General features: G+C 36.3%; 51 protein-coding genes and 1 pseudogene. 29 read left to right on the top strand and 23 right to left on the bottom strand.

All coding sequences use genetic code 11. From position 1 onward, the window contains the following. From ABYD77_RS02920 to ABYD77_RS02910, 3 genes and pseudogenes are all read right to left on the bottom strand, one after another. Positions 1-489, bottom strand: a pseudogene (locus ABYD77_RS02920) (diguanylate cyclase); the annotation flags it as partial. Between the two features lie 174 nt (positions 490-663). After that, positions 664-1,764, bottom strand: a complete 1,101-nt coding sequence (locus ABYD77_RS02915) for a branched-chain amino acid aminotransferase (RefSeq protein ID WP_372766841.1) — start codon at positions 1,762-1,764, stop codon at positions 664-666. A 173-nt stretch (positions 1,765-1,937) separates the two neighbouring features. Further along, a complete protein-coding gene (locus ABYD77_RS02910; protein WP_372766839.1) occupies positions 1,938-3,965 on the bottom strand; it encodes a prolyl oligopeptidase family serine peptidase in 2,028 nt (675 codons plus the stop codon). A gap of 141 nt (positions 3,966-4,106) precedes the next feature. Here ABYD77_RS02910 and ABYD77_RS02905 point away from each other — a divergent pair, with 141 nt between their 5' ends. From ABYD77_RS02905 to ABYD77_RS02895, 3 genes are all read left to right on the top strand, one after another. Continuing rightward, positions 4,107-4,547, top strand: coding sequence for a hypothetical protein (locus ABYD77_RS02905; RefSeq protein WP_372766837.1), 441 nt, complete (start codon positions 4,107-4,109; stop codon positions 4,545-4,547). A 169-nt stretch (positions 4,548-4,716) separates the two neighbouring features. Continuing rightward, on the top strand, positions 4,717-5,100 hold the full coding sequence (locus ABYD77_RS02900) for a YacL family protein (RefSeq protein ID WP_372766835.1): 384 nt from the start codon (positions 4,717-4,719) through the stop codon (positions 5,098-5,100). A gap of 17 nt (positions 5,101-5,117) precedes the next feature. Beyond that, complete coding sequence (locus tag ABYD77_RS02895; protein WP_372766833.1) at positions 5,118-5,597, top strand: hypothetical protein; 480 nt, start codon at positions 5,118-5,120, stop codon at positions 5,595-5,597. A gap of 51 nt (positions 5,598-5,648) precedes the next feature. On the opposite strand, the gene ABYD77_RS02890 is transcribed toward ABYD77_RS02895, so the two are convergent. The 3 genes from ABYD77_RS02890 to ABYD77_RS02880 all read right to left on the bottom strand — a co-directional run bounded on the left by ABYD77_RS02890 (position 5,649) and on the right by ABYD77_RS02880 (position 10,170). After that, on the bottom strand, positions 5,649-7,943 hold the full coding sequence (locus tag ABYD77_RS02890) for a S8 family serine peptidase (RefSeq protein WP_372766831.1): 2,295 nt from the start codon (positions 7,941-7,943) through the stop codon (positions 5,649-5,651). Positions 7,944-8,057: 114 nt separating this feature from the next. Continuing rightward, a complete protein-coding gene (locus ABYD77_RS02885; RefSeq protein WP_372766829.1) occupies positions 8,058-9,248 on the bottom strand; it encodes a cation:proton antiporter in 1,191 nt (396 codons plus the stop codon). Continuing rightward, on the bottom strand, positions 9,223-10,170 hold the full coding sequence (locus tag ABYD77_RS02880; RefSeq protein ID WP_372766827.1) for a hypothetical protein: 948 nt from the start codon (positions 10,168-10,170) through the stop codon (positions 9,223-9,225). The genes ABYD77_RS02885 and ABYD77_RS02880 overlap by 26 nt, the downstream gene beginning before the upstream one ends. A gap of 43 nt (positions 10,171-10,213) precedes the next feature. On the opposite strand from ABYD77_RS02880, the gene ABYD77_RS02875 reads away from it, so the two are divergent. Beyond that, positions 10,214-11,620, top strand: a complete 1,407-nt coding sequence (locus ABYD77_RS02875; protein WP_372766825.1) for a protein adenylyltransferase SelO family protein — start codon at positions 10,214-10,216, stop codon at positions 11,618-11,620. Positions 11,621-11,710: 90 nt separating this feature from the next. Then, positions 11,711-12,400, top strand: a complete 690-nt coding sequence (locus ABYD77_RS02870) for a diguanylate cyclase domain-containing protein (RefSeq protein ID WP_372766823.1) — start codon at positions 11,711-11,713, stop codon at positions 12,398-12,400. On the opposite strand, the gene ABYD77_RS02865 is transcribed toward ABYD77_RS02870, so the two are convergent. After that, positions 12,392-12,631 carry a hypothetical protein gene (locus ABYD77_RS02865; RefSeq protein ID WP_372766821.1) on the bottom strand — a complete coding sequence of 80 codons (240 nt, stop codon included), beginning with the start codon at positions 12,629-12,631 and terminating at the stop codon, positions 12,392-12,394. The two genes, ABYD77_RS02870 and ABYD77_RS02865, sit on opposite strands and share 9 nt — an antisense overlap. 221 nt (positions 12,632-12,852) lie before the next feature. On the opposite strand from ABYD77_RS02865, the gene bfr (ABYD77_RS02860) reads away from it, so the two are divergent. The 6 genes from bfr (ABYD77_RS02860) (at position 12,853) to ABYD77_RS02835 (ending at position 17,542) form a co-directional block, all read left to right on the top strand. Further along, complete coding sequence (gene bfr, locus ABYD77_RS02860; RefSeq protein WP_274760465.1) at positions 12,853-13,323, top strand: bacterioferritin; 471 nt, start codon at positions 12,853-12,855, stop codon at positions 13,321-13,323. Between the two features lie 3 nt (positions 13,324-13,326). Next, entirely contained in the window at positions 13,327-13,809 is a 483-nt protein-coding gene (gene bfr / locus ABYD77_RS02855; protein ID WP_372766819.1) for a bacterioferritin, read from the top strand. A 269-nt stretch (positions 13,810-14,078) separates the two neighbouring features. Beyond that, the gene (locus tag ABYD77_RS02850; RefSeq protein ID WP_372766817.1) at positions 14,079-16,319 is read left to right on the top strand and encodes an acyl-CoA dehydrogenase; all 2,241 of its coding nucleotides are present in this window, start codon (positions 14,079-14,081) and stop codon (positions 16,317-16,319) included. Positions 16,320-16,411: 92 nt separating this feature from the next. Beyond that, positions 16,412-16,789: a cytochrome b562 gene (locus ABYD77_RS02845; protein WP_372766815.1), complete on the top strand. Its 378-nt coding sequence runs from the start codon at positions 16,412-16,414 to the stop codon at positions 16,787-16,789. 197 nt (positions 16,790-16,986) lie between these two features. After that, the gene (locus tag ABYD77_RS02840) at positions 16,987-17,220 is read left to right on the top strand and encodes a hypothetical protein (protein ID WP_372766813.1); all 234 of its coding nucleotides are present in this window, start codon (positions 16,987-16,989) and stop codon (positions 17,218-17,220) included. After that, positions 17,213-17,542 (top strand): outer membrane beta-barrel protein, encoded by a 330-nt coding sequence (locus ABYD77_RS02835; protein WP_372766811.1) that lies wholly within the window; start codon positions 17,213-17,215, stop codon positions 17,540-17,542. Before ABYD77_RS02840 ends, ABYD77_RS02835 begins: the two co-directional genes overlap by 8 nt. Before the next feature lie 26 nt (positions 17,543-17,568). Here ABYD77_RS02835 and ABYD77_RS02830 read toward each other — a convergent pair whose 3' ends face one another. Next, on the bottom strand, positions 17,569-18,174 hold the full coding sequence (locus ABYD77_RS02830; protein WP_372766809.1) for a DUF6058 family natural product biosynthesis protein: 606 nt from the start codon (positions 18,172-18,174) through the stop codon (positions 17,569-17,571). 144 nt (positions 18,175-18,318) lie between these two features. On the opposite strand from ABYD77_RS02830, the gene dapA reads away from it, so the two are divergent. Together dapA and ABYD77_RS02820 are read left to right on the top strand one after the other, a co-directional pair. Next, a complete protein-coding gene (gene dapA, locus ABYD77_RS02825) occupies positions 18,319-19,233 on the top strand; it encodes a 4-hydroxy-tetrahydrodipicolinate synthase (protein ID WP_372766807.1) in 915 nt (304 codons plus the stop codon). Positions 19,234-19,341: 108 nt separating this feature from the next. Beyond that, complete coding sequence (locus ABYD77_RS02820; protein WP_372766805.1) at positions 19,342-20,607, top strand: DEAD/DEAH box helicase; 1,266 nt, start codon at positions 19,342-19,344, stop codon at positions 20,605-20,607. A 108-nt stretch (positions 20,608-20,715) separates the two neighbouring features. On the opposite strand, the gene ABYD77_RS02815 is transcribed toward ABYD77_RS02820, so the two are convergent. Both ABYD77_RS02815 and ABYD77_RS02810 read right to left on the bottom strand, forming a co-directional pair. Next, the gene (locus tag ABYD77_RS02815; RefSeq protein WP_372766803.1) at positions 20,716-22,305 is read right to left on the bottom strand and encodes an AbgT family transporter; all 1,590 of its coding nucleotides are present in this window, start codon (positions 22,303-22,305) and stop codon (positions 20,716-20,718) included. Positions 22,306-22,404: 99 nt separating this feature from the next. Then, a complete protein-coding gene (locus ABYD77_RS02810) occupies positions 22,405-23,193 on the bottom strand; it encodes a Rossmann-like fold-containing protein (protein WP_372766801.1) in 789 nt (262 codons plus the stop codon). Between the two features lie 117 nt (positions 23,194-23,310). On the opposite strand from ABYD77_RS02810, the gene rluF reads away from it, so the two are divergent. Continuing rightward, the gene (gene rluF, locus ABYD77_RS02805) at positions 23,311-24,189 is read left to right on the top strand and encodes a 23S rRNA pseudouridine(2604) synthase RluF (protein ID WP_372766799.1); all 879 of its coding nucleotides are present in this window, start codon (positions 23,311-23,313) and stop codon (positions 24,187-24,189) included. A 118-nt stretch (positions 24,190-24,307) separates the two neighbouring features. Next, the gene (locus ABYD77_RS02800) at positions 24,308-25,291 is read left to right on the top strand and encodes a hypothetical protein (protein ID WP_372766797.1); all 984 of its coding nucleotides are present in this window, start codon (positions 24,308-24,310) and stop codon (positions 25,289-25,291) included. Here ABYD77_RS02800 and ABYD77_RS02795 read toward each other — a convergent pair. The 5 genes from ABYD77_RS02795 to ABYD77_RS02775 all read right to left on the bottom strand — a co-directional run bounded on the left by ABYD77_RS02795 (position 25,288) and on the right by ABYD77_RS02775 (position 29,706). Continuing rightward, positions 25,288-25,686: a hypothetical protein gene (locus ABYD77_RS02795; RefSeq protein WP_372766795.1), complete on the bottom strand. Its 399-nt coding sequence runs from the start codon at positions 25,684-25,686 to the stop codon at positions 25,288-25,290. The genes ABYD77_RS02800 and ABYD77_RS02795 overlap by 4 nt on opposite strands. A 19-nt stretch (positions 25,687-25,705) precedes the next feature. Further along, entirely contained in the window at positions 25,706-26,449 is a 744-nt protein-coding gene (locus ABYD77_RS02790; protein ID WP_372766793.1) for a substrate-binding periplasmic protein, read from the bottom strand. Positions 26,450-26,585: 136 nt separating this feature from the next. Beyond that, positions 26,586-27,389: a DUF1338 domain-containing protein gene (locus ABYD77_RS02785; RefSeq protein ID WP_372766791.1), complete on the bottom strand. Its 804-nt coding sequence runs from the start codon at positions 27,387-27,389 to the stop codon at positions 26,586-26,588. Positions 27,390-27,463: 74 nt separating this feature from the next. Continuing rightward, positions 27,464-28,486: an arginine N-succinyltransferase gene (astA, locus tag ABYD77_RS02780; protein ID WP_372766789.1), complete on the bottom strand. Its 1,023-nt coding sequence runs from the start codon at positions 28,484-28,486 to the stop codon at positions 27,464-27,466. 14 nt (positions 28,487-28,500) lie between these two features. Then, positions 28,501-29,706 carry an aspartate aminotransferase family protein gene (locus ABYD77_RS02775; RefSeq protein ID WP_372766787.1) on the bottom strand — a complete coding sequence of 402 codons (1,206 nt, stop codon included), beginning with the start codon at positions 29,704-29,706 and terminating at the stop codon, positions 28,501-28,503. 138 nt (positions 29,707-29,844) lie between these two features. On the opposite strand from ABYD77_RS02775, the gene ABYD77_RS02770 reads away from it, so the two are divergent. Then, positions 29,845-30,273 carry an Lrp/AsnC family transcriptional regulator gene (locus tag ABYD77_RS02770; RefSeq protein WP_372766843.1) on the top strand — a complete coding sequence of 143 codons (429 nt, stop codon included), beginning with the start codon at positions 29,845-29,847 and terminating at the stop codon, positions 30,271-30,273. A 119-nt stretch (positions 30,274-30,392) separates the two neighbouring features. On the opposite strand, the gene ABYD77_RS02765 is transcribed toward ABYD77_RS02770, so the two are convergent. The 4 genes from ABYD77_RS02765 to ABYD77_RS02750 all read right to left on the bottom strand — a co-directional run bounded on the left by ABYD77_RS02765 (position 30,393) and on the right by ABYD77_RS02750 (position 38,473). Next, a complete protein-coding gene (locus ABYD77_RS02765; protein ID WP_372766785.1) occupies positions 30,393-33,695 on the bottom strand; it encodes a methyl-accepting chemotaxis protein in 3,303 nt (1,100 codons plus the stop codon). A 151-nt stretch (positions 33,696-33,846) separates the two neighbouring features. Beyond that, the gene (gene nudB, locus ABYD77_RS02760) at positions 33,847-34,299 is read right to left on the bottom strand and encodes a dihydroneopterin triphosphate diphosphatase (RefSeq protein WP_372766783.1); all 453 of its coding nucleotides are present in this window, start codon (positions 34,297-34,299) and stop codon (positions 33,847-33,849) included. A 48-nt stretch (positions 34,300-34,347) separates the two neighbouring features. Then, positions 34,348-37,413, bottom strand: a complete 3,066-nt coding sequence (locus ABYD77_RS02755) for an efflux RND transporter permease subunit (RefSeq protein WP_372766781.1) — start codon at positions 37,411-37,413, stop codon at positions 34,348-34,350. Position 37,414: 1 nt separating this feature from the next. Then, complete coding sequence (locus ABYD77_RS02750; RefSeq protein WP_372766779.1) at positions 37,415-38,473, bottom strand: efflux RND transporter periplasmic adaptor subunit; 1,059 nt, start codon at positions 38,471-38,473, stop codon at positions 37,415-37,417. A 102-nt stretch (positions 38,474-38,575) separates the two neighbouring features. Here ABYD77_RS02750 and ABYD77_RS02745 point away from each other — a divergent pair, with 102 nt between their 5' ends. The 5 genes from ABYD77_RS02745 to tsaB all read left to right on the top strand — a co-directional run bounded on the left by ABYD77_RS02745 (position 38,576) and on the right by tsaB (position 43,830). Further along, the gene (locus tag ABYD77_RS02745; protein WP_372766777.1) at positions 38,576-39,469 is read left to right on the top strand and encodes a LysR family transcriptional regulator; all 894 of its coding nucleotides are present in this window, start codon (positions 38,576-38,578) and stop codon (positions 39,467-39,469) included. Next, positions 39,459-39,770: an MGMT family protein gene (locus tag ABYD77_RS02740; protein WP_372766775.1), complete on the top strand. Its 312-nt coding sequence runs from the start codon at positions 39,459-39,461 to the stop codon at positions 39,768-39,770. Before ABYD77_RS02745 ends, ABYD77_RS02740 begins: the two co-directional genes overlap by 11 nt. Before the next feature lie 94 nt (positions 39,771-39,864). Beyond that, positions 39,865-40,950: an HDOD domain-containing protein gene (locus ABYD77_RS02735; protein ID WP_372766773.1), complete on the top strand. Its 1,086-nt coding sequence runs from the start codon at positions 39,865-39,867 to the stop codon at positions 40,948-40,950. A 282-nt stretch (positions 40,951-41,232) separates the two neighbouring features. Beyond that, a complete protein-coding gene (locus tag ABYD77_RS02730) occupies positions 41,233-43,146 on the top strand; it encodes an ATP-dependent DNA helicase (protein ID WP_372766771.1) in 1,914 nt (637 codons plus the stop codon). A gap of 3 nt (positions 43,147-43,149) precedes the next feature. Then, positions 43,150-43,830 (top strand): tRNA (adenosine(37)-N6)-threonylcarbamoyltransferase complex dimerization subunit type 1 TsaB, encoded by a 681-nt coding sequence (gene tsaB / locus ABYD77_RS02725; RefSeq protein ID WP_372766769.1) that lies wholly within the window; start codon positions 43,150-43,152, stop codon positions 43,828-43,830. Positions 43,831-44,026: 196 nt separating this feature from the next. Here the strand turns inward: tsaB and ABYD77_RS02720 are convergent, their stop codons facing one another. Next, the gene (locus ABYD77_RS02720; protein ID WP_372766767.1) at positions 44,027-45,346 is read right to left on the bottom strand and encodes an alkaline phosphatase; all 1,320 of its coding nucleotides are present in this window, start codon (positions 45,344-45,346) and stop codon (positions 44,027-44,029) included. Between the two features lie 78 nt (positions 45,347-45,424). Between ABYD77_RS02720 and ABYD77_RS02715 the strand changes: the two genes are divergently transcribed. The 3 genes from ABYD77_RS02715 (at position 45,425) to rnd (ending at position 49,249) form a co-directional block, all read left to right on the top strand. Beyond that, positions 45,425-46,276, top strand: coding sequence for an alpha/beta hydrolase (locus ABYD77_RS02715; protein WP_372766765.1), 852 nt, complete (start codon positions 45,425-45,427; stop codon positions 46,274-46,276). Between the two features lie 131 nt (positions 46,277-46,407). Beyond that, entirely contained in the window at positions 46,408-48,069 is a 1,662-nt protein-coding gene (fadD, locus tag ABYD77_RS02710) for a long-chain-fatty-acid--CoA ligase FadD (RefSeq protein WP_372766763.1), read from the top strand. A 58-nt stretch (positions 48,070-48,127) separates the two neighbouring features. Continuing rightward, positions 48,128-49,249, top strand: a complete 1,122-nt coding sequence (rnd, locus tag ABYD77_RS02705) for a ribonuclease D (protein ID WP_372766761.1) — start codon at positions 48,128-48,130, stop codon at positions 49,247-49,249. A gap of 40 nt (positions 49,250-49,289) precedes the next feature. On the opposite strand, the gene minE is transcribed toward rnd, so the two are convergent. The 3 genes from minE to minC are packed head-to-tail and all read right to left on the bottom strand — an operon-like array spanning position 49,290 to position 51,069. Beyond that, entirely contained in the window at positions 49,290-49,547 is a 258-nt protein-coding gene (minE, locus tag ABYD77_RS02700) for a cell division topological specificity factor MinE (RefSeq protein ID WP_372766759.1), read from the bottom strand. Position 49,548: 1 nt separating this feature from the next. Further along, positions 49,549-50,358 (bottom strand): septum site-determining protein MinD, encoded by an 810-nt coding sequence (gene minD / locus ABYD77_RS02695; RefSeq protein ID WP_372766757.1) that lies wholly within the window; start codon positions 50,356-50,358, stop codon positions 49,549-49,551. 12 nt (positions 50,359-50,370) lie between these two features. Then, on the bottom strand, positions 50,371-51,069 hold the full coding sequence (minC, locus tag ABYD77_RS02690; protein WP_372766755.1) for a septum site-determining protein MinC: 699 nt from the start codon (positions 51,067-51,069) through the stop codon (positions 50,371-50,373). 134 nt (positions 51,070-51,203) lie between these two features. On the opposite strand from minC, the gene ABYD77_RS02685 reads away from it, so the two are divergent. The 5 genes from ABYD77_RS02685 to ABYD77_RS02665 form a co-directional block, all read left to right on the top strand. Next, positions 51,204-51,482: a YcgL domain-containing protein gene (locus ABYD77_RS02685; RefSeq protein ID WP_372766753.1), complete on the top strand. Its 279-nt coding sequence runs from the start codon at positions 51,204-51,206 to the stop codon at positions 51,480-51,482. Continuing rightward, the gene (locus tag ABYD77_RS02680) at positions 51,482-52,498 is read left to right on the top strand and encodes a lytic transglycosylase domain-containing protein (protein ID WP_372766751.1); all 1,017 of its coding nucleotides are present in this window, start codon (positions 51,482-51,484) and stop codon (positions 52,496-52,498) included. Before ABYD77_RS02685 ends, ABYD77_RS02680 begins: the two co-directional genes overlap by 1 nt. A 117-nt stretch (positions 52,499-52,615) precedes the next feature. Further along, a complete protein-coding gene (locus tag ABYD77_RS02675; protein ID WP_274760429.1) occupies positions 52,616-53,116 on the top strand; it encodes a YcgN family cysteine cluster protein in 501 nt (166 codons plus the stop codon). Beyond that, complete coding sequence (locus tag ABYD77_RS02670; RefSeq protein WP_372766749.1) at positions 53,116-53,619, top strand: RNA methyltransferase; 504 nt, start codon at positions 53,116-53,118, stop codon at positions 53,617-53,619. The genes ABYD77_RS02675 and ABYD77_RS02670 overlap by 1 nt, the downstream gene beginning before the upstream one ends. A 46-nt stretch (positions 53,620-53,665) precedes the next feature. Further along, the coding region (locus ABYD77_RS02665) for a MipA/OmpV family protein (protein ID WP_372766747.1) at positions 53,666-54,816 on the top strand (1,151 nt) is incomplete at its 3' end.

Below are 54,816 nucleotides of genomic sequence, written 5' to 3'. Positions count from 1 at the left end.
GGTTAATTGATTAAGCGCACTGACAACCGGGCGGTCAATACCTGATACTGCTTTATCGCCTTGTTGAGTATTGTAATTTGACGTTTTGAATGCAATTAAGCCATCACGATACAATCGACCAAGTTTGTGGTGTTGTTGTTCAAGTTCGGCGATTTGAGATATTAATACTTCAGGTAAATAATCACGCTTTTGTAAGGCTATTAAATTTTCCTGTACCTCAGTTTCTTTTTCAGTGAAGCGATTTAAGTATTTGTCATATTGCTTAGCATCATGACCCCTAATAAGGATATTCTTCCACTCTTGCACTTGGGTTTTAAAACTGGCTAAAACAAAATTCACTTGTTCACGGGCATTTAGCTCATGATGAATAACATTGTCAAAATCTTTTGCTAAATCGCGAAGAATTAACACTGAAACTAAAGCGCCAAGCAACATGGAAAATAGCCCAAATATTACGCCCGTCATCAATTTGGCTTTAATCGATTTCATGTTTCGTCCCTGAATGTGACAGAATAATTACAAATTTATGACAAGTGTAGTAAAAAAGCGTTATTTCGGCAAAGTATTATAGAAAATATCAAAGACTAGAGTATTGAAATTAATAATTATTTTGGAAAGAAAGTGAGTAAATTTTGATATTACTCACTTATCAAATAAATAGGGTTAATTAATGCGCTCTACACGTACTAACCACGAATCTGGGGCAGGCTGCTTACCTTGCTGTATGTCACTGTAATATTGATAAAGTTTTTGGGTTTTTTCGCCAATCTCGCCATTACCTACGGTGTAATGCTCACCATTGTCTAATATGTAGTGACCTACCGATGCGGTTACTGCTGCAGTTCCAAAACCACCGGCTTCAATAATTTCGCCTGATTGCACGTCAGCTAAAAATTGTTTAATTGAAATCTTTTTCTGAACGGGAGTTAAGTCGAGTAATGACTTTAATTCATTGGTTAATGATAAAATCGATTGCGATGTTATCGATTTCAAAATAGTGTCAGTAAACTCGGGAATAACCAATTCACCACTTCGTGTGATATGAAAATGATTCATTGCACCTACTTCTTCAAGGTATTGATTAGATGCGTCTAAATAGAGTACTTGATCTGCGCCTACTGAGCTTGCATGCTGCTGGGCGCGCAGTGATGCTGCATAATTTCCTGCTGCTTTGGCAGCGCCAGTGCCACCACTTACGGCACGGTGATATTGTTGTGTGATAAGTAATTTAAGGGACTTACTCATACCTTTTGCATAGTAAGCACCACTTGGGCTTAGCATAACAGCAAATGTATACGAATTACTTGGTTTAACAGACAAGCTATCATCAGTGGCAAACATAAACGGACGAATATACATAGACGCACCAGTAGCAGTTGGCATCCACAAACGTTCAACATCGAGTAATGCATTAATGGCTTGTAATTGTTTATCTACATCAAGTGTTGGCATTGATAAAATTTCTGCAGATTGATTTAAACGCTCACAATTCTTATCTAAACGAAATGTATAAATTTCATTGTCTTGATGAAGAAAAGCTTTGGCACCTTCAAAAATAGATTGCCCATAGTGAAGTGCCATAGCACCAGGTGCTAATTGTAAATTTTGGTAAGGCACAATGCGTGCATTTATCCATTCACCATTTTGGTAATCCATCAAAAAGATATGATCTGTTCTAAGTTGGCCAAATCCTAAATCTGTGTCCTTAGCAAGCGGCTCGCTGCGGCATTGTTGTGGTGAGAGTAATTGGTAATCTATGTTCATTTTAATTGATATTCGTTGATGATGGTTGCATGTTGAAGCTATAAAGAAGTAAATGCAAGGGTAAATAATCTAATATTTGTGATTTATGTGTATAAAGTAACTTTTTTTGGATTGTCGCTAGCTATAAAATAAAAAAGCCAGTAAAAACTGGCTATAAAATAATTGGGATAAACTTACTTTTTATATTTTTCAAACCACGCTAGCGTGTGTTCAATCTTACTGATCATTCGAGACGGCTTACTTGCAATACCATGGTATGCACTCGGTATTTTGATAAGCACTGAATCAATTTTTTTAAGCTTGAGTGCTTGGTAATATTGTTCAGTTTCAGCCATAGGCGTTCTTAAATCTTTTTCACCTGTGATCAGCATAGTTGGTGTTGTTACATTGCCCAAAAGTGAAAGCGGGGAACGTTGCCAATAATGCTCAACGTGATCCCATGGCATGCCTGGAAATTGTGTAGGAATTTGACGAAGGCCACTATCAGCGGTTAATACCTTGCTAAGCCAATTAATAACAGGTTTAACAACCACAGCAGCTGCAAAGCGGTCTGTTAATCCAATAGCATAAGCAGTAGCAATTCCGCCAGCGGAGCCACCTGCAATAAACACTTGGTCTTTGTCGATAAAGCCTTTAGCTATCATGGCATCAACACCAGAATTATGGTCAGCAAAATCTTCTTTTGATGAATATTTATATTTCAATAACATCGCAAAACGTTCACCATACGAGCTACTGCCTCGATGATTATCATAAAAAACGACGTAACCTTGCGCGGCAAAACGTTGTAACTCAGCAGAAAAATGAGGGCCATACGCAAGGTGAGGGCCACCATGAATCTCTAAAATCATTGGGTATTTTTTACTTGGATCAAAGTCAGGCGGAGTAATGTACCAGCCTTGAATTGATTCACCATCAAATGATGAGGTGTAGTTGATTTCATGTACTTCACCTAATTTTCGGTGTCCTAAGAGATCTTCATTAAGCTTTGTTAATTGACGGGTCTTACTTTTGGGTGACAATGCTGCAATATCAGCAGGCATAGTTCCATTGCCATAAGTAAATGCAATATCGCCATTATAATTAGCAGAAAACTCACCACTAATATAAGGCCTGCCCAATGTTGTACCTGAAACACTGTCTGTAAGATCTTTTAATGCGCCGTTTGTAGTGATTGATGCAATTTTACGTTTACCAAAATCATCATAGCTGATCGCGATAGTATCGTTGCCAATCCACATTGGCGATAACACAGAGCGATCAAAATCAGCATTAATATGTTTGGACTCTTTTGAGCGCCAATCTAAAAGCTTTAATTTATTATTGCGATATGGATTTAGCGCATTTGAACTTTGCAAGTAAACAAGCTTGTCACCATTTTGTGAAAACTGCGGGCTAAACTCTTTACCTGGGAAGTTTGTAAGTTGTGTTAACTCTTTTGAGAGAATATCGACTTTAAATAAATCCCCCTCTAATGTTTTGTATTCCCAGTCATCGATACGATTAGCTGAAAAAACGATTGATTTACTGTCTTTGGTCCATGCTAAACGGCCGTTATGATGGTAATTACCAAATGTTAGTTGTTGCGCTGTGCCACCTTCAGCAGGTAACACAAATAAATGATTGTAACCTGGCTTAATTAACCCTTTGCCATCTGCTTGATAATAAGCAGAATCAATAACAATGGCAGGTTTTGCCCATTTTGCACCTTTTGGCGCCGCAGGCATCTTGGCTATCACACTTGGTTTTTCTTCAACCTTTTGGCTAAAGGCAAGCCATTTTCCGTTTGGCGACCACGTGAGGTTTGAAACACCTGATTGCAACTTACTTACCATTGCAGTGCGGTTTTGCTTTAAATAATGAACATGAATTTGTTTTTCACCAGATAGATTACTGATAAGGGCTATTCTGTCGCCAGATGGCGACCATATAGGTGAAGAGTATTGTTTATCATCTGAAAATAATGGTGTTAACTGGCCGGTTTTGCTGTTGATAATCCACATACTTTTATCTGTGGCATCACGCATAATGTTATTACTATTTCGCACAAATACAATGTGTTCTCCATTTGGAGAAATAGCAGGGGATGATGCATATTCTAAGTCAAATATATCGCTTGCTTGAAAGGTGTTTGCAACGCTTGGGGCTGAACTAAGTGAGCACAAAGATAAAAAGAATATGGATTTAACAGAATTAGACATAATTGCCTCGAACCAACTTTAAATTTTGAACACCTTAGCGGAGTTATTTAAAGCAAGCAGCATATTCAAGACGAAATAGATAATTTAGTAGACAAGTTACAACTGGGTGCTCAAAATAGCTTGCGTTACAAGGAGTAAAACATGGAACAACAACAAAAACTTGCCTTATTAGAAAGGGAATATTTCCACCTGCAAACACTGGTTGAAAATTTTGATGCTAAATCACTCACTATAAAAGCTTGGAGTGTTTCTCTTGCCATTGCAGTGCTGAGTTCAGGCGCGTTCAGTAACACAATAAACGTATTACTTTATGCAGCTATGGCATCTTTTTTATTTTGGTTAATTGAAGCCTATTGGAAAACTTTTCAAAATGCTAATTACAAACGTATTAGAGAGATAGAAAACTACCTAAATGGCAGTGCTGATGACATTGACTGTTTTCAAATTGGTACATCTTGGTCTAATGAATATAACAAATTAGGCAGAAAACAATTTTATACAGCGCTTTTTTGGCCTCATGTTGTATTACCGCATGGCATTATGTGTTTTGGTTTTAGCATTTGTTATTTGTATTTAATGTAAAAGAACACATCATACCAACAGGTGTAATTGCCATATCGAGACAAAGGCGTAAAAAAGTGGGTGCTAAGTAATCAATAGGGAAAAGGTATTGATGAATAAGCTTTCAAAGGTCGCTGTTACAAGATTTACACAGTACAATTAACAGATTAATTGTAAAATTGAATACAGCATGGAATACCAATTTATCAAAGATCCTATCGATGGGTTTCGTCTTTTAATGACAGATGAGCACGTCAATATTGCCAAGTGGCTTTTAGATGAAACACCGGTATCAAGCACCGCGGTAAAGCAATTAATAGACGATATTAACTCTCATAGCCAAAGTTTTTATCATGACTATCAAATTAATGGTAAAGAAATGGTGCTTACTGTATGTAATGGTGAAGTCGCGATTACAATCAATCATCATGGCATCTCAGAGCAAGAAACTGAGCGCTTTACGCAAGAAATGCTAAGTGTTGATACATCAACAGATATATGTGAATGTGGTTTAGATGATTTTATCAGTCTAATACAAGATTGGCATGATTTTCTGAGAGAAAATCGTGTCTAATGCAAGGAGAATACAAAATGAAAAAACTAATGAGCTTCACTGCAGTTATCCTTTTAATTGGGTGTGGTGAAATAGAGCATGAACAAAAAAATGACAAAACACCTGAAAGTCACCCGTATTTAACGGATAAATTGGAAGATAATCAAATAAATCATCAAACCGCAGTAATACCAAAGGTAGATGATAATACGCTTAATAAACTTAAAAACACGCTATCAAAGGCGTTAGATGATGTTAGTTGTGATGAATCAAGCCAATGTTTTGTTATTTCTACTGGTTCTAACCCATGTGGGGGTGCAAGTGGTTATGCTGTGTTTTCTAGTAAAACGTCTAATCAAGCTGAAATACAAAATACTTCTAAAGAAATTATTCAACTCGAAAAAAGTAAGCATGCTTTGGAAGGGGCAATGGGAATTTGCCAACATCTAACCGAACCGAAGGGGATGTGTAAAAGTAATCAATGTATTGCTGTACAAAGTGAAAGTGAAGTTTACTAATGAAGTGAAAATAAGGAGAGGAAAGTGGGAATCCACTTTCCTCAATTAAAGCTATGGATTTGCTTTTACATTCAGAGTAATACCACTTGAAGCACGGTAACCGTAAATGTCGATATACCATTTACCTGCTTTTGGTGCTGTGAACGAACATGCTTCGTTGTTACCAGTTTCATACGGACGACAATCGTAATTACTTGTTGTTGATTGAGAGCCGTATGTAACATACATGTCCGCATCACCTGAACCACCAGACATTGTGATATTTAAATCACTATAACCAGCTGCTAAGTCAAGTGTATAACGTTTCCAAGCGCGGCGCGCAACACTGATATCATTCACTGTATCGTTGATTGGAGTTAATGTATCACCACCACCTGTACCACCACCGTTACTTTCTGTGTAGCTACCAGTTAAGCTTACGTTTGCGAAACCGCTGTATGCTTTAAGGCGAACGTAATAAGTGCCACCAGATTGGGTTAGGTTACACGTTTCGTTATTGCCTGATGCATAAGGACGACATTCGTAGCTGCTATCTGTCGGTTGTGCATTAAATTGAGTGTATAAATCCGCATCACCTGTACCACCGCTCATAACGACTTTTACGTCAGTTGCGCCAGCAGGTACCGCAAATGTATAAACTACATCTTCGCCAGTGTTAGCACTGATACCTGTTACCGTTTTACCATTCTCTAACACTTTCTCACCTGGTGTTGGAGGTGTCGTACCACCATTACCAGAACATCCATTAGCTTGAAGGTGGTCAATTGCTGCTTTAGCCTGTACTAAACCGTAACCAAATTTAACGTCGCGACCTGAAGCACCTAAATCTTGTGCAGTTGCATTAAGTGCAGTACGGATTTCTTGTGCTGAACAACTTGGGTGATGACTCCATACCAATGCCGCAACACCAGCAACATGTGGTGATGCCATTGACGTACCACTCATCATACCATAGTTACCAGTACCAATGTTAATTGAAGCAGAAACCCCAATCTGGTTAAGCATTGCTGCACCAGCAGTGTCTGTTGCAGTAACAGCTGGAATTGAAGTTTGGTTTGTATCGCCTAATGTACCACCAAAGCTGCCTGCAGCATTGTTGTAAATTACAGCACCAACACCACCACTGTCTTGACAGTTTTTAACTTTATCGTGGAAAGAAATGTTACCACGTTGGATTAAACACACTTTACCATTAGCACCAGAATCTACTGATTCACCTGTCGCAAAATTGTATAGAGGTGCCGTTACAGAACCTTTATTTTCCATTGCATTTACAGAGTAAGCGTTGCTACCAACTGATAGTGAAACAACTTGGCCTGTACCTTCTGGGTAAGTTGAATAAACATCAACACCAGGTGCAGCAATCTCTACTTGGCTGTTCTTTTGTGAGAAATCAGCAAGCGCTTTGTTGCTATCAATAGCTGCAACAGACATTACTGAATCATACGAAGCAGGAAAACTTTCAATATCAGTAGTATTTGAAGGGTTACCATCGTTACCTGCTGCAGCAATAAGTAATAAGCCTGCATCAGCTATTGCTTGAATACCATTTCTTTCAGTTGTGCTTGATCCAGAACCACCTAAGCTCATGTTGACAACATGACTACCAGCGTTCTTACATTCGTTTATCGCTGAAACAAGATCAGAAGAGTAACCCCAACCGCTTGCATTAAATACTTTAATTATGTGTAGAGAAGGGTCAGAACCGATCACACCACGAACACCAACGCCATTATCAATAGCTGCTATCGTACCTGCTACGTGTGTACCGTGTGGACCACCATGTTGATACCAGTTGCCTGTTCCGCTATTGTTTGTGCCCGTTACTGTACCACCGTTACTACCCATATCCTCATGTGGGAGATCAAGACCAGAGTCAATAACACAGATTTTTTTACCATTATTAGCAGCAGATGCTACAGAATCATCAACCTGATCTGCCTGAACCATCGCAATGCCATATGGCTGTGTTTGAGCCATCAAGCGACGAGGTAAGTCTTCTTCTACGTACTCAACCATTGGGTCGTTTTGCAATTGTTTTAGTTGAGTTTCTGTTAAATGAGCGATGTTTGCATTGATTGATGGATTAAACTTAACATCGTCTACACCAAGTAATGTTAAACGTTGATTCGTTGCAACTTCAACACCTGCAGTGTTAGCGAAATTCATGAATGCAGAGTTATTTTTATATTTTACAATGAAGCGCTTTGGTAATGGTGACTTAACCGCTGCACGATTTTCTGAAAGATTAAGTTTTAGTAAACCTTCAGCATCATTTGCGACTGCAGTATTAACTGCAAGTGCTACAGCTGCAATAGAGCATAGCTTTAATGGTTTGTTTGTCATAATAGATCCCAGGTTGTTGTCGTTTTAGGAACCCTGAATGTAACAGTGTGTCATCTAAATTCACACTAATTTAACAATTATGCTGTAAATGAATGTTAACAAAACATTAATTTGTTATTTTTTTAAACTCACTTTTGAGCTAAGCCCATGAAATATAACACTTAAAATTATTGTTAAAATTGCACTATCGATTGTTGACTCAGAAACATCTGTAACGCCTTGAATCAAAATTAACGTAAAAACAACAGAAGCAAGACCTCGAGGACCAAACCAAGCAAGTATTATACGCTGATGGATTAATAATTTTGTAAACATCAATGATATAAGTACAGGAATGATACGCACGAGTGTTAATGATAATAACGAATATATTATTGCATCGAGTGCAATTCCATTGCGTAGATAGGAAAATGCAAAAATTGCGAATACAAACCAAATAATTAAAGCACATGTATTTGCAAGCGCACTTGCGTTATTAAGTCTTTGTGGCTTGAATGCAGATTTAAACTTTATATCGAACAGCAGGCCTGCAATAAATGCAGCAAAAAATCCACTTCCGCCTAAAAATTGGGTGAAAAGATAAATTAAAATAGCAATAGCAACACAAATAAAAACTTCATTATCTTTATTATATAAACGATGTTTTTCTGAAAATAAGACGACTTTAAATATTAGCGGTGTGAAAAAAACTGCAATTAACACAGCAATACCAATTTCTTTGATTGTGATTTCAACTGTTTTTGATAGGTCGGGGGTTTGTTGGTTTATCACCGAGTAGAGCAGCAGCAGGAATATTGGTACAGTTAATCCGTCATTCAGACCACTTTCAACATTAACGGCTTCCCTCATTACTATGGGGATATTTTTGTTTTCAATAAAACTATTGCTCAACGCTGCGTCTGTTGGGGTTAAGACAATTGAGAGTAACGCTAATTGAAAATAGGGTAACTCTGGAAAAATCCACATACCTAGCAGGGTACCTAAACAAAAAGTCAAAGGCAGCCCGATCAACAACAATCTTAGAGGATAAACATAACTATGCGTTAAAACAGCTATTTTTATTTTTGCTGCATCACTAAACAATATTAATGCTAGAGTGAGTTCAATATATATCTGAAAAGAAGTTATTTCGATATTGTCAGTTTCATTAACTAATACTGAATAAATAATACCGGAAAAAAACATAAACATCGGTCCGGTAATGCTAAATTGATGAATACGTTTAGCGAATAATGTGTAAACGATTAAAATAGCAGTAATGATAATAAAAAAAATATATTCATTGTTCATAATCTGAAATTTCATAATCTATCGCAGTAATTATTCTTCTAAGTTGCCTAACTTCAAAAGACCCACTTCCTCGTTGTTTATGTAAAAGGGGAGCGTTATCTTGCAAAAAATTTCCACGTAACTGTTTATATTGCACTGCTATTTGCCAACCTAATTGGCAAAGTTCTATCGATAAAAGTTGCCTTCCATTTAGATAATAGAAAGTATTATTTTCTAAGTCTAAATGCTGTAAAAGGGGTGATAAACCATTCATTTGTTGAGTGAATACATTAAGATTTAATTTTCTATTTTTGACGAAGTAATAAAGTAAGAGATCACGCATTCGATGAATGTCGTGCTGCCATTGATTAAGTAATTTTGAAATATATTGTTTTGGGACGATCGATGTTTTTTTTTTAGGTTTGATCGTATTTTTTAAAACGCTGTCTTGTTTACGTAATGATTTAACAGGGTTTTTAGTTATTACATTCTGTTCACATAGGTAATTAGCAAAATGATTTAAAACTGTAAAGATCGATGCGCGAGATTCATAACTGTTTGTTTTATATGTAAAAGGGCGCCATTGTTGGTTATAAACACGAACATTATTTATTTGCTTAAAACGCGATACTATTTTTGTTGTCTGCCAAGATTCTGGAGGGCATTGAACGAATATTAGGTACTCTTTTAATAACTTTGTATCAACATTTGCTAAAGATTGCTTTTTTTGGTGCCAAAGCCATAACAGCAATTTTTCTACTTCATTTCGAAAACGACTGTAACTATTAAGGTTTTTTAAGCCAATAGTTTGTAAATATCGTAATACACAAAGCAAATCTCTGACTTCAGTTAAAGTTAAAACACTAAGATGATGATAATTTTCATTCTTAAAGTGGTTTTCTGCATAGTCTATTTGATATGGTAGCTGGCTAAAAGTATCTATTAACGGCTTTAACATTGCAAAAAGCTTCCATTTTACTGATTATAAAATTTGGAAATATATGTCACTTAAACAACACTATATTGAACTACCCGATGCGTTATTTCAATCAATATGCCCAGAACAATTAGTAGAGCCTTCTTTAATTATTTTTAATCAAGAATTAAGTGAACAACTCGACTTACCAAATGAATTACGAAATTGTGATGTTGACTATTTAAGTGGTAACACTCTAGTACCTAAAAGTATTCCTCTTGCATTAGGATATGCGGGTCATCAATTCGGAAATTTAGTACCTCAATTAGGTGATGGCAGGGCCCACTTACTTGGACAAGTGTCTAGCAAATTTAATTATGAAGTCGATTTACAACTTAAGGGTAGTGGAAAAACTCGATACTCAAGAGGAGGGGATGGTAAGTCAACCTTAAGAGCAGCACTTCGTGAATACATCATAAGCGAATATTTAGCTACATTAAACATAAATACTTCTCGCAGTTTGTACGTAATTGCAGGAAATGATTCAATCATGCGAAACGAGCTCGAACAAGTTGGTTTAGTTTGTCGCGTAGCTAAAAGTCATATTCGTATAGGTTCATTTCAATATGCAGCAATGCATCAAGACCCTACTGTTCTAAAATCGCTTGCCGATTTTACTATTAGACAATTGTATCCTGAACTTTTAAAACATCAAAATCCTTACCTTTCGCTTGTTAAACAAGTTGCAGAACAACTCGCTGAATTAGTTGCAAGTTGGATGGCTAATGGGTTTATACATGGGGTAATGAATACCGATAATATTTTATTATCTGGAGAAACAATTGACTTTGGTCCATGTGCATTTATGGGTAAGTATAATCCGGCTCAAGTTTTTAGCTCTATAGACAGGCAAGGAAGATATGCGTTTCAAAATCAACCCAGTATAATGCATTGGAATCTAGCACGCTTTGCTGAAAGTTTGATAACCTTGGTGGCTGAAAACGAAGATAGATCAATTCAGTTACTTTCATCTGTGTTAAATGAGTTTCCTACAAGATATGAAACCATTTACCACATGAAACTTTGTGAGAAGCTTGCATTATCTCCTAATGAACCGATGTCAAAAAACGTAATCATAGAAATGCTAGCTTATATGAAAAAAGAACAACTAGATTATCGCGAAACATTTTCATTTTTATCTATGTTTTCAGAAGATACGAGTTATCAGAGCAATATTGTAAACTCAGAATGCTTTAAACTTTGGCAAAAGCATAAGAATGTAGACTTAATAGAAAGGATGTGTCATGTTAATCCTAAGAAACATTTTTATAATGTTACAATCGAAAAATTACTCGATTTATGTGTAGCAGATCCATTGCAAGCATCTAATCATATTGAACTTTATTTTTCAGCACTTAAACAAAACGATTACGAATTTTTGCAATCAAATCATTCATTCGATGATACATATCGTACGTATTGTGGTACATAACATCAGTTCAAACTTTACTTGCTTCTAACTGCTCAACTAAGATTAACATTTTTTCATCGCTATTTAGATGGTTTATATTAGAGAGCAGTTATGATTGACGGAATCAAGCAACAGATACGCAAGCGTATGTTTTGGGACCTAATCTCTTTATTATTGTTGTTTGTTGCTAGTTATATATTTTTCTTGTTATTTAACGTAATTGATTGGCTGCATCAATGGAGTCATGAAATTGCTATTAGCGGTATAGCAGAAATCATCCCCGCGCTATGTGTTTTAGTTTTTGGTTTTTCTATATTTTCATATCGTCGTTGGCAAGATACACGTGCGTTGTCTCTTTACGCAGAAGAGTTATCTATGATCGACCCAATGACAAATTTACCTAATCGTCGTGCAGTTCAACGAATCTTAAATCAAATCAATCAAAAGAAAGAGTACCCAGTAGGGGTATTATTAGTCAATATAGAAGGCTTAGAAAACATACGCTCAACACTTGGTCATAATGTTTTAGAGCATGTAATGATTGAAATTCTATATCATATTTCCAAGCATCTAACAGGGGAGCAACTTGTTGCTTATTGGCAAGCTGGGCAATTTGTTTGTTTGTGCCCTGGATTAGAGTACAATGAAAGTGAAAACTTAAAACAACAATTTGAAACGATCTCGATTAACCGAGATAAATTGATTGGGCAATCTTTAAAATTTAGCTGTGCAGCAAGCTCGGTTTATAACAAAGCCGAACTCGAAAACCTATTTAGCGAACTTGAAGAGCAATTAATTTAAAACAAGTACGATTATGTCTTTGTTTTGTAAGGCGGTACAACGATTTGGTAATGCATTATCATTATTTTTTTTGAAGATACATTGTTCAAAGCCAAGGGTTTTACACTTATCGTAACAGGCCAATTTTTCAGTCCAACCTGAATACTCACTCACCATTACATTTAACACCAAAGCACTAAATGCGATAAATGTAGCGCCAACAATGAGCGATTGTTTAGGTGCGGATTTCATTTGCATTCTCCAACCTTACCCACGTTATTCTAGTCTAGTACATGATGGTTATTTTGTGCTCAATAACCATAGTGAAAATGATTTTCAATAGCCTTACAAATTGCTTAAACAATTTCCCTAGGTTATTGAATTTTTAATATAAAAACGGTCTTGTTAAACACTTGTATCTAAATATGGATTAGCTAAAGTTAAACTACCAAGTAATGTATTGAGTAATCGAAATGAAAGGTAATAAAGAAGTACTCTCAGCGTTAAATCAGGTACTTACACACGAGTTAACGTCAATTAATCAATTTTTTCTACATGCTAGGATGTTTAAAAATTGGGGATTAGAGGAGCTAAATGAAAAAGCTTATAAAAAGTCCATCAAGGATATGAAGCAAGCAGATGATTTAATCGAGCGAATTTTGTTTCTAGAGGGGTTACCAAACTTACAACACTTAGAACGATTGCGTATCGGTGAACACTCGAAAGAAATGCTTGAATGTGACTTAGCAATGCAAATGGATCAAGTTCCTTTATTAAAACAATCAATTGCTTTATGTGAAGAAAAGCAAGATTACGTAAGCCGTGAGTTATTAGAAGATATATTAGAGTACGAAGAAGATTATATTGATTGGCTAGAAACACAACTGTCACTAATTAACAATATTGGTATTGAAAATTACCTACAAAGTCAGATTGAGGAGTAGGTTATGAAAGGTAACCAAACAATTATTGATTTGCTCAATAGACAACTAACGCTTGAACTGACTTCAATGGATCAATACCTTGCACATAGCAAAATTTATGAAGATTGGGGCATTGAAAAACTTCACCACCAGTTGTCACATGAATATGAAGAAGAGTTAGAACACGCTAACAAACTCATTGAGCGTATATTGTTTTTAGAAGGCACACCAGATACAGCATCACGTAAGCCAATAAATGTTGGTAGCAATGTTAAAGAGATGCTCGAGAACGATTTAGCTGCTGAACACACAGTGCAAAAAAGCCTTATTGAAATTATTTCTGTTTGTGAAACTGAAAAAGATTATGTAACAAGAGAAATTTTAGAAAAACTGCTTGATGATACCGAAATGGATCATATTTATTGGTTAGAGCAGCATCTTAATTTGATAAATTTAATTGGCTTGCCAAATTATATTCAATCTCAAATGAAGCACGAATCACCATAAAAAAGGGCCAAATTGGCCCTTTTTTAATCTTAAAATTTTATAGCCTTAACTTCACAAGCTTAATAAACGCGTAAATTTTACTAAAATTGCCATGGAAACAGCCTTTAAAATCAGTTTCAGCGTACATGTGTATATAAATTAAAATTCAATAATTTCAATAATATAATCCTTATATGTAATAAAAATATTAATTTTTTTAAATAGAGTAATTGATCTAAGTGAAATTTTATGACGTAATGTATGAAAATTATCTGGTCGGATGAGTAGCCATGAGTTTAAGAACAAGTTTGAAGAAAGTATTACCAAGTATCTCAATTACAGAGCAAGAAGCACTTGATGCAGGTGATGTATGGTTAGAGGGATCAATTTATCAGGGTAAACCTGATTTTGATGCGCTTCGTGCCGTGCCTGAAGCAAAGCTAAGCCAAGAAGAACAAGCATTTTTGGATGGTCCTGTTGCTCAATTACTTGATATGATTGATGAGACTGAAATTCAGAGCTCAAATCACTTACCTGAAAACATTCTAGAATTTATTAAAGCAAATCGCTTTTTCTCGCTTATTATTCCAAAGCAATACGGTGGTTTAGAGTTTAGCCCTTACGCAAACTCAACAATTGTTGCCACAATTGCAACTAAAAGCACAGCTGTAGCAGTTACTGTAATGGTGCCAAACTCGTTAGGTCCTGGTGAATTATTAATGCACTATGGCACTGAAGAACAACGCCAGCAGTACTTACCTAAATTAGCTATTGGTCAAGACATTCCATGTTTTGCACTTACTAGCCCAGAAGCAGGCTCAGATGCGGGCGGCATTCCAGACCAAGGTATTGTAACTATGGGTGAATACCAAGGTAAGCAAGTACTGGGCCTAGAACTGACATGGGATAAGCGTTATATCACGCTAGCACCAATTGCTACAGTGCTTGGTTTAGCTGTTAAAGTAAAAGATCCTAACGGTCTTTTAGGCGATGTAGAAGATTTAGGTATCACCTGTGCGTTAATTCCAAAAGATCATCCAGGTGTTGAGCTTGGTAACCGCCATAACCCTATGGGGATTAAATTCTATAACGGAACTACACGTGGCCAAAATGTGTTTGTACCGATGGACTTTATTATTGGTGGTCAAAAGAATATTGGCCGTGGTTGGCAGATGCTAGTGAGCTGTTTAGGTGCAGGTCGTGGTATTTCATTACCAGCTTTAGGGTGTTCAACAGCACATGTTGCACTGAAATCAGCTTCTGAATATGCAGCTGTTCGTGAGCAATTTGGTTTAAGCATTGGCTTATTTGAAGGTATTCAAGAAAAGCTAGCGGATATTGCAGGTAAAACATACCTACAAGAAGCAATGCGTGTACTGACAACTGAAGGACTAGGCCTTGGTTTAAAACCATCAGTTGTAACAGCGATTGCAAAATATCACATGACTGAACTTGGCCGCGATGTACTTAATTCTGCGATGGATATTCAAGCAGGTAAAGCAATTCAATGTGGTCCACAAAATACACTGGCACAAGGTTATCTTGGTCAACCTGTTGCAATCACCGTTGAAGGTGCAAACATTCTTACGCGTAACTTAATGATCTTTGGTCAAGGTGTAATGCGTTGTCACCCACACCTACAAAGTATGGTTGAGTCAATTCACAGCACAGATAAAAACGCTGATTCGACGTTCCGTGGTTTACTAACGAAAACTATTGGCTACAGTGTAGGAAACAGCTTAAGTGCATTTACTAAAGGCTTATTGCCATTCACAGCTGGTGCAAAATCTAAGCTTTCTGAAGTGCGTCAGTACGAAAAAGCAGTTAATAAGTTATCTGCAAAACTTGCAGTGTATGCTGATTTCTCACTATTAGTATTAGGTGGCAAACTTAAACAAGCTGAATTACTTTCTGCACGTTTAGGTGATGTAATGAGTTATTTATACGCGGCAATGGCGTCAATTCGTTACTATGAGCAAAAAGTAGCAAGTGAAGACCGTGCACAAGCTGCACCTTATTTCCACTACGCGACGCGCTGGGCGATTGCCCAAGCTGAAAATGCAATTGCGGATTTCTTAGCAAACTTCCCGTCTGGTGCAACACGTAAATTTATGCGTCTGATCACAGTAACGTATTCTGAGAAATCGATGCGTATTAGCGATGATTTAGTGCGTGAGCTTGCTCATCAGTGTCAGCTAAACACTAACTTCAAAAAGCAGCTAACGCATTTAGTTCACGCATCAAATGGTGATGGACACGACATCAACCAACAAGCATACCTAGCAAAACTAGATTGCTTAGATATGTTAGCGAAGATTAAAAAATCGCTACGTAAAAAAGAAATCAAAGCAGGCGTTCGTTTTGCTGAAACGCTAGATAATGCACTTGTGGCAAATATTATCACAGCAGATGAATATAAAAAGCTGATTGATTATAACGTGAAACGTGAATTAGCTATTCGTGTTGATGAGTTTGATTTTGATATGAACTTATTAAAACCAGAACAAGCGACTTTGAAAAAAGTCAGCTAATAGAATCCTAACGTACTTGCAAAGCCAATCCATGTGATTGGCTTTTTTTATGTTCTTGCTAAAATAGCGCCGAATTTTTTAAGAGGTTGAATATGAAATTTTTGTTTTTGGTATTTTTGCTAGTATTTTTGAACCCTATAAACGCGAAAGAGAGCGAACTTGGGCTTGTAATGAAAGAAATGGCGCTAAGCTACAAGCTTGCACGTAAAGCAAAAAATTATGAAGAGTTAATGACGCATCTCACTAATATTGAAACCGCATTAGTAAAATCGAAGCAAATTGGTTTTAATCGAAAGCAAAAAGAGTCAATAAAAGGCATAGATGAGGTGCTAAAACTGGTGAGAGAAATAAAAAATGCCGGTGGTGATTTAGAATTAGCACAGAAAAAATTGCTTAAAATTGATCAACTAAGAAAGCAATATCACAAAATTCATGAGCCTAGTTTTTGGCAGTTAATCTTTGGTAACTAATTGTTAATAAATGTAATAGTACTTGATTGCTAAGAATATTAAACGCATTATAGCGGCGCTTTAATTTACTAAGGTTCTTTTACCTTAGTTTTAAAATATTTCATCAAAGGGACATTAATGAAAAGCGCCTCATTTATATTTCTGTTTTTACTTTCATTATTTCATCAAATCTTCATGCCAAAGATAAAAATCAATTTATGTATTTTGGTTTAAGTGCCAAGAATCATAATTACAGTGATTTGAACTTTGCACCTACTATTTCTAAGCAATCACTTGGACAGTTAAAACTGAAAGAATCAAATAAATCAATTGGCGCAAGACTGCTTTCAGGTTATCAATTCAATCGCTATTTAGCGGTAGAACTTGGCTTAACTAATTTTGGTGAACGGGACTTCAAGCTTATCGAGCAAACAACTTCATCCGATGGCTAAAACAAATACTTTACATAAGGGCAAGTTTAAAACGTTAGGTGCTGATATTTCACTCGTCGCAACATACCCTTTTTCTGATCCGATTTTTGTTAAAGCATTAGTTGGTTTACAAGGCTGGGACAATCAATTTGATATGCTAGAAAAGATCAACGATAGTTTTAATGTTGTCAGCCAAGATGATCGCGGTGCATCATTACTAACAGGCTTTGGTATAGGCTATGGCGTTAGTAAATCAATGGCATTTACTTTAGATTTTGAACAAACTGAAATAGCTGAAATTAAAACAAATTCAGCAAGTATAAACTGGTTGTTTCGATTCTAAGAGGTAGCGTTACGTAAATTGTAACGCTACTGTGCACTGTTAAGGTTATTTAACAATTTGTGTGAATTAGACACACAATTAAGCTGTGCAGGTGGATAACTTAACGATCTTTCTAATAATCGAATACACTTTTTAAGTTGGTCATCATTTAGCTCTGTATTTTTGGCTAAAAAGTCCACACTCTCTAACGCAACAATTTCATGAATAAAGCCGTTAGCTGTGATCACTCCATATTTGCCAGCTAAAAATAACTGCCAATGATCTTGGATACGTTCTTCTAAATTTTCAAAATAGTCTGAATTAAACTCTAAGCCCTTGAGTGACAGGTCGTTAACGCATTTAGCGTATTGTTGATAAAAGACAGAATACGCTTGTGCAGAACTTAAATCCGAATAAGGTTTTATGAGTTCAATCCACTTTGTGTAACCACGAGCAAAATATTCTTTTTCTTCATTGAAATCAGTAATGCCAAAAAAAGAACTTGATTGTACTTGGTTTTTTAAATGGTAGGCAGCATTTGGCAATATACATAAATCAATCCAATCGCTTAATTGCTGTTCTTTTACAAAGGTGTGTGACGCTAACTGTTTCAATGAATAAAAGTAGTTTTCAAAATACTCTGAGATAATCATAAGATATATTAACTGTATAAATATACAGTTAATATATCTTAATAAAAAAAAAGTACAAGAATTTTTGTATAAGGCCTTTTAGCTACTTACGATCGTCGGTGTTTATGGTTAAAATGTTGCAAAATTTAACAATGAAAAGAATTTATGACGAACGTTGCCTCAATAAAAAAAGCCAGTTTAATCACCGCAATTAAAACACCTTATCTTGCTAATGGCGAAATAGACCTAGCAACATACGATGAGCTTGTTGAAAAGCAAATTGCAGCAGGTGTTGACGGTATCATTGTTGGTGGAACAACTGGTGAAGGTCAATTAATGAATTGGGAAGAGCACCTAATGCTAATAGCGCATAGTGTTAACCAATTTAAAAATAAATTACTTATTATTGGTAATACTGGTAGTAACAATACCAAAGAAGCGATAAAAGCGACTGAATACGGCTTTGCAACCGGTATGGATGCAGCACTGCAAATCAATCCTTATTATGGACGTACATCAATTCAAGGTGTAATTGCACATTTTGAAAAGGTGCTCGAAATTGGTCCTGCATTTATTTACAACGTACCAGGGCGTACTGGTCAAGATTTAACACCTGAAATCATTGAGCAACTTGCGCACAGTGAAAATTTTATCGGTGTTAAAGAATGTGCTGGTAATGAACGTATTGCTTATTACGAAAATAAAGGGATTGCCTGTTGGTCAGGAAATGATGATGAAGCGCACAATGCACGCCATAAAGCAAATGCCCATGGTGTAATCTCTGTTACGTCAAACCTGATCCCATCAGTATTTCGTGAGCTGATGGACAATGAAAATACTCAGTTAAATAATGAATGCCAACAGCTAATTTCTTGGCTGTTTTGTGAACCAAACCCAATTTCAATTAATACAGCCTTGGCATTAACAGGTGCAGTAAAGCCTGTTTTCCGCTTACCCTATGTACCGCTGAATGAAAAACAAATTGAATTCGGACTTGATTTAATGAGCCATTTTAAAGAGCACCTAGTGGGTGATAAACTCACTAAACTTAACCAAAGCGACTTCATAATTACGCCTTAAATTCAAGTTTAAATAAAAGCGATCTCAATGGTCGCTTTTATATCACGTTTTCGCACACCACTATCCTTGTTATAATGTAATTAACTCCCTCAAAAGGTCTTCAAAAATATGAACTTCAAATCCTTTAGCTTTGCCGATTCATTACTTACGGCACTGGATAAAATGGGTTATGAAACACTCACGCCAGTACAAAAAATGGCGATTCCGCACGTTCGTCGTGGACACGATGTACTTGCAAGTGCGCAAACAGGTACTGGTAAAACAGCAGCCTTTGCATTACCAATTATTCAAAAACTGTTAGACAATCAAGCTGACGGTAGCACTATTCGTGCTGTTATTTTAGCGCCAACACGTGAGTTAGTTGACCAAATTGACCACAACATTAAACAATATTGTGCTTTTAATAATATTAAATCAGTAGCGATTTTTGGCGGTGTCGAACATGACAAACAGATTAACCGTATTCAAAAGGGTTGCGATATTCTAGTTGCTACACCTGGGCGTTTAATCGAGCATTTACGAAAAGGTAATTTGGCACTTAATAATGCAGGCCATGTTGTTTTAGATGAAGCTGATCGTATGCTTGATATGGGCTTTCGCTCTGATATCGAAACTATCTTGGAGCAATGTGCCAAACAAAAGCAAACATTATTATTCTCAGCAACTTATCCATCAGCTGTGAAACAATTTGCTACTAAAACATTAGTTCATCCTAAAATTGTACAAGTAAGCCGTGATAACGAAACAGCAAGTACCATCACTCATGTTGCTTACCCAGTTTCAAACGAACGTAAATTGGAATTACTTTCAGAACTTATTTGCCGTAAAGGTTGGAAACAAGTACTTGTTTTCGTAAATATGAAGGAAGATGTGCAACTTATTGTTGATGAGCTTACACAGTACGGAGTAACAGTTGGCGTAATTCATGGTGACAAAAGCCAAGGCAATCGTCGACGTGCTTTGCGTGAATTCAAAGAAGGTAAAACTACTATTTTAGTGGGTACTGAAGTTGCGGCACGTGGTTTAGATATTGCTGGGTTACCGCGAGTTATCAACTTTGACTTGCCTTACCTTGCAGAAGACTATGTTCACCGTATTGGACGCACGGGACGCGCTGGCCAAAAAGGGTTTGCAATCTCGTTAGTGAGTCGTGAAGAAGAACATGTACTTGCTCAAATTGAAGATTTGATCCGTGATAAAGTTAAGCGAATTTATTATCCAGGTTTCGAAGTAAGTAACCGCGAAGGTTTGATCAAAAAGATTGGCAAGAAAACATCGTTACAAAAACGAATTCGTTCAAACAGAGCAACGCAATATGGTGCTGAAGCACAAATGCAAAATCGTCAAAAGATCAGAAAAGCATTTAAGAAATAATCTTTAAATTTCAAATTTAGAAATATAAATCTAACTATCGTAAATTAAATACAAAAAAGGAGCATTAACTGCTCCTTTTTTATTTCTAGTGTCTTAGACGTAAAGTTACTAAGGCGTGTAGTAAATTGGTGAGTTAGGACCAACAGGCATTCCTAGTATAAATACCCATAAATAGAATAAACACACCCATCCGATAAAGAAGAACATAGAATACGGTAACATGGTGGCCACTAGCGTACCTATACCCATATCTTTCTTATATTTAGTGGCAACTGCCAGTATTAATCCAAAATAGCTCATCATTGGTGTAATTAAGTTTGTTACAGAATCACCAATACGATAAGCCGCTTGAATAGTTTCAGGTGCATAACCAATTAGCATAAGCATGGGTACGAAAATCGGCGCTGTAATCGCCCATTGTGCTGATGAAGAGCCGAGGCTCAAGTTAACTACGGCACACATAAAAATAAATAACACAAATACTTCAGGACCAGTTAAATTCAGCGCGGTTAACATCGCAGCGCCTTTAACCGCTAAGATGGTACCTAAATTGGTCCACTTAAAGAAAGCAACAAACTGAGCCGCAAAGAAAACAAGTACAATATACATACCCATCGAGCTCATGCTTTTAGACATTGCATCAATAATATCACGGTCGTTTTTCATGGAACCAACAACTCGACCATAAACAAAACCAGGAATGGCAAAGGTAACAAAGATAAATACAACGATGCCTTTTAGAAATGGAGAACCTGCAACAAGACCTGTTTCAGGGTGACGTAAGATACCGTCTTCTGGAACAATTGTCGTAGCTAATACAGCACACGTGGCTAAAAATGCAAGACCGGCATAGCGTAAACCTTTGCGCTCAATGTCACTTAAATGGTCAATTTTGTTATCTGCTAAATCAATACTTGCTTCATCATTGTTGTATTTGCCTAAACGAGGCTCAACAATTTTTTCCGTAACCCAAGTGCCCACAATAGCAATTAAAATTACCGAAACAGCCATAAAGTAATAGTTTGCTTCTGGACCTACTTCATATGTTGGGTCGATCATTTGTGCTGCAGGCGTTGTAATACCAGCAAGAAGTGGATCAATTGTGCCTAGCAAAAGGTTTGCGCTATATCCGCCAGATACCCCGGCAAAAGCTGCAGCTAGGCCTGCTAGTGGGTGACGTCCAAGACTGTGGAATATCATTGCTGCTAATGGAATTAATACAACATAACCAAGCTCAGATGCAGTATTAGAAAGAATAGCCGCAAAAACTACCATAAAGGTAACTAACCTTTTTGGTGCGCCCATTACCATGCCGCGCATCGCCGCAGATAACATACCTGAATGCTCAGCAACACTTACACCCAGTAATGCAACAAGTACAGTTCCAAGTGGTGCAAACCCTGTAAAGTTTGTAACGAGTCCGGTAACTATACGCTGTAAACCTTCAGCGCTCATAAGCGAAACTACTTCAATCACACCATCAGGAGCGCGACCTTTAGCACCTTCAGGACGTGGATCGATGGCACTTAACCCCATCCAATCGGCGATCCCACTGAAAATAACAATAGCAACACAGAACATTGCAAATAAAGTAATAGGGTGAGGTAATAAATTACCGAGAAATTCAACCGTGGCTAAAAAGCGATTAAATAGCCCTTTGTTTTGGTTTTCTTGAGAGTTTGCTTCTATCGTTGACATGAATACTAACGGTTAATATAAAAATGGACGCAACATACCATAGTAGGGGCATTTTACCAAGAATGTTGCGGTTAATGGGTTATGGTAAGACCATATACATTATTTATTAGGATCTAAGTACAAAAACCATTCTTGTTGATATTGTGAAAGTTTCTGATGCTTTTTACTTGCTAAATGTCTCTTTTCATTTTCATCTGAACTATACGGACCAACACGACATAGCGCACAGTATTTATCATTAATGTATTTAAAAGGTGTAAACACTTTCAAAATGTCATCGTCTTGCGGTTTGTCAGAATAAGCATATATAAAACCTTCTGTGTCTTTTACTTTCTTATCTCTATCCACATTGCGAATTTGATAATCTGGGAAAAGAGAATAATCAAAAACCTGTTTTCCCAAGTGGGTAATATTAGTATCAACAATTAAATCGGTTTCAATTTGCCAATGAAGATAGGGTTTTACCTCTTTTGATGTGATGTAACTTAATCGCAATCCATTTTCATCAAGAAAATAATTAAAACACGCCGTTAGGTAATCTCTTAATAAAGCACGATTTACAATGTTTTGGCTTGGCGCATTAGTAAAGTCTTCACAGCTTTTAGCTGCAGGCACTAAAGGAAATTGAAAGATTACTAAATCAAATGCGTTTTTAAGTTCATTTGGCCAAGTTGTTTTGATCGTAATATCAAGCTCAAAAAACACCTTTTCACCTAAATTGGTCAAACCAGAAAGACCGTTATCTTTATATTTTGTGGTCAGTGTTTTTTTATCATCCAACACAGTCGCACTAAGATTTTTGATTTGATGGTGCTTTTTTAATGAATAGGAGAATGTGAGGTCACCATCGCCAATGGTCAAAATACGCCAATTTGGATTTAACAACATATTGAACTTAAAAATTACAAAAGAAATATTTTACCATGTAAGCGCAATGCGATAAAAGACAAGCCTTTTAACAGTGGCTGTTTTACAATATATACAAATGATTTAAAGCTAGAAGTTATGAGTGAATTAAAGCGTTTAAATAAATTCATCAGTGAAACCGGAATATGCTCTCGTCGTGAAGCAGACTCTCTAATTGCCGATGGTAAGGTTGTGGTAAATGGTTCTGTTGCAGAAATGGGATTAAAAGTATCCGATTCAGACGACATAATCGTAAATGGTAAACCACTTAAAGCTAAACCAAAACGTGTCTATATCGCTTATAACAAACCGGTAGGTGTAACATGTACTACCGAGAAAAAAATTAAAAGTAATATTGTTTCTGCTGTTAATTACAAGGAACGTATTTTCCCAATCGGTCGTTTAGATAGACCGTCAGAAGGATTAATTTTCCTGACTAATGAAGGCGATATCGTTAATAAAATTCTACGAGCCGGCAACAATCACGAAAAAGAATACATTGTTACTGTAGATAAAGAGATTGATCAGAACTTCGTTAAAAAAATGAGTTCAGGTATACCAATTCTCGACACAGTTACTAAACCATGTAAGGTAAAACAGCTTGGTAAAAAACGTTTTAATATCATTTTAACCCAAGGCTTGAACCGACAAATCAGGCGTATGTGTGAATATTTAGGTTATGAAGTCACAAAATTAAAACGCGTGCGCATTATGAACGTGGCTCTAAATGATTTAGCGGTAGGCAAGTGGCGTTTTTTGACGGAAGAAGAAATGATGCAAATTAACGCATCAATTGAAAATTCAAGTAAAACGCAAGAGCGCTCAATTGACGTTAACAAAACGCAGCAGCCCTCTAAAAAACATTCAACTAGTAGAAACAAACCATTTGCTGCAAAACAAAGTAATTCTAAAAACACTGAGCGTAAGCCTAATAAAACTAAGCGACTATCAGGCACATTAAGTTTAAAGCGTAATTAAATAGCTAAGGTGAGCGAAGCTCACCTAAACACCTAAATTAAATAAACAATCTTTAAAATTAAGCATTTAAATGATATCTGAACTAAACTTTTCCATTATTTAGTAATGAGAAAAGACCGTGCGCACACTGATTGTATTTATTATTTTCATATTACTTTTAGGCCAATTAACCGCTAGAGTAGACTTTTTTAAAACAATTTATTTATTAGATCTAGTAACGAACTTACAAATGCAGTTAGCGTTTTTCTCAGTGTTCTTGAGTCTTATTTTAGGCTTTTGGAACAGATCTTTGATGTTTATTTTAATCATAGTTAATGCGCTTGTAATTATCGCTAATTTTAACGGATACATCGCTGTTGATCTTCTTCCTGATGAAAAATATCAAATAAAAGAGTCATTTGAAGAACAGCATCTTACAGTTGTTCAGTTCACTTTTGATGACGAAGTTAGCGATTCCTTAGATTCAATCTATGAAAAACTTAATGCACTAGATAAAGACATTACAGTGTTATTCAATGTGACTGAATTACATAAAACACGTTTACAAACTTTAAGTAATGGTAAATATAGTTATGGTTTAAGTAAAAAAGTTAGTTTGCCTAGCAATATAGCTGTGATCACAAAATTTCCGATAAACTCAAAGCGAAGAAACACATTTTTAGATGAACGGGGAGATATTTTAGAGTTAAACATATTATTCAATAAACAAACTGTAAAATTACTCGTGATGCATCCTCCAAAACCCAAGTCAAAATTAAATTGGCAACGAAAAAACTTGATGATAAATACACTTGAGACCATGGAAAGTAACACTGAAAATGTTTCGCCATATACAATAGTCATTGCTGAATTATATACATCAATTTGGTCCGGAAATTTTCCTAAACTCGATAATTTAATAACGTGTTCCTATGCGCAGGGTGTATACGGCAACTGGTTTGCCAATCACTATTTAAAAATCTTTGGTAATTTTGGTGCTATAAATACAAGCCATTGTTTTTTTAGTTATAGGTTTAAAATAGAAAATTTGGAAAGTGAATTAGTAGATAAATCTTTAAATAATTTTGTGAGTTATGTATTAATAATGAAAGAAGCTAATTAATATCTAAATAACCGCTTAAATACTACAATTATCGTAAGAACTAGTATACACATTAATGGAATTAAACTGAAAAATAACCACGTTTCATAACTAACCAGGCTGCTTGAACTGAAAATATTTCTAACATTGCCTGAAAAAATGAGTGATACAGGAAACCACGTAAGTGCTCCATAAAGACCAATATTAGCAATACCTTGCTGATAAAAAGTGTTATTTGCAATTAGTTTTCCCATGGAAGCAATGCACACTAATAAAAACATAATTACAAAAGAGCGGTAGGGGACATGCCAAAGCATTTCATGTGAATGTTGCAAAAATGCAGCATCTCCCAAAAGCAGTAATCCACAAAAACTTGCTGCAAAAAGTAAAATGAATATCCAACTTGCTTTTGACATGAAAAAACTAAAAAGGGTTTTAATGAATTTGCATACTATAGTTATCTAAGCGTTGATTCCAATATTTAGTAAATTCTTCACTGCTTAATATGTTACTTAGTGTGACATGTAACATTTTATTATCACTTTTCGGAATTAAGAAATGGCGTTTAAATGCATCGTGTTGCTTTGCTGCTATATGATAATCGCTTGTGTTATTTTCACTTAAATAATAAAAGGTATAAATGCTTAAAATCGCAGTATCAATACGTTCTTTTTTTAACATATCGAAAAGCTGGCTTTCTGTTTGCGTATCAACTCGTTCGATAATTTGCTGTGTTGCTAACTCATCTATACCAATATATCTAAACCCTCGAATACCTCCAACGCGTTTACCTTTTAAATCTTTAAACTCATGAACTTCAATAGGGTTTTGCTTAAGACTGACAAAGACATCTTTGTCTTGCATTATGACTGGCGACCATAAAAAACGGGTTTGGCTCGCATCTTTAAACCATTTAGGGTTAACACCAATCACAATACCGTCGAGTTTATTTTGCTCCAAGCGATAATCTAACCGTTTTCTTGGCATATAGATAAGGTTAAAGGTATAACCAGAATTCATTTGATTGAGTAAATCAACAAAATCAAAGTATAAACCTGAACGCTCCTTTAAATTGATAATATAAGGAGGCATGTCATGATAAGTGTAAATATCCACTTTTCTAATATTGGCGTGTATAGGGCTCGATACAAAAAACAGCAGTAAACAAAAAAATTTCATTTAAGAGATATTTAACAGTTCATATTCATTTAATTTAAACAATCAGCGTCGTAACAAATTGTTGCTGTTAAACAGTATAGTAACCTTATAATAAAAAACGAGCTTAATGCTCGTTTTTTAATTTTTCAGTCAGATTTTAGCGGGCATTGGTACTTTCAAAAATTTTGTCAGCTGATGCAGCAACAAAACCTGTGTAAATTTCACCATCCGGTTTTACATAACGTAGTGCAAATTCATAAAAGCAACTTGGAATAGCTTTAATGCCATCACTAAATTCAACATCAGATTTGTCTGCAAGCGTTGATGATTGCTCTAATAATACCTCTGGAGAACCTTTGATTTCACCACCTGAACTATTAAGTTCGAAACCTGCATCTTTAAGTGCATCATTTACAGCCTCAATCGTGTCGAAGTTTGCAAGGTGATTAATGCTCACAGTAAAGTGATTTGCACGATAACCCCAAGCAGCAGTCCAAGCAGCGTATTCTGATTCGGCGAGTAGTTGTTGGTATGTTTCTGAATCAATTTGCCAGTGCGCACCTGAGTATAAGAAATTATCAGCAGTTACAGCATCTTCATCAATTTGCTCTACTAGTGCGTGAATTGTTTTTTGTAACTCAGGCGAGAATTTTTCAACTAATAGTTCTGAAATAAACACTTTTGGCTTAGTCGGATCGCTGTGCTCAAAGTGTTTAGCATACAATTTTTTAGCTTCGAAGTGGTACTCACCACATTCTGTATAACCTACAGCTAAAAAGTGCTGTGCTAACTTTTCAAGACCCACTTTTTCGATATTGAATGTTCTTAATGCAATATGGTCATTAATAACATCACTTTGTTGTGTGTCGCCAAGTAGTTTATGGATTTTAACTGCTGAAGGTGTTACTTCTAAATAGCTATTCCATAAATGGTCAAATAATGTATCTACATTGTTGTGCATAATGTTACCTTTAGAGTGACGGCCTAGTTATACAAGCCATCTAATTAATTAAATAAAGTAGGTTTAAGCACGACCTAACTTAATTTTAAAACTCTGATTGAATCACCAGCATTTACACCAATTGTATCGGCAATTTCTTGTGATATAATTGCTGTATCAGTGCTGTCGTTAATCGCAATATTACAGTTGAATATTGCTTTAAATTCATTTACTTCAAGATTTGAAATGGCATAAGTATCAACGCTTTGTCTGTCACCAATTTCAACTGTTAATAATCTACTTTCTTTAACACTTTTGATATTATCAAGTTGCGCTTCAACAGTAGGACCTGCATCAAACAAATCGACATAGCCACGAAATTCAAACCCTTCTTTTTGCAATAATCTTAGAGCAGGTTTTGTTTTCTCATGAACATTACCAATCACCGCTTGTGCTTCTTTACTGAGTAAATTGGCATAAATAGGGTATTTAGGCATAAGTTCAGAAATAAACACTTTATTACCTGTACCAATTAAATGATCTGCCGTAGGAAAATCAATAGTAAAGAAATGTTCTTGCAGCCATTGCCAAAAAGGCGAATGTCCATTTTTATCTGACACACCGCGCATTTCTGCAATAACTCGATTTGAAAAGCGCTCTTGATGTTGTGCCATAAATAAAAAGCGAATGCGAGAAAGAAAACGCCCAGCTAAACCACTACGATGAGATTCTTTTAAAAACAAAGTACAAATCTCGGTTGCGCCAGTATAATCATTACACATGCTAAGTATATCAACGGTGTTATACACACCTAGCGTACTCGAATGGTGTACTGTTTTACCCATATGATAATGGTACAGAGGCACATCTAAGCCTACAGCGGCTTCAATTGCCGTAGTACCAACTATTTCTTTAGTTTGAGTATCTTCTAAAACAAATAAATAGCCTTCATCTTGAGGTTTATTTACTTGCTTTGCAAAACTGTCCACCGCACGTGCAATTTTACGCTCTAGTAAATCGTCACAAACGGGCAATGAAGTAAAGCCATGGCCAGATGCCTTCGCTACTTCTTTTAAAGCAGCAAAGTCATCTGTTTTGATTGGTCTTAATACTAACATAACCAGTAAAGTACTTAACCGTTAACTACCGCCGCAACTGCTTTCTCGAAACGAGCAAGGCCTTCAGCGATATCTTCATTTGGAATAACTAGCGATGGTGTAAAACGAACAACATCAACACCCGCAACTAATGCCATTAAACCGTTTTCTGCAGATGCATTTAAAAAATCACGCGAGCGACCTTTGTATTTATCGTTAAGTACCGCACCAAGTAATAGGCCTTTACCACGCACTTCACTGAATACGTCGTATTTTGCATTAATTGCTTCTAAACCTTCACGGAATAAAGCTTCTTTCGCTGAAACACCTTCCAGTACTTCTGCTTGATTAACAGTGTCAAAAGCGGCTTCTGCAACAGCACACGCTAATGGGTTACCGCCGTATGTTGAACCATGCGTACCAATTACTAGGTGTTTTGCAATTTCTGTTGTTGTGATCATCGCGCCAATAGGGAAACCACCACCCAGTGCTTTCGCAGTAGTTAGAATATCAGGTGTAACACCTAAACCTTGATAGGCGTAAAGCGAACCAGTACGACCAACACCTGTTTGCACTTCATCAAAAATAAGCAGAGCATTGTGTTTATTACAAAGTTCACGAACACCTTGAATAAACTCTGGTGTTGGTGAAATGATGCCACCTTCACCTTGCAATGGCTCAAGCATTACAGCACACGTATTATCGTCAATTAAAGATGCAAATGCCTCTAGGTCATTGTAATCACAATGTATGATATCACCTGGTTTTGGACCAAAGCCATCAGAATAAGCTGCTTGACCGCCGACAGTTACGGTAAAGAAAGTGCGGCCATGAAAGCCTTTATTGAATGCAATAATTTTTGACTTTTCTGCACCGTAATTATCAAGAGCAAAACGTCGTGCAAGTTTCAGTGCCGCTTCATTTGATTCAGCGCCAGAGTTTGCAAAATATACTTTATCAGCAAATGTTGACTCAACTAACTTATGAGCTAATCGTAATGCAGGCTCATTTGTCCATACATTTGAAAGGTGCCAAAGCTTATCCGCTTGAGTTTTTAATGCATTAACAAGGGCTGGGTGACAGTGGCCTAAGCAGTTAACAGCAATACCACCTGCAAAATCAATAAATTCATTGTTATCTTGATCCCACACTCGAGAACCTTCACCTTTAACAGGAATTACCGACGAAGGTGCGTAGTTAGGTACCATTACATCATCAAATAAAGCACGATTTACAGCCATTACTATTTCCTTAAACTTGTTCTTTAATTTATAAAATTATTTATTCATGCATTATTCGATTAATTCGTGCCATTTTGTAGTTTAAAAATAACCAAAATGACGATAATATTTATCAAAATGACCAAGTATATATTCAATATGTTAACTGATGCAGATAAAAGTTTAATTAGTGCGCTAAAAGAAAATGCACGACTAAGCGTTTCAGATTTAGCGAGAAAGCTTTCTTTGAGTCGCTCTACCATACAAAATCGTTTAGCTCGGCTGGAAAGTACAGGGGTCATTACAGGCTACAGTGTCAAACTTAGTGAGACATATTTACAAAATAGGGTGAGTGCCCATGTATCAATTAAAGTTAAACAAAAACTCACAACACAAACTAACCTCGAATTAAAGCGGTTTACGGCAATTACGCAGCTTTATGCAATTAGTGGGGAATATGACTTAATCGCGATTGTCGAAGAGGGATCTTTAGAGCAATTAAGTCATACCCTTGACTTAATTGGTAACCTCGATGGCGTAGAAAGAACGACCTCCTCAGTAATATTAGAAACAAAATTTAAACGGTAACACCAAAGTTTATTTTGATTTAAAGATTCGATACCTTTATTAAAAAGGGTAACTCCCTACTTTTAACGAGATGTGTAAGATCTTATCTGAACTAATTCAGTTTATTATTGCTACCACACTTAAGCATATGTTCTTTCATATATAAGTTGACCCGATAGGGGCTCAGACACATTGTTTTCCTCAACTGTTTTAAAGTAAGCTAAGAGCGAATCCATGTTTGTTGCACGTTCTGACATTAAGTTAGCTGCAGCCATGGTTTCTTCGGTAATTGCAGAGTTTTGTTGAACTATTTCTGCTAGACGTTGGACAACAACATCCACTTCTCTCAAACTGTTACTTTGATTGTTTGAACTTTCATTGATCAAATAAATACTTTGGTTAACTTCTTCAACCCTTTTTACAATTTGGTTTAATTTATCACCAGAAGACAAAGCTAGTTGACTTCCTAAATATACTTTTTCATTACTGTCATTAATAATATCTCTAATTTGTTTAGCAGACTTAGCACTGCGGCTAGCAAGTTCACGTACTTCGTTAGCAACCACTGCAAATCCTCGCCCATTTTCTCCGGCCCGAGCAGCTTCTACCGCCGCGTTTAAAGCAAGTAAGTTTGTTTGAAATGCCAAACCATCAATAACCTCGACAATTTCATTTATACTTTTACTAGATTTTTCAACATCTTCTATTGATTGCTGAGTTTGTTCTGAAAGTTTGCGACCTTGTTTTGCTGTTTGTGTTGCACAATTACTTTGTTCAACAGCACTTTTGGATTGCTCAACAACACCATAAACTTCATCTAACATATTTTTAGTCGATGCACTTGCTTGCTCTAGACTTGCAGCTTGCTCCTCTGTCCTTTCACTGATTTCTGTATTACTTATGGAAATTTCATAGGCACATTGCTTAACTTCTTCGGCTGTGAATTGTATTTTGCTTATTACATCGATTAACTGCTTTGTTGTCTGGTTTATATTTTGCTGGAGAAGATGGAAAATACCATTATAGTTTCCACACATTTGTTTAGTTAAATCTCCCTTGGCAAGTGCCTCGACACTCTGAGAAACTTCCTGTATTGCCTTAGACGTTGTTAATACAGCATCATTAATGTCATTCTTTAATTTTGCTAATTCACCTTTAAATTCAAGCTCAATAAATTGACTAAAATCGCCATTGCTCATTGCTTCAGCTACATTGCTGAGTGATAAAATAACTTCGTTAACACTGTCAACTGATTGATTTATATTAATTTTTAGTTCGTTTAGTTGTCCTTTCATCTGCGATTCTATTTGTTTTTTATAGTTACCATGGCTTATTCCATCCATAACAGCGCTTATTTCAATTATGGCATTGTTCACTGATTTAATACTGATGTTCACATCATTTCTCAGACGTGCAAATTGGCCTGTCATTTCACTTTCTACTTGAGAATTAAAATTCCCCTCGCTGACATTTGCCATCACAAAAGATATTTCATTGATAACAGTTGAAATGGTTAATATTGTTTGATTTATTTTTTGTTTAAGCCTATCAAGTTGACCATTTAACGGAACATTAATTTGAGCTTCTAAGTTACCATTACTTAACTCAGCCATAGCACTGTCAATCGTAGATATTGCATTATCGATGCTGGTTACTGATTGATTAATACCTTGTTTAAGTTCATCTAACTTGCCATGACAATCAATACTGACTTGCTGTTTAAAGTCACCTTGAGCCATGGATTTCATAACAAATACAATATCGTTTATAGCTAAATCTAAATTACTTAAGGTTGAATTTATATTGTCTTTTAGTGTGTTTAAGTCACCTGACATCGCTAATGAAATAGGTTTATCAAATTGACCTTGCGACATCGCATTTACCACAGCATTTAATTCACACATAGCGCTGTTTAAAGCTTCAGCACTGTCATTTGTAGCGCGTTTTAAAGAATCAAGTTCACCTTTACACTCAATAGTAATTCGCGCGTTAAAATTACCTTGAGAGAGTTGTTGCATAACCTCATTTGTTTCTGAAATCGAAGTTTGAAAACTGGCAAGTAAATTATTAAAAGCAAGAGCTGTTTCCCCAATTTCGTCATTATTGAGATTTTTTGTACGTTGTGAAAAATCACCAGTTTTTTCGACACTTTTCATTAAATGAGAAAGGTTTTTTATCGGTGCAGAAAGGAAGCTTGAAAACTTCGGAGCGACAATTGCTATTACCGCTATAACAAAAACTAAAACAAAAGTAAGCAGTATTGCTAGTTTATCAACTGCTGCAAAGGCTTCTTTTTCGTCAATTTCAGCGATTAAAGCCCAATTAACATCAAATAATTTCAGAGGTTGATATGAAGAAAGTACAGAATTACCATTGTAATCTTTAATTATCATTTGCCCGCTGATACCATCAAGAGCCCGCTTAACGGATATGGTATCTAACTTGCCTTTTTCTGGGAATTTAAACGAATTTATAACGGAATAATTTTGCGGGTCTAAATACGAATCAGAACGCATTAAGTTATCTGGACCAACCAAATAAGTTTCACCACTTGTTCCAAGACCATCACGCTCACTCATAATGGTATTTAACGCGTCAATTGACAGTTGAAAAATCAATGTTGCTTTTGAATTAATTGGCGTTGCAACAAAACTCGCTGGTGCATTATATGATGGGTAGTAAGTTTGATAGTCACTGAAGGTAACGCTTTCAGCTTTTGAAAGTGTTCTTGCTTTTTTAAACACAGTTGCTAGGTTGCTATCTTTATAAGGGCCACTCAACAACGATGTTGCAAAATCGAGCTCCTTATAGACGGAATAAATAATATCGCCAGAATCATTATCAACTATAAATAAGTCGTAAAATTCATAGTATTCGATAAGTTTTGTAAAGTAATCATGATAGAGATTATGGGCTTTATCATAATCATCATTAGCAGAACTTTGTTTAAGTAATTGTTTACTGCCTATTGGGTGAGTATTTCGTGTAATAAAACGGGTTTGCAGTGCAATTGCTTTATCATCCAATGCAGTTAAATCAATTTCTAAATTTTTAGCAGTGTTATTACTTTTCTTAAATTCATTAAAAAATGTATTTTGGTAGTATTGTTCAACGGCAGCACGAGAATAATTTGTTGTACTCACTTGTTCATAACTATCAATAAAGTCGGAAGCAGCGTTTTGTGTTGTTGGATTTAATGCTGTGGTGATTAGCTTATACTCAACCTGCTTAAAATAACGTTCCAAAGCACTTTGTTTAATACTACTAATCGCAGATAACTGATTGTAAACTTGTTGCTTTATAGAATTAGCTGAATTGAAATATGAAAGTACAAATACAATCAGCAATGGAATAACTGCTGCAATCAAAAAGGAAAGTGTTAGTTTTTTTGATAAATTTAAGTTTTCAAAGCGTTGGCGTAAAGATTTTGGTAACGAATTCATAACCATCCTTAGTTCAAGTCCACTAATTAGCTTTATTAATTCAAATAATCGAATTAAATCATCGCTAAAGTCTATGACAAATTTTAGCTAACGCAATTTAATTTGTACCTGTTATGGTGTTTTGTATGCTCTAAATAATAAAAAGTGGTGATTATTCTTTACGCTTTTTACTTTTAAATAGTAATGCAACGGCATTTTTATTCGTTTCAGATGTAATTAATTGAAGTGCATTTTGATACGTAAGCCATTTGAAATTTAAATGTTCTTTTGGGGCGAGTTTGATTTGTGTTTGGCTGTCTACTTTAAGATGAAAAACATATTCGGTATTTAGATAATTTCCTTTTTCATATCTAAAACGCCAGTCTTCTCTTATTTCGTATTGATTAGTGATGTTGAGAGGTACTATTTCATAACCTGAAGCTTCACAATCAATGCCAGTTTCCTCTAATACTTCGCGATAGGCGCATTCTAGCGCCGTCTCATTTTGTTCAATGCCACCGGTTACAGATTGCCAAAATGTTGTGTCATCAGCACGTTGAATTAACAGAAATTCATTGTGTGAATTTTCAATAACTACAAGCACTGAGAATGGTCTTTTTAGCATAGGTATACTGCAATTTACGTTTTTTGCAGTATACCTAATTTAATATTTTTAGGCAGATTTTACCTTAAACACTAAACTGTAAAGGGCTGGGATAACTAATAATGTCAACACAGTAGCAAAACCTAAGCCGAACATAATTGTAACTGCCATTGATTTAAAAAAGACATCAAATAACAGCGGGATCATACCTAAAATTGTAGTAATTGCTGCCATTGAAACCGGTCTTAATCTACTTAAAGCCGAGTGGTATAGAGCAGTGTAAGGTGCTTTATTTTGGGATAGCTCTAATTCAATTTGATCCATAAGTACGATGCCATTTTTGATTAACATGCCAGACAAACTGAGTAACCCAAGTAAAGCCATAAAACTAAATGGGCTATTCATGGTAAACAAACCAATTGTCACACCAATAACAGCTAATGGTACTGTTGCCCAAATAATAAGTGGCTTTTTAATTGAATTAAATAACAAAACAGTAATGATAAACATCACTAGGTAACCAAGTGGCAAGGAGCCAAAAATAGCTTTTTGCGCTTTCGATGCGGATTCGAATTCGCCGCCCCACTCAAGGTGATACCCTTGCGGAAGTTGAATATCTTCTATCAATGGTTTTACACGTTTTAATAAGTTAGCCGCAGTTTCATCGCCTAAAATATTCGGGTCTGCCATAACTGTTATAGTGCGCTTTCTATCACGACGTAATATAAGGTTGTTCTCCCACTCTGTATTAAAGCCATCAACAATTTGTTCAATTGGCACATAAACACCCAGTGTTGGACTAAAAATTTGTAAGTCATATAGTGAATCAACATTAAGACGCTCAGATGCAGGCGAACGGGCAATAATCGGAAGCATGCGTGTGCCCTCACGATATAAGCCTACTTTACGACCTGACAAGGTTGTAAGTAACAAATTATCTAAATCAGACTTACTGATCCCTAAACGGCGCGCTTTTTGTTCATTAAACTGAGGGCGAATGACTTTAGTTAATTCGCGCCAGTCATGTCTGATATTGTAAGCTTTGCCTTCATTATTAAGAATTTCAATCGCCTGATCTGCTAAATTGCGTAACACTTTTGGCTCATGACCTTGGAAACGCGCCTCTATTTTTGCATCTGTTGATGGACCAATTTCCATACGTTTTAATTTAATAAATGCATTGTGTAAGTTATCAGCTGCATATTCACGTATTTCTGCGAGTATTGCGTTGAGCGATTGTAAATCAGTAGTGCGAACGATCAATTGCCCATAGGCTGGGTGAATTTTTTCTGGTGCATAAGTTAACATAAAGCGCGGGGCACCTTGTCCTACCGTGCTGGTTACTTCAACTACTTGGGGTTTTGCTAATAAATACTGTTCTAGCTTGGCAATGTCTTGCTCTGTGGCACGAATATCAGAACCTTGATAACGCCAGTAATCAAGATAAAACATGGGGGTATTTGAAGGTGGGAAAAATGACTGTTTAACATTACCAAATAATACCAATGCACCAAGCAAAGAAATTAGCATAAAACTGATCGTTGTTTTTGGCCAGGCTAATACTGTTTTTAATAATTTGCCATAAATAACAAATAGTTTGCCTTTATATAGCTCATCAGCATCCACCTTGTTATCACTTTGATTGTTTGTCGCTTCTTGCTTAAATAACACACTTGCTAAGAAAGGGGTTACCGTAATAGCGGTTATCCAACTAAGTAGCAGTGAAATTAATAATACGTAAAAAAGACTTCCGGCAAATTCGCCGGTTGCATCTGAACTTAAACCTATTGGAGCAAACGCAGTAATTGCAATTACAGTAGCACCAAGCAACGGCCACTTTGTTTGATCAACAATACTATTTGCTGCCTTTACTTTGCTGTAGCCTTTTTTCAAACCTACTAAAATGCCTTCAGTAATGACAATGGCATTATCCACAAGCATACCAAGGGCTATAATAAGTGCTCCAAGCGAGATCCTTTGCAAATCAATTTGTTGCATCATCATAAAAATAAAGGTACCAAATACCGTGATTAGTAAAACAGCACCAATTAATAAACCACTTCGTAACCCCATAAAAAGCAGCAATACAGCGATTACTATTGATACCGCTTGGACAAGGGATGTAATAAAATCATCTACCGATTTTTCTACTTCTTTTGGTTGGTTGTAGAGTGTATTAATCTCAATGCCATATGGGCGTTGATATTCAAGTGACGCTAAGTGGTTTGTTAATTTATTACCAATTTCAACAACGTTCACGCCAGATGCAAAGGAAACACCCAGTAATAACGTCTGTTTACCAGCATAATGAGTAGGGTTATCTGGGATTTCAGCGTACTCGCGCTTTACTGTAGCCACATCACCTAAATAAATAATTTCTTTCGCGCCAGGCTTTGAAATAAGTAAATCTTCGAGTTCAGAAACGTTCTTAAATTCACCTGTAGGATGAAGACGGATTGATTCGCCCTCAATAGTCACTTTACCTGCATTTGATACTGTATTTTGATTTTGTAGTAACTGGTAAATAACGTTGGCAGAAATTCCAAGTTGTGCCAATTTATGGCTAGATATTTCCACAGTAACTTGCGGTTTTTGCTCACCAGCTACCGTTACTTTACCAACACCATCTACCAGTACCAGTTCACGTCGTAAATAATCAACGTAATTTTCTAATTCTTCATAGGAATAATCGTCACCGCTAATAGAGTAAAGCACACCATAAACATCGCCAAAGTCATCCATTACTTTTGAAGGATAAACGCCTGCTGGTAAGGAAGGTGATAAGTCATTAATTTTACGACGCAGTTCATCCCAAACTTGCCTAAGTTGTTCTTTGCGATAGGTACTTTTCATTTCTACCGTGATTTGAGATAAACCAGGAGAGGAAATTGACGTTACATAATCCACATAAGGTAATTGCTGAATCACATTTTCAATTGGGTAGGTAACTTCTTGTTCAACCTGTTCCGGTGATGCGCCAGGGTAACTGGTTATTACCATGGCTTTTTTTAATGTAAATTCTGGATCTTCCAAACGCCCCAATTGTTGATAAGAGAAATAGCCACCAAATAATAAAATTAGGGTAAATAGCCAACTTATCGTTCGCTTTTCAATTGATAACTGTGCAATGTTCATTTTATAGGCCTCGTTCTTTTGTCCAAGGACGAACATTGCTTTGTGCTGTTAAATGATGAACACCTGCACTGACAATTTGATCTCCCGGATTTAGGCCGTCATTTATCTCAATACCACTTTTATGGATTTCACCAAGCACTACTTTTACTTTTTCTAGTTTGCCATCGTTGTAGCGCCAAACAAATGAATCTTCACTTGCGTCACTAAAAACAGCGGTTGTTGGAATAGTAAATTTACGTTGATTTGAATAAAACACTTTATTTAAATCAATCAACACATTTCCTGTCATACCGGCAAGTAAGTTAAAATCTGTTGGCAGGGGCAGTGTAAATACCACACGATAACTTAAGGTAAGTGGATCAGCCTGTGTATCCCATTCTTTTAGCGATAATTCATATGACTTATTCGGGTAGCTATCAAAAACGACATTGGGTTTGTAAGTCGTATTTTTATCAACGCGAGCAACTAATTTTTCAGGAATTTGAATTGTAACATCCATTAAATCACGTGTTTCAATTCGCATAATGTTTTGCTTGGCGACAACACTCTCAAAGTTTTTGATAAATACTTTACTGATTGTGCCTGCAAAAGGTGCTCTTAGCACTGTGTACTCTAAATCAGTTTGTGCTTTTTCAAGCGCTGATAATGCAACTTGCATATTGGCTTTTGCTTGGTCAAGTTCTGATTGTGATGCAATACCTTTTGTTTTGAGTGTTTCTGTTCGCTCAAGCTGGTTTTTTGCAAGTTTGTAACGTGCCTCACGGTCACTGAGTTGTAGTTTAAAGTCTTCGGGGTCTAACTTTGCTAAGATTTGGCCTTTTTCAACAGATTGTCCAGCAAGTGTTGGAAATGACATAAGCTCACCATTAACTCGAAATGATAAATATGAGCCTTGATTCGCTTCGACTTTTGCTGGAAAACGGCGAATATTGCTACTACCCGTATTTGGCACAGTAAAAAGTTTAACTGGGCGAGAAATTGTACTTTTGGTGATTTCTGGCTGAGGGTCTTTACAAGCAGTGATCAAAATTGCAGGTAACAAGAGTAAGAGGGCGCGCATCTACTTATCCAAAAAGAAATTATTAATAAACTATAGCCAGAATAACCAAAGGCTATGTAAAATTATATTTATTAAATATTACGAACTGTATAAGTTAAACTTATGAAGATTACGCAGTTAACAATTTTAGATGCCATTGTCACATCAGATAGTTTGAAACAAGCAGCAGAAAAGTGTCATAAAACACAGCCCGCGCTTACTATGGCAATGCAAAAGTTAGAAGAAGAGGTTGGTTTTACATTAATAGACCGTTCTGGATATCGTCTTAAATTAACAGAGGCAGGTGAGAGGTTTTATAAACAAGCAAAAAGAGTACTAACAAGCTGTGATGAGCTAAATAAAGTAAGTTCTACTTTGGCTTTAGGTTATGAGCCTAAAATATGCATTGCTTACGAGCAACTCGGTGGTGATGCACGCATTAATCAGTTACTCGGTAAAGTCATTCAACAATTTCCTGCCACGCAATTCGAAATATTAGGTGGTTCACGTTTTAAAGCGATTGAAAAACTCTCTAAGGGTGAGGTTGATATCGGTATTGGTCCTTGGTTTGATATATTTCACGCATCGGGCGATTTTCAGAGTATTCAATTAAAACCCATCGAAGTCATTTTAGTTGCCTCACCCAGTGTGTTACCCAATGGAAAATCGAGATTGTTGAGTAGAGAGCTTGATGCAATTCCAAGCCTAACCCTTAAACCAACCGAATTACCTTTTGATGATGACAAACTTTCTTTTGCAAAGGGATCGCAAGTTGTTATGGTAGAAGAATTGGCAACATTAAGGTCTATGTTGTTACAAGGTGTCGGCTGGGGGTTAGCGGCTAAGCATTTTTGTAGTAATGAACTTGCTTCAGGCGAGCTTGTACAAATAGAGCTCATTGATGGCGAAGATCAGTTTCATTCAGAACTTAGAGCATTTAGAAGTAATAGTAACTTTTATGGTCCAGTCGCAACAACTATTTGGCAAGGATTAAAGCGGTTATATCATGACAAATGATGAAAAACGCGATGCAATTTTGCTTGTTATTGCATCGATACCAAAGGGTCAAGTCGCAACCTATGGCAGTGTAGCAGAAATGGCTTCATTAAAAGGGCATGCGCGTTTTGTTGGGACAATTTTAAAAAAATTGCCAACAGGTAGTAAAATTCCGTGGTTTAGGGTCATTAATTCGCAAGGTAAAATAAGTTTTCCTGAAAACAGTGACAAATATTTAGAACAAAAAAACTGCCTAGAAAAGGAAGGTGTGATAATTACAAAAAATAAAATCAATCTAAATCATTACCTATGGCAACCATAATAAGTTTAATTGATCAATCATTTAAACACTTACAATTTATTCAGTTTGTGTAAAATAGAGTTACAATTAATGAAATCATTTGTGACAATGACGTATGTTTAAAAAATTAATATCAAAGGCTTTCCCATCGTTAAAACAAGAAGTTGAAGCCAATCATTTCTTTTTCGAAAATGAAAAATCAAAAATGAGCAACCATGATGTGCAGACGCTTCATGAACAACAAATAGTCACACCAAATGAATCTTTAAAAACACCTGCACAAGTGCTTCAAGATAACTATTATGAATTACTGTTTAATTCCCCGCTAACTAGAGTTCACAATGACCCTATTAGTGATTTAATTGAAAATAAAATACTACAAATATTACGCCAACCAAAAGAAATTATCGCGTCTTTGCCCGTTGTGCCCAGTTCACTTAACGAAGTTATAAATACACTGAATTCCTCAGACTTTAATGTCGATAAACTCGTAGATTTAATTAGTGCAGATCCGATTATTGCAGCAAAAGTCGTTGAGCTAGCAAATTCAAGTTTCTACAACCGAAGTAATAAACCAATTTCTGATATAAAAAATGCGTTTATGTTACTTGGTCAAAAAGGTCTAACAGAAGGGGTGATAAATGGTTTTATTACTCAGATGGTTCCAAGTGCCCAAATATATTATAAAAATTATGGTAAAAATTTATGGTTACATAGCCAATTGACAGGCAAAGTCAGTAAGCAATTTGTTGCAAAAGAGAACCTTAATTCTGAAGAAGCGTACTTAGTTGGGCTACTTATGAATTTAGGAAATATGGTTATATTTCAATTGATGATAGATGCATTTGCCAGCGTCTGTCCAGATTCACAGCCTAATGTAATGAATATCAAGCGTTTGATGGATTCATATGGACCTCGATTGACTTTAGATATAGCGAAACTTTGGCAATTTCCAAGGAATATCTTAGAAGCATTAGCAGTACAAATCAAAATTAACGATAAACAAAGCTTAATTTCTTTAAAGAAAAAGTACCCAATAGGAGCGTTTGTTTTTGAAGCAAATCAATTGGCAATGTTATCCATATTAATAATGCATACTAAGCTTAGCCTAGATGAGTTAGATATAGACAAAGCACTTATTGTTACTTGTAATAGAGAAGCCGTTATCGACCTAATTCATGCTCTCGGTTCGTCCATTTAACCAAAATCAGATAAATGTATATATATCAAAAATCTACTTAAAGATTGAGTGGAGTGTGCATATACTTATGTATTATTTTAATTGTGATCGCGACGTTACTTTTTTGAATAGTCATAAGTTTATTCAAATTCAAAGATTGTTAAAGTGAATAACGATTAGCGTTATCTACTCAAAGTTCATAAACAATACTCTGCGGTGTTTCTAAACAACCTAGATTTCACACTTGTTGAACCAACATTAAATCGCTACACTTCCAGCCATTCTTAATATTCCTGCCTGTTAATGTACAATATCGATACTTTGTTTGGTCTATCTGGTCCTTTTGCGCTTGCTATAAAAGGATATGCCCCGCGAAAGCCACAAATTGATATGGCTAAATCAGTTGCCAATGCAATTAAGCATGATAAACAGGCTATTGTTGAGGCAGGTACAGGTACAGGCAAAACATTTGCTTATTTAGTTCCTGCGTTACTTTCTGATAAAAAAGTCATGGTATCGACAGGTTCAAAAGCACTGCAAGAACAATTGTTCCATCGTGATTTACCTACGCTAAAAAAAATCCTTGGTAAAGGTAAGAAAATAGCGCTACTGAAAGGGCGCTCAAACTATTTATGTATTGAGCGTTTAAATCAGCATGTTACACATGTACCGGTTGACGATCCTGATGTGATGCATCAATTAGCAATGGTTGCCAAGTTTTCAGGTGAAACCCGCTCAGGGGATATGGCCGACTGTAGTGGCATTGAAGAAGATGCCAAAGTACTGCCTTATGTTACCTCAACAGCTGATAACTGTTTAGGTAAAGAATGTCCTTCGTTTCAAGATTGTTTTGTCAGAAAAGCCAGAATAAAAGCAATTGAATCAGACTTAGTAGTTGTGAATCATCATTTGTTTTTAGCTGATGCGGTAGTAAAAGAGTCAGGTTTTGGTGAACTAATCCCTAATGTAAATTGTTATATTTTTGATGAAGCACATCAGTTACCTAATATTGCCTCAGAATATTTTGCCAGCCGTGTTAGCACCAGAATGGTGATAGAGCTCGTCCGTGATATTCGCTTAGTTTACCGTGCGGAAGTGTTCGATATGATCCAGCTTGGCAAAACAATTGATAAACTTGAAACCGCAGTGTGGGATTTACGTTTACAATTTCCAAGTGAAAGTCAGCGCGGTGATTGGCAACAAATGATTAAACAGCCAAATGTTTACCGTGCTATTGAACGTGTGATTAATGACATTAGTTTTCTCTATCAAGTACTAAAACTCTGTTTAGAAAGAAGTGATAAAATAGAAAAGTTATTTGAGCGTACCGCAAGCCTCAAAGGGCAGCTAGAAACTATGTATGAGGCGCAAAAACCAGGGTATAGTTTTTGGTATGAAACAACAAAACGTCATCTTACTTTTAGTATCACACCATTAAATGTCTCTGAACGTTTCAGAGCACTAGTAGAGAATGCAAGATCTAGCTGGATTTTTACTTCTGCAACACTTGCTGTTAATGGCGATTTAACGCATTTTGCTAATGATCTTGGTTTAAGTACCTCAATAATGGAAGTTTATGACAGCCCATTTGATTACGAAAACCAGGCGATGTTATGCATACCGCGTTACTTACCTGAGCCAAGTAAATCTGAAATGGGCTTTTCAATAGTAAGTATTGCAAAACAAATGATTAAAGCTGCAAAAGGTCGATGCTTTATCCTTTTTACAAGCTATCGCATGCTTAATTTAGTTGCAGATGGGTTAGCACACAGTGTGGAGTATCCTTTATTAGTGCAAGGCCAAGCGTCAAAACGTATATTGCTTGAAAAGTTTGTTATGCATGGCAATTCGGTTTTGCTTGGTACTGCATCTTTTTGGGAAGGTGTCGATGTGCGAGGTGATGCATTATCTTGTGTTATTATTGATAAGTTACCCTTTGCGGCTCCGGATGACCCACTTCTTCAAGCAAAAATGAAGTCACACAGTGGGCAAGGGCACGACCCTTTTTATTCGTTACAATTACCCAGTGCTGTAATCGCATTAAAACAAGGAGTTGGTCGATTAATACGTGACCAAAAAGACAAAGGCGTATTGGTAATTTGTGATAATCGCCTTGTTACACGTGAATATGGTAGAATCTTTCTTGCCAGTTTACCAAACATGGCGCGAACTCGTGATTTATCCAAGGCGTCAGAATTTTTAGAAGCAATTAAATAACTTATGACAAAAATACTTTTATTAGATGCGGCCACTGAGGCACTCTCTGTGGCATTAAGTTGTGATTTAGAAAATGCACATTTTGAAGTGTGCCCTCAGCAACACAGTCAAAAAATGTTACCGTTAATTGACTCCATCCTTAATAAGGGCAACGTTTCTTTAAGCGATTTAGATGCAATCGCATTTGGTAGAGGGCCTGGAAGTTTCACAGGTGTACGCGTAGGTGTTTCTGTAACCCAAGGGCTTTCATTTGCTGCTAACTTACCCGTTATAGGCATTTCTAACTTACAAATCATGGCCCAGCAGGCATTTGACAGCTTAGATGTTGATTATGTGATTGCCACAATTGATGCGCGTATGGGAGAGGTTTACTATGCAGAGTTTAAACGTGGCGAAAATGACCTTGCTGAATTTGCATCAAGCGAGCAAGTTTTAAAACCACAAGACCTTCAATTGCCGAGCATTGACGCATTAGTTGTTGGTACTGGTTGCCAAACTTACAGTGAATATTTTTCTGCCGATAATTTTACTATTAATAACGATATTACCTTACCAAATGCTCGTTTTATGGCAAAACAAGCAGAGCTGGAATTAGCACAGGGTAATACAGTTGCAGCAGCAGATGCGCAGCCTGTTTACGTGCGTGATACTGTTACTTGGAAAAAACTGCCGGGAAGAGAATAATACCAATTCAATCAAGTAGCTGATCATCCTAACGGACAAGATATCATTCAACTGTGTTAAAGTTTATCTATACAGAACAACTATATAAGAAATTTTGCATAGTTTCCATTTCATTAATAGAACGCTATGCCTGATCACCTACTTAACAAAATTGCTATAAGAAAATAAAAAGGGTGCGTTAAATGCACCCTAATTTTTAATGCTTAATAAAGTTGATTAACTTACTCGCAATTTCGGTATTATCGAGATGACCTCTAAATTCATCTGCACCTTTACCATACGCTAAAATAGGTACGTCAATTGCGGTATGACCTGAAGTTGTCCATCCGGTATTTGACGCTTGATTGATAAGCAATTTTACATGCTCAACAAGTTGCTCTTTAGCTGAGGTCTCGTCAGGTTTATCATTTTTAACCGCAACTACTTTATTTGCAAGTAACTCAGCTTGGTCTTTATCAAGGGAAATGGCTGTTTTATCCTGCCATGTAGCTAGTACATTCTCTGACTTTATTAATGCCTTAGCAAGTTTACTGCCACTTGCTTTGATGCCTTTAATCACATTTGTATGCCAAGAATAGTTACCATTAGATCCTAGTGTTAAGCCTCCAGTGCTGTGATCTGCCGTAACGACTAATAATGTATCTGGATTACTATCAACATAAAGCTTTGCTTTCCTAATCGCATTGGCAAAATCGTCCATTTCGGCCATGGCGCAAGCAATATCATTAGCGTGACCACACCAATCTATTTGTGAGCCCTCTAACATTACAAAGAAACCATTTTCTTTATATTTATCTAATAAAGAGAAGGTGTGCTCTGCCATATCACTAAGACGAGTAGGGTATTGATCAATCGCATAGGCAAATGCTGTTTCTTTAAATAAACCAATAGCAGGTAATGAATTTATGGTGTTTAACTTATCAAAATCACTTTCATAGTGATAACCAGCTTGTTTAAATTCACTGACTAAATCTCGATCTTCTCGGATAAAATATTTGTAACCACCACCAAGTAGTAAGTCTACAGCAAGTTTGCCATTTACTTTTACATCAATGTAATCGTCCGCAATTTCATTGTAATTACGTCGGTTTTCATTATGCGCAGCAAAACTTGCAGGTGTTGCGTGATTGATCTGTGACGTAGCAACCAGTGCAGTTGTTAAGCCTTTTGATTTAGCAATTTGCAGCATTGTTGTAAGTGGTTTTTTTTGAGTATCAACTGCAATAGCACCATTGTAGCTTTTGGTTGCGGTTGACAGAGCTGTTGCACCGGCAGCACTATCAGTAACTACTGTGTCATCATCAGGGCTCGTACTTGCCATTCCAACAAACAATTGATCAAAGATGGTACTTTCAACTTCTTTGGTTTTTGGGTTATCCATGTAGTAACGATAACCTGTCGTATAGGCAGGGCCCATACCATCACCAATCATATAAATTATATTTTTAGGCGCTTCGACATTTGCAATGGCAGTTGATGAAAATAACACTGCTGATGCAATTAAAGATTTTTTCATGTGTGTTTAGTTCTATGTTATTTTGGCGACAAACATAACGTATTTACAAGTTAAATAACATTTTTATCGGTGAATTCATTGCAACAAAATAGCTTCGAAACATTTTATCAGATCAATGAACTAACAATTGCGTGTCAAAGGTTACAAAACAATGCAACTAAGGTAATTGCTTTGCATGGTTGGCAAGATAACAGTAATTCTTTTGTACCTTTGATGAGTCAACTCTCACATTTTGATTGGTACGCAATTGATTTTCCAGGGCATGGCAAATCAGATTGGCGAAATAGCCAAGCACATTACTACTTTATTGATTATGTTGATGATGTGTTTAGATTAAAACAACAAATAGCAGCTAATGAACAGGTTATTATTATAGGCCATTCAATGGGGGCAATGGTTGCTAATCTTTTTGCTGCCTGTTTTCCAGAGCATGTTAAAGCAGTGATAGCAATTGAGGGCATTGCGTGTGTCACAACAGATGAAAATGAAGTGACAACACAATTAAAGAACGCCATATTAAATCGTACTGATAATAAACCCAAACGTGTATTTTCAAGTTTTGAACAAATAGTGAAAGCACGCATTGCCGTAAGTGATTTAAACAAACATCAAGCCTCATTGTTAATGGAAAGGAATGTAGAGAAAATAGAAACTGGTTATAAACTATGCACAGATCCAAAGCTGAAACATCACTCTGGGTTTCGTTTTACACCTAATCAGTGTATAGAAATGTGTAAAAATATTATAACACCAATGCTCGTCATAAAGGCAACAAATGGGTATTCTTTAGTAAATCAAGGTATTGAAATATATGGTAAATACATTTTAAAACTTATGGTTAACGAAATATCAGGTGGTCATCATTGTCATATAGAATTCCCTAATGAAGCGGCTAAACTGATTAACGTTTACGTAAACGAGATGTTTTAAATAGTTTGTATAACGTAACTAAATATGTGAATATTAGCGCTTTAGAGTATTTACTCAATTGTTAATTCGCCTTACATGAATTAAGGTTTAAGTTGAACACAAACAATAAATATAAATTATAGGAGCCTATCGTGGAAAAGATTTGGTTGAAGCGTTACCCAGCAGGAGTTCCTGCTGAAATAGATCCACAGCACTATGACTCCCTGCTTGAACTATTTGAAAAAAGCTTTCAAGATTATTCACAGCTTCCAGCCTTTGAAAACATGGGCAAAGTTTTCACATATCAGCAGATGGATGATGCGACACAGCGATTTGCTTCATATTTGCAAAATCAATTAGGTGTTAAAAAGGGTGATAAAGTTGCTGTAATGATGCCTAATTTATTACAAACACCTATTGCTATCCTTGGAACTCTACGAGCAGGGGCAACTGTTGTAAACGTAAACCCGCTTTACACTACACGAGAGCTTGAGCATCAACTTAATGATTCAGAGACCACAACCATCATTATCCTTGCTAATTTTGCACGTACTTTAGAAGAAGCTTTACCACAAACCAATGTTAAAAATATTGTCATTACGGAAATTGGTGACATGCTCGGGGGTGTGAAGAAACACTTAGTAAATTTTGTAGTAAAGCATTTAAAGAAAATGGTACCGGGTTATACATTACCAAATGTGATTGAATTTGCTGATGTTATGAAACAAGGCGATGCTACTAAGTATACTCGTCCAGAACTGACACAAGACTGCCTTGCATTTTTACAATATACCGGTGGTACAACGGGTGTATCAAAAGGTGCAATGCTAACCCATGGCAATATGGTAGCAAACCTTGAGCAAGTAACAGGTTGTTTAGACCCATTACTTAAGAAAGGTCAAGAAATGGTCGTTACAGCTTTACCGCTTTATCATATCTTTGCTCTGACAGCGAATTGCTTAACCTTTATGAAATATGGCGGCCATAACTTACTTATTACTAATCCGCGTGATATGCAGGGCTTTATCAAAGAACTTAAAGGGAAAAAGTTTACTGTAATGACAGGTGTTAACACCTTATTCAATGGCTTATTAAATTCATCGGGCTTTTCTGAACTTGATTTTTCATCACTCAAAATATCTCTCGGTGGTGGTATGGCTGTTCAACGACCTGTCGCTGAAAAATGGCAAAAGGTTACTGATTCTCGCTTAGTTGAAGGCTACGGTTTAACCGAGTGTGCACCACTTGTAACAGTAAGCCCGTATGATCTAGATGGCTTTAACGGTTCAATTGGTCTTCCTGCACCAAGCACTGAACTTAAAATTGTTAAAGAAGATGGCACAGAAGCTGGACTGGGTGAATCTGGTGAACTTTGGGTAAAAGGCCCACAAGTTATGAAGGGATATTATAACCGCCCAGAAGCGACAGCTGATTGTTTAAAAGACGGTTGGTTCGCAACAGGTGACGTTGCAAAATACGATGAAGAAGGTTTCTTCTATATTGTTGACCGTAAAAAAGACATGATAATTGTATCTGGTTTTAACGTGTTCCCTAACGAAGTAGAAGAAGTCGTTGCAATGCATGATGGTGTTCTCGAAGTTGCTGCAGTAGGTGTACCTCATGATGTTAGCGGTGAACAAGTTAAGATTTTTGTTGTGAAAAAAGACCAATCACTGACAGAAAAAGATATAATTAAACATTGTCGTGAAAACTTGACCAATTACAAAGTGCCTAAGTTTGTAGAATTCCGTGAGGATTTACCAAAAACTAACGTCGGTAAAATTTTAAGACGTGCACTTAAAGAAGCAAGTTAACGGGGTAACCCCAAATTATAAAAACCGGCATAAGCCGGTTTTTTTATGAGGAAAAGCAGTGCAGTACGCATTAATTACAGAACAAAAAAATCTCGATTTAGCCCTCAAGGACTATTCAACAAAGCCAATCCTTGCAATAGATACTGAATTTATGCGCCGTCGTACCTTGTATCCTGAGCTTGCATTACTGCAAATTTATGATGGCAATAATATAAGTCTAATTGATCCAACTGCCAATTTAGATTTATCAGGTTTTTGGCAATTAATGGAAAATACTAACGTTATTAAAGTATTACATTCCCCATCAGAAGATCTAGAAGTGTTTTCTCGCCATGGTAATTGCATTCCTAAACCGCTTTTTGACACACAATTTGCTTTAAGTTTACTTGGTGAGCGCAACTGTGTTGGGTTTGCCAATATGGTGGAAATGTTACTTGATGAGCAAATAGATAAAAGTGAATCACGCACCAATTGGTTACAAAGACCATTAACAAAAGCTCAGCTTGATTACGCGGCAGCTGACGTATTTTATTTAATGCCTTGCTATGAATTAATAGTCAATAAATTATCTGAGCAGAAACAAGCAATTGTTGTAAGCGAAAGCGAATTAATTGCAAATAAACGAGCTTACGATACTCCGCTAGAGTTAGCGTATCTTGATATAAAAAATGCATGGCAATTAAACCCGAAACAATTAGCTGTATTACAACAAGTAGCTGGCTGGCGTTTAAATCGTGCCCGTGAAAAAAACTTAGCGCTTAATTTCATTATCAAAGAATCCATTGTATTTGAGATTGCAAAGCAGCAACCAACCCATTTTGGTGCTTTAAAGCGTGTATGTGAAGGCGATCATGCACTTATTAATCGCTATGGTAAAACACTTATAAATTTAGTTAAACTTGGTCTTGAAAAAGATGAAAGTGAACATCCTGAAAAAATTAAACGTTTAATTGATTTTACTGGCTATAAAAAGTCACTGAAAGAAATGCGTGCAAAGTTAGAATTCATTGCAAATCAACATGATATTCCTCTTGATGCACTTGCTAGTAAAAAACAAATGAATCAATTAATTAGTTGGAAGTGGAAAGGGAAAAGTGAAGAGGCAGGTCAGTTGAAACCAGATCTAATGTGTTCTTGGCGTAAAGTAATAGTTCAAACAGATTTAAAAGAGTGGTTTTAAACTTGCTATAAAAAAGCCTGCATAAAGCAGGCTTTTTTAGTTATTTATCATCTGGTAAGGTAACATTCAGTTCCAATACAGCCAAATCATCTTCATTTTGCTCAAGTTGCACTTGCACTTGATCTTGTTGTATATCAACGTACTTGCGGATCACATCTAATATATCTTGTTTTAATTGCGGTAAATAATCCGGTGTACCACGACTAGAGCGCTCATGGGCAACAATGATTTGTAAACGTTCTTTTGCTAGACTTGCAGTTGTTTTCTTTTGCGAGCGAAAATAATCAAGTAATGACACATTAACCTCCAAATATCCGTTTAAGTAAGCCTTTTTTCTCAGCTTGTAAAAATCGGAAGTCAACTTTTTCACCAAGTAAACGGTCAATGGCATCAGAGTAAGCTTTGCCAGCGTCTGAATCTGAGTCAAGAATAACTGGTTGACCCGAGTTTGACGCATTTAAAACTGCTGTAGATTCTGGGATAACGCCTAATAAATCGATCGCAAGAATATCTTGTACATCTTCAACTGATAACATTTCACCTGAAGCAACACGCTCAGGGTTATAACGTGTTAAAAGAAGGTGTTCTTTCACATTTTCTAAGCCTTCTTCGGCGCGCTTAGATTTGCTTTGTAAAATACCCAAAATACGATCTGAATCTCTAACTGATGATACTTCTGGATTCGTTGTCACAATCGCTTCGTCGGCAAAATAAAGTGCCATCATAGCACCGGCTTCAATGCCTGCTGGTGAGTCACAAATAATAAAATCGAAATCTTTTTTCAATTCATTAAGTACAAGCTCAACCCCTTCTTTAGTAAGTGCATCTTTATCACGCGTTTGTGATGCCGGTAGGATAAATAGTTTTTCTACACGCTTATCTTTAATAAGTGCCTGATTTAAATTAGCCTCGTTGTTGATAACATTTACAAAGTCATATACAACACGTCGCTCACAACCCATAATTAAATCAAGATTACGAAGGCCAATATCAAAGTCGATAATTACCGTTTTGTAGCCTTTTAGCGCAAGGCCAGTACCAATTGCAGCACTTGATGTAGTTTTACCAACACCGCCTTTACCTGATGTGACAACAATAACTTTTGCCATGAAATTTATCCTTTAAACCAAAGCTGAAATTTTTAATGATTCGTTTTCTAATGAGATACATGCAGCATTGCCCCATGAATCACCTTGTAGTGCGTCGCTTAACCAGTAATTACCATTTATAGAGACCAGTTCAGCATTTAATTTTTGACAAAAAATCATTGACTCTTGACCTTTAGCGCCGGCAATTGCACGGCCTCTAAGTGTGCCATATACATGAATATTGCCATCAGCAATTACTTCAGCACCTGGGCTCACCGACCCTGTAATTATCAAATCACGATTTTTAGCATATACTTGCTGACCACCTCGCACATTTCCGCTGATAATTTGTGCGGGCACGAATATTTCTTTTTCTATGATTGAGGTATTTGCTGCAGCTTGTGGTTTTGCTTTTGGTGCTTGATCTTTGCTGTAGCTCATTAAGGATAATTTATGTAACTTAGCAGCCGTATTTTGTTCTTCTGTACCATTACAAACACCAACAGGGTTTAGCTGTAAATCAATTAAAGATTGTTTTAATTTAGCAAAGTCGACATGTTCGTTTGGAATGGTTTGCAAATTCACGACAATTGGCGCACCAAAGAAAAACTTTGGCACTTGAGCAATTTTTTCGTCCAGTTGGCTTATCAGTCCGTCAATATCGTTCTTAAATAAGTGCAACACTGACAGCGTAAAAAGGTTCCCTTTTAATTCAAAAATTTGTTCCGACATAATCTCAATTATTATTATAAAAATTACTGGCTGACTTTTCAAAAACCAAGCCGTTAAGCGCAATTTATCTCACTTTTATTGTATGCCATGGTATAGTGTGGCGCAGTGTTTCGCAAGAAGTAAAAGGTGATTGAATGCTTAGTGCAGTATATAAAAGTAAAAAAAAGGCTGATACCTATCTCTATGTTGAAAAAAGAGATGATTTTTCAAAAGTTCCGGAACCTTTAATGGCCACTTTTGGTCAACCAAGTTTTGTGATGTTAATCAATTTAGCTAAACGCGAAAAACTCGGTGTCGCTGATCTTGAAAAGGTTCAACAAGAGTTAACTGAAAAAGGTTTTTACCTACAGTTGCCGCCAAAGCAAGAAAGTTTATTAGATGAATTTAGAAAACAAAATGGAGTTTCTCAATAGTGTTAAAAAAACTCGCCCTAATCACAGCAAGTCTTATTTCGGTCTCTACCTTTGCAGATGAAGAGCAAGCAAAATTTAATCAATATGTTGCAGATTTAAAAGTGGAAGCAATTGAAAAAGGATATACAAAATCAATTGTTGAAGAAGCATTTACAACTATCTCTTTTAAGAAAAAAGTAATCAAGGCCGATAAAAACCAACCAGAAGTAAAAGAAACATTAGAAACATACTTACCAAAACGTGTTCCGCAGTGGAAAGTTGACAGAGCCCGTAAGTTATACAAAGAGAATCAAGAAGTACTAGAAAAAATTGCGAAACAATATGGAGTTCAGGCACGATTTATTGTCGCACTTTGGGGGCTTGAGAGTAACTTTGGTAAAATTCAGGGCTCGATTCCTGTCATTTCTTCAGTCGTTACCCTAGCTTATGATGGACGCCGTGAAGATATGTACAAACGGCAACTATGGGCTGCACTAACCATTTTAGAAGAAGGCCATATTAGTCTAGAACACTTTAAAGGCTCTTGGGCGGGTGCAATGGGCCAAACTCAGTTTATGCCAACCTCATTTAACGCTTATGCTGTTGACTACGACGGTGATGGTAAAAAAGACATTTGGCAAAATAAATATGATGCCTTTGCATCGATTGCTAACTACCTTAAAAAAGCAGGTTGGAATGATAATTTGACCTGGGGCCGACAAGTTTTATTACCAAATGAGTTTGATTCAAATCATATTTTGCAACGTGGCACACGTTCCCGTAAACAATGGCTTGAGAATTGGTCAAAGTCAGAACGAGATTTAGCTGCATGGCAACAGCTCGGGGTGAGACGTATTGATGGCTCTGACTTACCAAAAGTAGATATTAACGCTGCACTTGTGATGCCTGATGATAAAAACGGCCGTATGTATCTTGCTTATGATAATTATAAAGCATTAATGCATTGGAACCGTTCTTACTATTTTGCTACTTCTGTTGGATATTTATCTGACAGAATTGGTTACCCTAAAATCTAACCTCTTTTCAAATATACTGGCGCCAATTGCTTTATTTGGCGCCATTTCTTTCCTTCTTTAATTTCGCTTTTCTGATCTAACTAGCATAAAATAGGTGCCTTAAAATTAGGGGCACATATGTTAGAAGAAAAATTTTGGTTAAATAAATCGTTAGCCGAGATGAACGATGAAGAGTGGGAAGCAGTTTGCGACGGTTGTGGTAAATGCTGCTTACATACCTTTATTGATAGCGATGAACAAGACGACACCTTTGAAAGTACCGATGTGCTGCGAGAAGGGGAAGAAATCATTTATACCGCAATTGTCTGTCGATACCTTGATACCAAAAAATGTTTTTGCACGGAATATGAAAACCGCACCACTTTAGTACCCAGCTGTGTAAAACTGACGAAAGACAACATCGATAATATTTTCTTTATGCCACCAAGTTGCAGTTATCGTCGATTGCATGAAGGACGAGGCCTCGCGTCTTGGCATCCACTATTAAATAATGGTAGTAAAGCTGTTATGCATCGTATGGGCATTAGTGTAAAAGGGCGTGTGATGAAAGATAATCAAATCGATATGGAACTATTCGAAGATTACATTGCTGATTGGCCTAAAGAGGATCATGATTAATGTCGCGCATAGAAGTTTTGCTGATTAACCCCAAAAGCCCGACAAATGTCGGTGGGGTAATGCGTGCAGCAGGTTGTTATGGTGTTGAAAAGGTGCATTACACTGGTAACCGCTATGGATATGCTCAAAAATTCGCAACAGACACAAAGCAAAGAGTAGAAGAAATCCCACTACAGGCAATTAACGATATATCTGGACTGGTTAAGTCCGATACTAAAATAATTGCCGTTGAGTTAATTGATGGTGCAACACCATTACCGCATTTTTCACATCCAGAAAACGCAATTTATGTACTTGGACCTGAAGACGGTTCCATACGAAAAGATGTACTTATGTATTGCGATGATGTGGTGTATGTTCCTACCAATGGCTGTATGAATTTAGCTGCCACTGTTAATGTGGTACTTTATGATCGCTTAGCAAAAGCGTCTAATACAAATTACTCACGTGAGTTTTTGCTACAAAATAGAGATAACAACAATAAAATTACTTTTAGAAAATAGTCTATCGCTGTTTATTTAAAGCTAAAAGAACAAAAGGAGTTTAAAAATGTTTATAAAAACTAACATAGTGTGCTTTTTAGTTATGCTAGTTTCTTTTTGTTCTTTTAATCTTACCGCACAAGAGTTCGAAAAAGAGTGGGGTATAGGTGCAACTGTCAGGCAAGCAAGCATTCCCTTCAAAACACAAAGTGACAGCGTCAGTAGCTTTGTTCCTATGATGTTTTTTAAAAATGACCATTTTTATATTAAAGGTTTAGAAGCAGGCGCTTACCTACATTCGGATGAAAAACATCAATTTAATGCAATTACTAGAATGCGTTTTTTTGATATTCCCTTTGAGTATCAAAACCAAGTTCAAGGCGATACTTTTGACTTTGGGGCTCAATACAAATTTAACCTTGAGAACTCACAATACCTTGTAAGTGAGTTAATGACTGACTTAGAGGGAAACCCTTACCTTAATTTTGGTTATTTGTATAACTATAATAAAAATGCTTGGGATATAAATCTATCAACCACATTACGTTATAAAAGTGCATCATTTAACAGTCACTATTATGCACTAAACGACCTTACCAATGAAAAAATTGGTGCAGGTGCAGATTTAACAGTTAAAGCGGAAGGGCGTTATCACATAGTGAGAAATTTGTATTTGCTTGGCTCTGCGTCTGTTACTGCATTGGATGACAATGTGAAACATGCTAATGCAATTGTTGACTCATACTCTCATGAACTATTTCTAGGCTTTGCTTTTTTTAATAACAAACACACCGCGCCAAAAACGATAGATAACAATGCCTATTGGCGTGTCGCACATGGTTTTGCTACTCCTTCAAATATTGGTGATATCCTTCGCGGGAACAGTAAAAAAGATCCTTACAATAATCAATTAACCTCTTTATTTTATGGTCATCCATTAACAGATGATTTATTTGGCTTACCTTTGGATATATATCTCACTCCAGGTGTCGCATGGCATTGGCAGTCAGAAGTACAGTCCAACATTCAAGAATACGTTGTTGCAGTTAAAGCTTATTATACTTTGCCGTTACCATGGCAAATTCGCTTTGGTGTAGCAGAAGGGCTCAGTTATGTATCTAATGTGACATACATTGAGCGCTCAGAAATGGAAAGAAAAGGTTATCATCCTAGTGAGTTGATGAACTATTTAGATTTTTCGTTAGACATTAATTTAGG

The organism is Pseudoalteromonas sp. (genome assembly GCF_041629635.1).
Lineage (GTDB): Bacteria > Pseudomonadota > Gammaproteobacteria > Enterobacterales > Alteromonadaceae > Pseudoalteromonas.
This window is presented reverse-complemented; position numbering and strand designations above follow the sequence as displayed.

Bases quoted from the DNA above. Each gene is read 5' to 3' on its own strand.
- ABYD77_RS02915 (WP_372766841.1), bottom strand. From the start codon at position 1,764: ATGAACATAGATTACCAATTACTCTCACCACAACAATGCCGCAGCGAG.
- ABYD77_RS02910 (WP_372766839.1), bottom strand. From the start codon at position 3,965: ATGTCTAATTCTGTTAAATCCATATTCTTTTTATCTTTGTGCTCACTT.
- ABYD77_RS02905 (WP_372766837.1), top strand. From the start codon at position 4,107: ATGGAACAACAACAAAAACTTGCCTTATTAGAAAGGGAATATTTCCAC.
- ABYD77_RS02900 (WP_372766835.1), top strand. From the start codon at position 4,717: ATGGAATACCAATTTATCAAAGATCCTATCGATGGGTTTCGTCTTTTA.
- ABYD77_RS02895 (WP_372766833.1), top strand. From the start codon at position 5,118: ATGAAAAAACTAATGAGCTTCACTGCAGTTATCCTTTTAATTGGGTGT.
- ABYD77_RS02890 (WP_372766831.1), bottom strand. From the start codon at position 7,943: ATGACAAACAAACCATTAAAGCTATGCTCTATTGCAGCTGTAGCACTT.
- ABYD77_RS02885 (WP_372766829.1), bottom strand. From the start codon at position 9,248: ATGAAATTTCAGATTATGAACAATGAATATATTTTTTTTATTATCATT.
- ABYD77_RS02880 (WP_372766827.1), bottom strand. From the start codon at position 10,170: ATGTTAAAGCCGTTAATAGATACTTTTAGCCAGCTACCATATCAAATA.
- ABYD77_RS02875 (WP_372766825.1), top strand. From the start codon at position 10,214: ATGTCACTTAAACAACACTATATTGAACTACCCGATGCGTTATTTCAA.
- ABYD77_RS02870 (WP_372766823.1), top strand. From the start codon at position 11,711: ATGATTGACGGAATCAAGCAACAGATACGCAAGCGTATGTTTTGGGAC.
- ABYD77_RS02865 (WP_372766821.1), bottom strand. From the start codon at position 12,631: ATGAAATCCGCACCTAAACAATCGCTCATTGTTGGCGCTACATTTATC.
- bfr (WP_274760465.1), top strand. From the start codon at position 12,853: ATGAAAGGTAATAAAGAAGTACTCTCAGCGTTAAATCAGGTACTTACA.
- bfr (WP_372766819.1), top strand. From the start codon at position 13,327: ATGAAAGGTAACCAAACAATTATTGATTTGCTCAATAGACAACTAACG.
- ABYD77_RS02850 (WP_372766817.1), top strand. From the start codon at position 14,079: ATGAGTTTAAGAACAAGTTTGAAGAAAGTATTACCAAGTATCTCAATT.
- ABYD77_RS02845 (WP_372766815.1), top strand. From the start codon at position 16,412: ATGAAATTTTTGTTTTTGGTATTTTTGCTAGTATTTTTGAACCCTATA.
- ABYD77_RS02840 (WP_372766813.1), top strand. From the start codon at position 16,987: ATGTATTTTGGTTTAAGTGCCAAGAATCATAATTACAGTGATTTGAAC.
- ABYD77_RS02835 (WP_372766811.1), top strand. From the start codon at position 17,213: ATGGCTAAAACAAATACTTTACATAAGGGCAAGTTTAAAACGTTAGGT.
- ABYD77_RS02830 (WP_372766809.1), bottom strand. From the start codon at position 18,174: ATGATTATCTCAGAGTATTTTGAAAACTACTTTTATTCATTGAAACAG.
- dapA (WP_372766807.1), top strand. From the start codon at position 18,319: ATGACGAACGTTGCCTCAATAAAAAAAGCCAGTTTAATCACCGCAATT.
- ABYD77_RS02820 (WP_372766805.1), top strand. From the start codon at position 19,342: ATGAACTTCAAATCCTTTAGCTTTGCCGATTCATTACTTACGGCACTG.
- ABYD77_RS02815 (WP_372766803.1), bottom strand. From the start codon at position 22,305: ATGTCAACGATAGAAGCAAACTCTCAAGAAAACCAAAACAAAGGGCTA.
- ABYD77_RS02810 (WP_372766801.1), bottom strand. From the start codon at position 23,193: ATGTTGTTAAATCCAAATTGGCGTATTTTGACCATTGGCGATGGTGAC.
- rluF (WP_372766799.1), top strand. From the start codon at position 23,311: ATGAGTGAATTAAAGCGTTTAAATAAATTCATCAGTGAAACCGGAATA.
- ABYD77_RS02795 (WP_372766795.1), bottom strand. From the start codon at position 25,686: ATGTCAAAAGCAAGTTGGATATTCATTTTACTTTTTGCAGCAAGTTTT.
- ABYD77_RS02790 (WP_372766793.1), bottom strand. From the start codon at position 26,449: ATGAAATTTTTTTGTTTACTGCTGTTTTTTGTATCGAGCCCTATACAC.
- ABYD77_RS02785 (WP_372766791.1), bottom strand. From the start codon at position 27,389: ATGCACAACAATGTAGATACATTATTTGACCATTTATGGAATAGCTAT.
- astA (WP_372766789.1), bottom strand. From the start codon at position 28,486: ATGTTAGTATTAAGACCAATCAAAACAGATGACTTTGCTGCTTTAAAA.
- ABYD77_RS02775 (WP_372766787.1), bottom strand. From the start codon at position 29,706: ATGGCTGTAAATCGTGCTTTATTTGATGATGTAATGGTACCTAACTAC.
- ABYD77_RS02770 (WP_372766843.1), top strand. From the start codon at position 29,845: ATGTTAACTGATGCAGATAAAAGTTTAATTAGTGCGCTAAAAGAAAAT.
- ABYD77_RS02765 (WP_372766785.1), bottom strand. From the start codon at position 33,695: ATGAATTCGTTACCAAAATCTTTACGCCAACGCTTTGAAAACTTAAAT.
- nudB (WP_372766783.1), bottom strand. From the start codon at position 34,299: ATGCTAAAAAGACCATTCTCAGTGCTTGTAGTTATTGAAAATTCACAC.
- ABYD77_RS02755 (WP_372766781.1), bottom strand. From the start codon at position 37,413: ATGAACATTGCACAGTTATCAATTGAAAAGCGAACGATAAGTTGGCTA.
- ABYD77_RS02750 (WP_372766779.1), bottom strand. From the start codon at position 38,473: ATGCGCGCCCTCTTACTCTTGTTACCTGCAATTTTGATCACTGCTTGT.
- ABYD77_RS02745 (WP_372766777.1), top strand. From the start codon at position 38,576: ATGAAGATTACGCAGTTAACAATTTTAGATGCCATTGTCACATCAGAT.
- ABYD77_RS02740 (WP_372766775.1), top strand. From the start codon at position 39,459: ATGACAAATGATGAAAAACGCGATGCAATTTTGCTTGTTATTGCATCG.
- ABYD77_RS02735 (WP_372766773.1), top strand. From the start codon at position 39,865: ATGTTTAAAAAATTAATATCAAAGGCTTTCCCATCGTTAAAACAAGAA.
- ABYD77_RS02730 (WP_372766771.1), top strand. From the start codon at position 41,233: ATGTACAATATCGATACTTTGTTTGGTCTATCTGGTCCTTTTGCGCTT.
- tsaB (WP_372766769.1), top strand. From the start codon at position 43,150: ATGACAAAAATACTTTTATTAGATGCGGCCACTGAGGCACTCTCTGTG.
- ABYD77_RS02720 (WP_372766767.1), bottom strand. From the start codon at position 45,346: ATGAAAAAATCTTTAATTGCATCAGCAGTGTTATTTTCATCAACTGCC.
- minD (WP_372766757.1), bottom strand. From the start codon at position 50,358: ATGGCAAAAGTTATTGTTGTCACATCAGGTAAAGGCGGTGTTGGTAAA.
- minC (WP_372766755.1), bottom strand. From the start codon at position 51,069: ATGTCGGAACAAATTTTTGAATTAAAAGGGAACCTTTTTACGCTGTCA.
- ABYD77_RS02685 (WP_372766753.1), top strand. From the start codon at position 51,204: ATGCTTAGTGCAGTATATAAAAGTAAAAAAAAGGCTGATACCTATCTC.
- ABYD77_RS02675 (WP_274760429.1), top strand. From the start codon at position 52,616: ATGTTAGAAGAAAAATTTTGGTTAAATAAATCGTTAGCCGAGATGAAC.
- ABYD77_RS02670 (WP_372766749.1), top strand. From the start codon at position 53,116: ATGTCGCGCATAGAAGTTTTGCTGATTAACCCCAAAAGCCCGACAAAT.